The organism is Duganella margarita (genome assembly GCF_009857535.1).
Taxonomy (GTDB): Bacteria; Pseudomonadota; Gammaproteobacteria; order Burkholderiales; family Burkholderiaceae_D; genus Rugamonas; species Rugamonas margarita.
This window is the reverse complement of record NZ_WWCS01000002.1, coordinates 337,344-393,908: the sequence shown is the minus strand read 5'-3', so window position 1 is coordinate 393,908 and position 56,565 is coordinate 337,344. Positions and strand designations below refer to the sequence as shown.

Annotated in this window: 50 protein-coding genes (2 of these 50 running past the window's edge); 20 read left to right on the top strand and 30 right to left on the bottom strand. The window is 62.6% G+C overall.

The features are described from left to right. Both tkt and GTP55_RS04310 read right to left on the bottom strand, forming a co-directional pair. Positions 1-975 carry the 5' portion of a transketolase gene (gene tkt, locus GTP55_RS04315; protein WP_161043735.1) on the bottom strand. It extends 1,020 nt beyond the left edge of the window, so the window shows 975 of its 1,995 coding nt (coding positions 1-975); the start codon lies at positions 973-975; its stop codon lies off the left edge, out of view. A 162-nt stretch (positions 976-1,137) separates the two neighbouring features. Further along, entirely contained in the window at positions 1,138-4,185 is a 3,048-nt protein-coding gene (locus tag GTP55_RS04310) for a TonB-dependent receptor (protein WP_161043734.1), read from the bottom strand. A gap of 532 nt (positions 4,186-4,717) precedes the next feature. On the opposite strand from GTP55_RS04310, the gene GTP55_RS04305 reads away from it, so the two are divergent. Together GTP55_RS04305 and GTP55_RS04300 are read left to right on the top strand one after the other, a co-directional pair. Beyond that, positions 4,718-5,446, top strand: coding sequence for a 16S rRNA (uracil(1498)-N(3))-methyltransferase (locus GTP55_RS04305; RefSeq protein ID WP_161043733.1), 729 nt, complete (start codon positions 4,718-4,720; stop codon positions 5,444-5,446). 93 nt (positions 5,447-5,539) lie between these two features. Then, positions 5,540-7,177 carry an NAD(P)/FAD-dependent oxidoreductase gene (locus tag GTP55_RS04300; protein WP_161043732.1) on the top strand — a complete coding sequence of 546 codons (1,638 nt, stop codon included), beginning with the start codon at positions 5,540-5,542 and terminating at the stop codon, positions 7,175-7,177. Positions 7,178-7,179: 2 nt separating this feature from the next. On the opposite strand, the gene GTP55_RS04295 is transcribed toward GTP55_RS04300, so the two are convergent. After that, complete coding sequence (locus GTP55_RS04295) at positions 7,180-8,529, bottom strand: sensor histidine kinase (RefSeq protein ID WP_161043731.1); 1,350 nt, start codon at positions 8,527-8,529, stop codon at positions 7,180-7,182. A gap of 312 nt (positions 8,530-8,841) precedes the next feature. Between GTP55_RS04295 and GTP55_RS04290 the strand changes: the two genes are divergently transcribed. Then, positions 8,842-11,610, top strand: coding sequence for a TonB-dependent receptor (locus GTP55_RS04290; RefSeq protein WP_161043730.1), 2,769 nt, complete (start codon positions 8,842-8,844; stop codon positions 11,608-11,610). A gap of 50 nt (positions 11,611-11,660) precedes the next feature. Here the strand turns inward: GTP55_RS04290 and corA are convergent, their stop codons facing one another. Then, the gene (gene corA / locus GTP55_RS04285; RefSeq protein ID WP_161043729.1) at positions 11,661-12,629 is read right to left on the bottom strand and encodes a magnesium/cobalt transporter CorA; all 969 of its coding nucleotides are present in this window, start codon (positions 12,627-12,629) and stop codon (positions 11,661-11,663) included. Between the two features lie 117 nt (positions 12,630-12,746). Further along, entirely contained in the window at positions 12,747-13,649 is a 903-nt protein-coding gene (locus GTP55_RS04280) for an AraC family transcriptional regulator (protein WP_161043728.1), read from the bottom strand. Positions 13,650-13,745: 96 nt separating this feature from the next. Between GTP55_RS04280 and GTP55_RS04275 the strand changes: the two genes are divergently transcribed. Then, positions 13,746-14,483, top strand: coding sequence for an SDR family oxidoreductase (locus GTP55_RS04275; protein ID WP_161043727.1), 738 nt, complete (start codon positions 13,746-13,748; stop codon positions 14,481-14,483). An 88-nt stretch (positions 14,484-14,571) separates the two neighbouring features. Here GTP55_RS04275 and ntrC read toward each other — a convergent pair whose 3' ends face one another. The 4 genes from ntrC to glnA form a co-directional block, all read right to left on the bottom strand. Further along, positions 14,572-16,074, bottom strand: a complete 1,503-nt coding sequence (ntrC, locus tag GTP55_RS04270; protein ID WP_161043726.1) for a nitrogen regulation protein NR(I) — start codon at positions 16,072-16,074, stop codon at positions 14,572-14,574. Positions 16,075-16,137: 63 nt separating this feature from the next. Then, the gene (gene glnL / locus GTP55_RS04265; RefSeq protein WP_161043725.1) at positions 16,138-17,250 is read right to left on the bottom strand and encodes a nitrogen regulation protein NR(II); all 1,113 of its coding nucleotides are present in this window, start codon (positions 17,248-17,250) and stop codon (positions 16,138-16,140) included. Further along, positions 17,247-17,732 carry a DUF4124 domain-containing protein gene (locus tag GTP55_RS04260; RefSeq protein ID WP_161043724.1) on the bottom strand — a complete coding sequence of 162 codons (486 nt, stop codon included), beginning with the start codon at positions 17,730-17,732 and terminating at the stop codon, positions 17,247-17,249. The genes glnL and GTP55_RS04260 overlap by 4 nt, the downstream gene beginning before the upstream one ends. 119 nt (positions 17,733-17,851) lie before the next feature. Beyond that, positions 17,852-19,267 carry a type I glutamate--ammonia ligase gene (gene glnA, locus GTP55_RS04255; protein ID WP_110847087.1) on the bottom strand — a complete coding sequence of 472 codons (1,416 nt, stop codon included), beginning with the start codon at positions 19,265-19,267 and terminating at the stop codon, positions 17,852-17,854. A gap of 315 nt (positions 19,268-19,582) precedes the next feature. On the opposite strand from glnA, the gene GTP55_RS04250 reads away from it, so the two are divergent. Beyond that, a complete protein-coding gene (locus tag GTP55_RS04250; protein ID WP_161043723.1) occupies positions 19,583-20,041 on the top strand; it encodes a rhodanese-like domain-containing protein in 459 nt (152 codons plus the stop codon). On the opposite strand, the gene GTP55_RS04245 is transcribed toward GTP55_RS04250, so the two are convergent. The 7 genes from GTP55_RS04245 to GTP55_RS04215 form a co-directional block, all read right to left on the bottom strand. Further along, the gene (locus GTP55_RS04245; protein ID WP_161043722.1) at positions 20,038-21,402 is read right to left on the bottom strand and encodes a TAXI family TRAP transporter solute-binding subunit; all 1,365 of its coding nucleotides are present in this window, start codon (positions 21,400-21,402) and stop codon (positions 20,038-20,040) included. The two genes, GTP55_RS04250 and GTP55_RS04245, sit on opposite strands and share 4 nt — an antisense overlap. A gap of 131 nt (positions 21,403-21,533) precedes the next feature. Then, positions 21,534-24,653 carry a transglycosylase domain-containing protein gene (locus GTP55_RS04240; RefSeq protein ID WP_161043721.1) on the bottom strand — a complete coding sequence of 1,040 codons (3,120 nt, stop codon included), beginning with the start codon at positions 24,651-24,653 and terminating at the stop codon, positions 21,534-21,536. 219 nt (positions 24,654-24,872) lie between these two features. Beyond that, a complete protein-coding gene (locus tag GTP55_RS04235) occupies positions 24,873-25,658 on the bottom strand; it encodes a competence/damage-inducible protein A (RefSeq protein ID WP_161043720.1) in 786 nt (261 codons plus the stop codon). A 28-nt stretch (positions 25,659-25,686) separates the two neighbouring features. After that, complete coding sequence (locus tag GTP55_RS04230) at positions 25,687-26,565, bottom strand: EI24 domain-containing protein (RefSeq protein WP_161043719.1); 879 nt, start codon at positions 26,563-26,565, stop codon at positions 25,687-25,689. Further along, positions 26,565-27,527: a sterol desaturase family protein gene (locus GTP55_RS04225; RefSeq protein ID WP_161043718.1), complete on the bottom strand. Its 963-nt coding sequence runs from the start codon at positions 27,525-27,527 to the stop codon at positions 26,565-26,567. Before GTP55_RS04225 ends, GTP55_RS04230 begins: the two co-directional genes overlap by 1 nt. After that, positions 27,524-28,279 carry a polysaccharide deacetylase family protein gene (locus tag GTP55_RS04220; RefSeq protein ID WP_161043717.1) on the bottom strand — a complete coding sequence of 252 codons (756 nt, stop codon included), beginning with the start codon at positions 28,277-28,279 and terminating at the stop codon, positions 27,524-27,526. The genes GTP55_RS04225 and GTP55_RS04220 overlap by 4 nt, the downstream gene beginning before the upstream one ends. Further along, positions 28,279-29,232: a YVTN family beta-propeller repeat protein gene (locus tag GTP55_RS04215; RefSeq protein WP_161043716.1), complete on the bottom strand. Its 954-nt coding sequence runs from the start codon at positions 29,230-29,232 to the stop codon at positions 28,279-28,281. Before GTP55_RS04215 ends, GTP55_RS04220 begins: the two co-directional genes overlap by 1 nt. Before the next feature lie 133 nt (positions 29,233-29,365). On the opposite strand from GTP55_RS04215, the gene GTP55_RS04210 reads away from it, so the two are divergent. Then, positions 29,366-29,722 (top strand): FKBP-type peptidyl-prolyl cis-trans isomerase, encoded by a 357-nt coding sequence (locus tag GTP55_RS04210; protein ID WP_161043715.1) that lies wholly within the window; start codon positions 29,366-29,368, stop codon positions 29,720-29,722. Positions 29,723-29,835: 113 nt separating this feature from the next. Here GTP55_RS04210 and GTP55_RS04205 read toward each other — a convergent pair whose 3' ends face one another. Next, positions 29,836-30,618 (bottom strand): zf-HC2 domain-containing protein, encoded by a 783-nt coding sequence (locus GTP55_RS04205; protein ID WP_161043714.1) that lies wholly within the window; start codon positions 30,616-30,618, stop codon positions 29,836-29,838. A 216-nt stretch (positions 30,619-30,834) separates the two neighbouring features. Here GTP55_RS04205 and GTP55_RS04200 point away from each other — a divergent pair, with 216 nt between their 5' ends. Next, a complete protein-coding gene (locus GTP55_RS04200; RefSeq protein ID WP_110847097.1) occupies positions 30,835-31,122 on the top strand; it encodes an HU family DNA-binding protein in 288 nt (95 codons plus the stop codon). A 176-nt stretch (positions 31,123-31,298) separates the two neighbouring features. Continuing rightward, positions 31,299-31,550 (top strand): acyl-CoA-binding protein, encoded by a 252-nt coding sequence (locus GTP55_RS04195; RefSeq protein ID WP_110847098.1) that lies wholly within the window; start codon positions 31,299-31,301, stop codon positions 31,548-31,550. 121 nt (positions 31,551-31,671) lie between these two features. On the opposite strand, the gene GTP55_RS04190 is transcribed toward GTP55_RS04195, so the two are convergent. Further along, positions 31,672-31,950, bottom strand: a complete 279-nt coding sequence (locus tag GTP55_RS04190) for a polyhydroxyalkanoic acid system family protein (RefSeq protein WP_161043713.1) — start codon at positions 31,948-31,950, stop codon at positions 31,672-31,674. 239 nt (positions 31,951-32,189) lie between these two features. On the opposite strand from GTP55_RS04190, the gene fdxA reads away from it, so the two are divergent. The 7 genes from fdxA (at position 32,190) to nth (ending at position 38,683) form a co-directional block, all read left to right on the top strand. Beyond that, positions 32,190-32,513, top strand: a complete 324-nt coding sequence (fdxA, locus tag GTP55_RS04185; protein ID WP_161043712.1) for a ferredoxin FdxA — start codon at positions 32,190-32,192, stop codon at positions 32,511-32,513. Positions 32,514-32,562: 49 nt separating this feature from the next. Continuing rightward, positions 32,563-33,630, top strand: coding sequence for an NAD(P)/FAD-dependent oxidoreductase (locus GTP55_RS04180; protein WP_161043711.1), 1,068 nt, complete (start codon positions 32,563-32,565; stop codon positions 33,628-33,630). Between the two features lie 222 nt (positions 33,631-33,852). After that, a complete protein-coding gene (locus tag GTP55_RS04175) occupies positions 33,853-35,088 on the top strand; it encodes a polyhydroxyalkanoate depolymerase (RefSeq protein WP_161043710.1) in 1,236 nt (411 codons plus the stop codon). An 81-nt stretch (positions 35,089-35,169) separates the two neighbouring features. Next, entirely contained in the window at positions 35,170-35,580 is a 411-nt protein-coding gene (locus GTP55_RS04170; RefSeq protein ID WP_161043709.1) for a MarR family winged helix-turn-helix transcriptional regulator, read from the top strand. Continuing rightward, positions 35,573-37,336: a chloride channel protein gene (locus GTP55_RS04165; RefSeq protein WP_161043708.1), complete on the top strand. Its 1,764-nt coding sequence runs from the start codon at positions 35,573-35,575 to the stop codon at positions 37,334-37,336. Before GTP55_RS04170 ends, GTP55_RS04165 begins: the two co-directional genes overlap by 8 nt. A gap of 28 nt (positions 37,337-37,364) precedes the next feature. Further along, positions 37,365-38,039, top strand: a complete 675-nt coding sequence (gene rsxB, locus GTP55_RS04160; protein ID WP_161043707.1) for an electron transport complex subunit RsxB — start codon at positions 37,365-37,367, stop codon at positions 38,037-38,039. After that, positions 38,036-38,683: an endonuclease III gene (nth, locus tag GTP55_RS04155; RefSeq protein WP_161043706.1), complete on the top strand. Its 648-nt coding sequence runs from the start codon at positions 38,036-38,038 to the stop codon at positions 38,681-38,683. The genes rsxB and nth overlap by 4 nt, the downstream gene beginning before the upstream one ends. Here the strand turns inward: nth and proB are convergent. The 4 genes from proB to rplU all read right to left on the bottom strand — a co-directional run bounded on the left by proB (position 38,680) and on the right by rplU (position 41,782). Further along, the gene (gene proB / locus GTP55_RS04150) at positions 38,680-39,798 is read right to left on the bottom strand and encodes a glutamate 5-kinase (protein WP_161043705.1); all 1,119 of its coding nucleotides are present in this window, start codon (positions 39,796-39,798) and stop codon (positions 38,680-38,682) included. The genes nth and proB overlap by 4 nt on opposite strands. A gap of 164 nt (positions 39,799-39,962) precedes the next feature. After that, complete coding sequence (gene obgE / locus GTP55_RS04145; RefSeq protein WP_161043704.1) at positions 39,963-41,072, bottom strand: GTPase ObgE; 1,110 nt, start codon at positions 41,070-41,072, stop codon at positions 39,963-39,965. 98 nt (positions 41,073-41,170) lie between these two features. Further along, a complete protein-coding gene (gene rpmA / locus GTP55_RS04140; protein WP_110847107.1) occupies positions 41,171-41,431 on the bottom strand; it encodes a 50S ribosomal protein L27 in 261 nt (86 codons plus the stop codon). Positions 41,432-41,470: 39 nt separating this feature from the next. Continuing rightward, positions 41,471-41,782, bottom strand: coding sequence for a 50S ribosomal protein L21 (rplU, locus tag GTP55_RS04135; protein WP_110847108.1), 312 nt, complete (start codon positions 41,780-41,782; stop codon positions 41,471-41,473). A 249-nt stretch (positions 41,783-42,031) separates the two neighbouring features. On the opposite strand from rplU, the gene ispB reads away from it, so the two are divergent. Further along, positions 42,032-43,021, top strand: a complete 990-nt coding sequence (gene ispB / locus GTP55_RS04130; protein ID WP_161043703.1) for an octaprenyl diphosphate synthase — start codon at positions 42,032-42,034, stop codon at positions 43,019-43,021. A gap of 125 nt (positions 43,022-43,146) precedes the next feature. Further along, positions 43,147-44,046, top strand: coding sequence for a TIGR03571 family LLM class oxidoreductase (locus GTP55_RS04125; RefSeq protein WP_161043702.1), 900 nt, complete (start codon positions 43,147-43,149; stop codon positions 44,044-44,046). On the opposite strand, the gene arsC is transcribed toward GTP55_RS04125, so the two are convergent. The 3 genes from arsC to GTP55_RS04110 all read right to left on the bottom strand — a co-directional run bounded on the left by arsC (position 44,043) and on the right by GTP55_RS04110 (position 47,759). Then, a complete protein-coding gene (gene arsC / locus GTP55_RS04120; RefSeq protein ID WP_161043701.1) occupies positions 44,043-44,390 on the bottom strand; it encodes an arsenate reductase (glutaredoxin) in 348 nt (115 codons plus the stop codon). The two genes, GTP55_RS04125 and arsC, sit on opposite strands and share 4 nt — an antisense overlap. Positions 44,391-44,431: 41 nt before the next feature. Next, positions 44,432-46,750 carry a TonB-dependent receptor gene (locus GTP55_RS04115; protein ID WP_161043700.1) on the bottom strand — a complete coding sequence of 773 codons (2,319 nt, stop codon included), beginning with the start codon at positions 46,748-46,750 and terminating at the stop codon, positions 44,432-44,434. Positions 46,751-46,844: 94 nt separating this feature from the next. Further along, positions 46,845-47,759: a LysR family transcriptional regulator gene (locus tag GTP55_RS04110; RefSeq protein ID WP_161043699.1), complete on the bottom strand. Its 915-nt coding sequence runs from the start codon at positions 47,757-47,759 to the stop codon at positions 46,845-46,847. Between the two features lie 100 nt (positions 47,760-47,859). Between GTP55_RS04110 and GTP55_RS04105 the strand changes: the two genes are divergently transcribed. Together GTP55_RS04105 and GTP55_RS04100 are read left to right on the top strand one after the other, a co-directional pair. Next, positions 47,860-48,948, top strand: coding sequence for a tartrate dehydrogenase (locus tag GTP55_RS04105; RefSeq protein WP_161043698.1), 1,089 nt, complete (start codon positions 47,860-47,862; stop codon positions 48,946-48,948). Between the two features lie 80 nt (positions 48,949-49,028). Further along, positions 49,029-50,378: a dicarboxylate/amino acid:cation symporter gene (locus tag GTP55_RS04100; protein ID WP_161043697.1), complete on the top strand. Its 1,350-nt coding sequence runs from the start codon at positions 49,029-49,031 to the stop codon at positions 50,376-50,378. A gap of 26 nt (positions 50,379-50,404) precedes the next feature. On the opposite strand, the gene GTP55_RS04095 is transcribed toward GTP55_RS04100, so the two are convergent. From GTP55_RS04095 to GTP55_RS04085, 3 genes are read right to left on the bottom strand one after another with little or no spacing between them, the layout of a single operon-like run. Next, positions 50,405-51,793 (bottom strand): cytochrome c, encoded by a 1,389-nt coding sequence (locus GTP55_RS04095; protein ID WP_161043696.1) that lies wholly within the window; start codon positions 51,791-51,793, stop codon positions 50,405-50,407. 7 nt (positions 51,794-51,800) lie between these two features. After that, a complete protein-coding gene (locus GTP55_RS04090; RefSeq protein ID WP_161043695.1) occupies positions 51,801-53,579 on the bottom strand; it encodes a GMC family oxidoreductase in 1,779 nt (592 codons plus the stop codon). Between the two features lie 9 nt (positions 53,580-53,588). After that, complete coding sequence (locus tag GTP55_RS04085; RefSeq protein ID WP_161043694.1) at positions 53,589-54,278, bottom strand: gluconate 2-dehydrogenase subunit 3 family protein; 690 nt, start codon at positions 54,276-54,278, stop codon at positions 53,589-53,591. A 189-nt stretch (positions 54,279-54,467) separates the two neighbouring features. Between GTP55_RS04085 and GTP55_RS04080 the strand changes: the two genes are divergently transcribed. Continuing rightward, complete coding sequence (locus GTP55_RS04080) at positions 54,468-55,232, top strand: FadR/GntR family transcriptional regulator (RefSeq protein WP_161043693.1); 765 nt, start codon at positions 54,468-54,470, stop codon at positions 55,230-55,232. Positions 55,233-55,239: 7 nt separating this feature from the next. Here GTP55_RS04080 and GTP55_RS04075 read toward each other — a convergent pair whose 3' ends face one another. Both GTP55_RS04075 and GTP55_RS04070 read right to left on the bottom strand, forming a co-directional pair. Next, positions 55,240-56,292, bottom strand: a complete 1,053-nt coding sequence (locus GTP55_RS04075) for a DMT family transporter (protein WP_161043845.1) — start codon at positions 56,290-56,292, stop codon at positions 55,240-55,242. After that, on the bottom strand, positions 56,292-56,565 hold the final stretch of the coding sequence (locus GTP55_RS04070) for a Fic family protein (RefSeq protein ID WP_161043692.1). Its footprint extends 461 nt past the window's final position; only the last 274 of its 735 coding nucleotides appear in the window; its start codon lies beyond the right edge, outside the window; the stop codon is at positions 56,292-56,294. Before GTP55_RS04070 ends, GTP55_RS04075 begins: the two co-directional genes overlap by 1 nt.

Below are 56,565 nucleotides of genomic sequence, written 5' to 3'. Positions count from 1 at the left end.
TGCGGCTTCTTGCGGGTATTTAGCGGTGTATTCGGCGAACTTGGCGCTCCAGTCGGCTTCCAGCTTGGCGCCGGCGGCCTTGAAGTCCCAGGCGGCGTAGACGTCGGCCGGCACCTCGAACGGGGCCGAGGTCCAGCCGATGTATTCGCGCACGGCCGCCACTTCCTTGTCGCCCAGCGCGGCGCCGTGCACCTTGTCGCCGCCTTGCAGGTTCGGCGAACCTTTGCCGATGATGGTTTTGCAGCAGATCAGGGTTGGTTTGTCAGCCTTTTTGGCGGCTTCGATGGCGGCCGACACGGCTGCCACATCGTGGCCGTCGACGGCGCGGATCACGTTCCAGCCGTAGGCTTCGAAACGGGCCGGGGTGTCGTCGGTGAACCAGCCTTCGACTTTGCCGTCGATCGAAATACCGTTGTCGTCGTACAGGGCGATCAGTTTTTTCAGGCCCAGGGTGCCGGCCAGTGCGCACGCCTCGTGCGAGATGCCTTCCATCAGGCAGCCGTCGCCGACAAAGGCGTAGGTGTAGTGGTCGACCACGTCCAGGCCCGGCTTATTGAATTCGCTCGCCAGCAGCCATTCGGCCAGCGCCATGCCGACCGCGTTGGCCAGGCCCTGGCCCAGCGGACCGGTGGTGGTTTCCACGCCCGGGGTGTAGCCGACTTCCGGATGGCCCGGGGTCTTCGAATGCATCTGGCGGAACGACTTGATGTCGTCCATGGTCACCGCGTAGCCGCTCAGGTGCAGCAGCGCGTAGTGCAGCATCGAACCGTGGCCGTTTGACAACAGGAAGCGGTCGCGGTTCACCCATTGCGGGTTGGCCGGGTTATGGCTGTAATGGCCACTCCACAGCGCAACGGCGATTTCGGCCATGCCCATCGGCATGCCTGGGTGGCCGGAATTGGCCTTCTGGACGGCGTCCATTGCCAGCGCGCGGATCGCGTTAGCCTTTTGTGGGTGTGGGAGCGTAAAAGTCATGGTGTGGTCAATCACGGAGTTTGAATGCGTTTGCAGTAGGCCGGCTACTTTCTGAAGCTGACTATTTTACCAGAGCAGCGCCCGCCAAACTAAAAAGGGCGGCGTCCTTTTCGGAACGCCGCCCCCGCTGTCAAGCGCCGGCCAGGGCCGGCGGCGACCTGCTTAGAACTTCTTGTTGAACTCCGCGGTGAACTTGAACGAACGTGGCGCGGTCAGGTTCAGCACCGATTCGTACAGCGCGTAGCGGGCGTTGTTGGTGTTGTAACGCTCCACCACTTTCTGTACCGACTGATCGTTCAGAACGTTGTACACGTCCACTTTCAGTGCCAGGCCTGGCAGGAAGGTTGGCTTCCACGAGGCGTTCAGGTCCAGGGTTTTTTCCCATGGCAGACGGCCGACGGTGCCACGTGGCGACGGTACGTTCTTGTCGCCGGTGACGCCGAAGCAGTAGTGCGACGCCGACTGGTAGTTGTAGCCGATGTCGTTCAGCGTGGTTGGGTTGGTACCCGAGCACGAACGTGGACGGCCCGAAGCCAGCGTCAGGAAGCCGCCAACGGTGATCTGCGGCGTGATGTCGTAGAAGCCATAGCCCTTGATCTGGTGCTTGCGATCGTTAGGCAGCAGGCCATCGGCATACTTCATCAGCTGCGCGTAATCCCAGGTCTGGGTCGCTGCCACGTCGCCCTGGCCCTGGGTGGTATCGGACAGGGTCTGGCCTTCGGTGTTGCCCTTGCTGCGGCCCAGCGTGTAATTCAGCTTACCGTACCAGCCGTCGCGGTATGGGTGCTCAAGGTAGAAGTCCAGCGCGGCGTAGACGCGCTTGGCCTTGTCGAAGCCCAGGTCTTCCTTGGTCAGGTGGACGCGGGTGTAGTTGCTGTGGGTACCGGCATAGTCGACCAGGAAGTCGTTGGCTTCGCCCGGATTGAACGAGGCGCAGCTGAAGCCTTCATAGTTGCTGGTGTCGATGCCGTGGTCCTTGGCGTACTTGGTGAATACGCGGCCATCGCAGAAGTCATCGATGGTCGATTTCAGGGTACGGTAGGTGCCTTTGACGCCGAAATTCAGGCTCGGGCTGAACGCTTTGTCGAAGCCGATCGTGATCTCGTCCTGGTACGACGGTTTCATGTCCAGCGCAGCAACGGTTTTCGGATCCTTGGCCTGGCCGAATTCGTTGTTGCCCGACAGCACGCCAGTGACCGGGGTCAGGCCGGTCGGCGCGCCATGCGCGTCGGTACCGGTGTAGGTGTAGTACTGGCTGGTGTTCAGCGAACCGTTGGCGCCGCGCAGTGCGATCAGGGTTGGCATCTGCAGCGTGTAGCGGCCGGCGCTACCGAATACCTTCAACGAGTTGTCGCCATTGGCGTCCCAGACGGCCGACAGGCGCGGCGCGATCTGGTTCTTCATCTCGATGTACTTGGTGCCGTCCTGGTTGGCGTTGTAGAAACCTTCGCGACGGATACCGGCGGTGACCAGCAGTTTCGGCGTGATTTGCCATTGGTCTTCAATGTATTGCGCGTCCTGGCCGGCATAGGCGTTCGACACGGTCGACGACAGCGATTTCGACACGTAGTAGCCTTGCGAACCCAGCGGGCCAGTGCCGGTCAGCACCGGCACCGTGCCGCCGGTGACGGTGGTTGGCTTGGTCGGATCGGTTTTCAGGTAGGTCCACAGCACGCCGCCTGCCAGCGCATCGCCAGCGTTCAGCGACGACATCGAGTTGTTGTCCAGACCGGCGCGCAGCTTGTGGTTGCCCAGCTTATATTCCAGGTCCAGACGCTTCGAGATGACGTTGTCGGTCGCGCCGTTGAATGGCTGGTTGGTGGTGAACGGCTGGCCGCCGTTGTAGTTCAGGCCTGGCGCCTGGTTTTCCGGCGACGCGGTGACCTGGGCCAGGGTTGGATCGTAGCCGGACGGGGTGTAGACGTGGCGCGCGCGCGATTTGCCGTACAGCGCATTGACGGTGAAGTCATCGGTGATATTGCCGATGTAGCGGATGATGTTGGCCTGGCCACCGTTCGGGTTGAACGGACCGTATTCTTCGTGGGTCGAGGAATTGACGGTCGAACCGACCGCGCGGGTGGTGTAGTCGTACGAACGGTACTGGGTATTGGTCTTCGGCAGGTCGCCGATGCCGGTGTATTCCAGACGGTGGTTGTCGGTGATGTTCCAGTCCAGCTTCATGTAGTAGCGCTGGGTGGTGGTCTGGTAGTCGCGCCAGCCGTTGGCGGCATTGGTCAGCGCGGTACGGCCGCCATACACGCCGGAGACTTCATCTTCGGTCTGCTCCAGGGCAACGAAGGCAAACAGGGTGTCCTTGATCAGCGGGCCGCCGACGTAAGCCGAGTATTGCGTCTGCTCGCGGCTGTTGTCTTCGCGGCGGATGCGCAGCGTTTTATCCGTGGCCGGGAACACGCCGGTGTTGGCGTAGTACATATCGTTGTACTTGGCGCGGAAGTCTTTCGGCGTGGTCGAGACCAGGCCGCCCACTTCCCAGGTGTTGGTACCGGATTTGGTCGTGATGTTGACCACACCGCCGACCGAACGGCCGAACTCGACGCCGTAGCCGCCGGTCAGCACCTGGGCCTGGGCGATGGCGCCGAATGGCAGCTCGAACGCACCCAGCTGGGTCAGCGGGTTGGTGACAGGGAAACCGTTGATGTAATACGCATTTTCCGATGCGCCGCCGCCGCCCAGCGAGGAGCCGGCCGCATAGGTCGGGTCGCCGCGGGTGGTGTTCGGCGCCAGTTGCACGATGGCGTCGACGCTACGGGCGATCGGCAGTTTGTCCAGTTCACGCGCGGTGAAGGTCGCGCCGTTGTTGGCGTTGGACATGTCGATCCGGCTGCGGCGACCGCTCACCTGCACGGTTTGCACGCCGCTGCTGAAGACTGCTTCCACACCTTGGCCTACCAGTACTTCGAGGTTGGTGCTGGCGCCAGGCGTGGTGCCGTTCTGCAGCGTGGCGCTGTAGCGGCCCACTGGCAGCGAGGACACGCTGAAGGCGCCATTGGCGTCCACAGCCGTGGTACGGGTCTGGTTGGTGTCCAGGTTTTTCAGCACCACCGAAGTCGCGCTGCCAGGAGCAACACGACCGTAGACGGTACCGCTGGCATTCGACTGGGCCATTGCAGGCTGCACGACGGCCATGGTCAGCGCCGCGGTGCCGAAGGCAAGCGACAACGCGTTCACAAGAACAGTTTTACGTAACATATGAGTGTATTCCCAATTTGAATAAATTTTGCCTTGTAGGCAACAATACCCGTTATCTCTCTAATGGAGATCTCTTACCAACAATTACGGACGTGTAATCTTCGTCCATGCATCCATAAAAACATGCAGCAAACAAGTGTGTCAACAATACAACTTTTGTTATGCAATAAAACAACGGGAATTAGAAAAAAAAACGAAAACCGTATTAATTTTGTGTGAACGGCCGGATAAATAATTTATGATGAAACGGCAGATTTCATGCGTCTCATCAGCGCAAACCTCCGTGGTTTGTTCTGAGCAAAATCCGCATATCGATATAAAATTTCCCGACCAAGTCGATTTCGCCGGTTCGCCAGAATAAAGTTTTGTGCGATCGCCGGCGGTGAAACTTTGTGGTGCACGCACCAGCCCTGCTGCACCACGCTGGAATTAATCCGCACCATAACAGGGAATATATATACCGGCAGTTTCACCGCATTCCTCCCTGCGGCTGCACCGATTAAAATGGCGGCTTACCATTGATTGGATGCCCATGCCCCGCTTCTACATTCCCCATCCGCTGGCCATAGGCCAGCGCGTGTCGCTGCCCGAGGCGGTCGCGCACCATGTGCAGGTGCTGCGCCTGGCCCCGGGCGACCTGATCACGCTGTTCAACGGCGACGGCGGCGAGTACACCGCCAGCCTTAGCGAACTCGGCCGCCGCAGCGCCAGCGCCGAGATCAAGGCGCACACCGCGCGCGAGGCCGAACTGCCGTTTGCCGTCACGCTGGCGCAGGCGCTGCCCGAGGGCAGCAAAATGGAATGGATTATCGAAAAAGCCATCGAACTGGGGGTCTCCGGCTTCCAGCCGCTGGCGGCGCAGCGCTGCGTGGTGCGGCTGTCGGCCGAGCGCGCCGAAAAGAAACTGGAGCACTGGCGCGGCATCATCGTCTCGGCCTCCGAGCAGAGCGGCCGCAACCGGCTGGCCCAGCTGGCGCCGCCGCAGGACTATAAACAGTGGATTACCCAGCAGGACATGCACCGCCGCCTCATCCTGACGCCGCGCGCCGAACAGTCGCTGGCCGACTGGGCGCGCCACCAGCCGCCGCAGGCGGTGACGCTGGTGGTCGGTCCCGAAGGCGGTCTCAGCGAACAAGAAGAAGACCTGGCACTGCGCCACGGCGCGCTGCCGCTGGCGATGGGGCCGCGCATCCTGCGCACCGAGACGGCGGCGCTGGCCGCAGTGTCGGTGCTGAGCGCGGCCTGGGGCGGCCTGGCCTGAGCGGCTGAGCTGACGCCGGGGCCGCCAGTCAGGGTAAAATATCGCCTGAATCTCCGCTAGCTACGGAGCCCTGCAATTTCTGGAACCCCCATCATGCTGCGTTTAAATGAAGTCAAACTCCCGCTCGACCACAGCGCGGAGCAACTGCCGGCCGCCATCCTGGCGCGCCTGGCCATCCCGGCTGCCGACCTGCGCGGCTTCACCATCTACAAGCGCAGCTACGACGCGCGCAAGAAATCCGCCATCGTCCTGATCTACTCGCTGGATGTCGACGTCGCCAACGAAGCCGAGGTCCTGCAGCGCCTGCACCACGATGCACACCTGATGCCGTCGCCGGACACCGGCTATAAATACGTCACCGACGGCCAGGCGCTGGCCACCCATCCCGATTTCCAGCGCCCGGTGGTGATCGGCATCGGCCCGTGCGGCCTGCTGGCGGCGCTGATCCTGGCGCAGATGGGCCTGCGTCCCATCATCCTCGAGCGCGGCAAGATCGTGCGCGAACGCACGGTCGACACCTTCGGTTTCTGGCGCCAGCGCAAGCTCAATCCGGAGTCCAACGTGCAGTTCGGCGAAGGCGGCGCCGGCACTTTCTCCGACGGCAAGCTGTACAGCCAGATCAAGGACCCGAAACACTACGGCCGCAAGGTGCTGAACGAGTTCGTCAAGGCCGGCGCGCCGGAAGAAATCATCTACGTCAGCAAGCCGCACATCGGCACCTTCCGGCTGGTGAAAATGGTCGAGTCGATGCGCGAAAACATCGAGGCGCTGGGCGGCGAATACCGCTTCAACAGCAAGGTCACCGACATCGACATCGAAGAAACCGCCGACGGCCGCCAGGTGCGCGGCGTGATGCTGGAAAGCGGCGAGAAAATCGTCACCAGCCACGTGGTGCTGGCGATCGGCCACAGCGCGCGCGACACCTTTGAAATGCTGTACCAGCGCGGCGTCTACATCGAAGCGAAACCGTTCTCGATCGGCTTCCGCGTCGAACACCCGCAATCGCTGATCGACACCTGCCGCTTCGGCCCCAACGCCGGCCACCCGATCCTCGGCGCCGCCGACTACAAGCTGGTGCACCACGCGTCGAACGGCCGCGCGGTGTACAGCTTCTGCATGTGCCCGGGCGGCACGGTGGTGGCGGCGGCCTCGGAACCGGGCCGCGTGGTCACCAACGGCATGAGCCAGTATTCGCGCAACGAGCGCAACGCCAACAGCGCCATCGTGGTCAGCATCTCGCCGGAAGTCGACTATCCGGGCCACCCGCTGGCCGGCGTCGCCTTCCAGCGCGACCTGGAAGAGAAAGCCTTCCACCTGGGCGGCGGCACCTACAATGCGCCGGGCCAGCTGATGGGCGATTTCGTCGCCGGCCGCGCCTCGACCGACTTTGGCGCCGTGGTGCCGTCGTACAAGCCAGGCATCACGCTGACCGACCTGGCGCAGATCCTGCCGGAGTTCGCCGTGACGGCGCTGCGCGAAGCCTTCCCGGCCTTCGACAAGCAGCTCAAGGGCTACTTCAAGCATGACGCCGTGCTGACCGGGCTGGAGACGCGCACCTCGTCGCCGATCCGCATCAAGCGCCGCGACGACACGCTGCAAAGCCTGAACACCAAGGGCCTGTTCCCGGCCGGCGAAGGCGCCGGCTACGCGGGCGGCATCCTGTCGGCCGGCGTCGACGGCATCAAGGTGGCGGAAGCGGTGGCGCTGTCGCTGGCCGCGCAGCAAGCCTGACGTTAGTCGCGCACCGGCAGCCGCAGCTTGATGCGGCAGCCGGCGCTGTCGGGCGCGGCGGGAGCCACCGCCACGTGGCCGCCCATCTGGTGCACAATCGTATACACGATATGCATGCCGAGCCCGGAACCGCCCTGCCCGCGCTTGGTGGTGAAGAACGGCTCGAACAGCCGCTCGCGCACTTCGCCGCTCAGGCCGACGCCGTCGTCGGCAAACTCCAGCAGCAGCCAGCGCACGCCGCCTTCCAGCGCCAGCCGCGCCGCCAGCGTCACCTGGCCCGGCCCGCCGTTTGGATAGCCGTGCTTGGCGGCGTTCATCAGCAGGTTGGACAGCACCTGCGACCAGCGTCCCGCATCGAGCCGCGTGCGCAGCTCCGGCGCGATGTCGACCTCGACGCTGATGCCCACCTTGCGCAATTCGGGCCCGTGCGCCGACACCACGCTCAGCGCATGCTCGCGCACCCCGACTTCCGAGACGTGGGCGCTGCCCTGGTCCACCGCCAGCTGCTTGAAGTTGCCGATCAAATCGGCCGCGCGCGCCAGGTTGCGCTCGATCAGCTGGGCGCCTTCGCGCAGCCGCTGCGCCGTGGTCAGTAACTCCGAGCGGCTGACGCGCTCGCCACTGACGCATTTGATCAAGTCGTCGGCATAACTGGCCATGGTGGAGGCCGCCGTGACAGCGACGCCGATCGGCGTATTAACCTCGTGCGCCACCCCCGCCACCAGCGTGCCCAGCGCCACCATTTTCTCCTGCTCGACCAGCGTCGCCTGCGCCGCCAGCAAAGCCTCGGTGCGACGCTGCACGGTCGCTTCGAGCTGCTGCTCGCGGTCCTGGTGCTGCAGTTCGGCGGCGCCGCGCGCGGCAAAAATCGACAGCAGCGACAGCGCCAGCAGGCGCTTGTCCTCGTCCATCGGTTTGGTGTCGATGGCCGACAGGATGCCCAGCGTCTGCCCTTCGGTATCGATCATCGGCATGCCGATATAGCTCTCGGCCTGCATCTCGACCAGCAGCGTGTCGTGCGGATAATCGGCCTGGATGCCGCTGGCGTGGAAGCACATGCACTGCCCGGTGACGTCCTGGCACGGCGTGTGGCGCAGGCTGTATTCCATGTTGGGCAGGTAGTCGGCGCCGCCCCACACCGCCAGCGTGCGGATGCCTTCGCCGTCGGCCAGTGGCGCGACGCGGCCGGCGATCACGTACTGCACGTCCAGCGCCTGCGCCAGGTCGCGCACCAGGATGCGCAGGAAATCGTCGCCGCGGGCTCGCGCGGTCGAGTCGGTAATCGAGCGTAGCGCCGCCTCGGCCAGCAGGCGGCCGTCCTCCGCATCGAACAGCCTGTGGTTGTCGCTCATGGCCTGGCTCCGGGAGTCGCTAAGTGCCCCATTGTAACGTTACCCACCATGAACCTGGGTGAATAAAAAACGGGTCACTATCACAATTAGTAGTTTATCGACGAAAGACTTTGTATTTTTGTGTAAAAGTGATCCCTCAATTGGGTAAAAAATGACCGAAAGTGTTGTTTATTACGTTGTCATTACACATTGACAATTGACCGCCAGGACTTCCAGTGGTTTCATGCTTATCTTGGATAATTTACTAAGAAAAATTATTCCTGGCACGTCTTTCAATGTGACGTTGTACAACAATCCTAGGAGCTCAAACCAATGATGATGGAAACCGCAATCTCGCGTGCAGTGCGCCTGATGTTTTCGGGCAGCGCGGCGCTGATCGGCGCCGGCCTGCTGGCCCAGCCTGTATTTGCACAGGATACCCCTGTGATCCAACGCGTTGAAATCACCGGTTCGTCGATCAAGCGTGTGGACGCTGAAACGTCCCTGCCGGTGCAGGTCGTGACCAAAGCCGATATCGCCAAAACCGGCGCCTCCAGCACCGAAGAACTGCTGCAGTCGATCTCGGCATTCTCGTCCGCTGGCGGCGTCAGCAACGCCACCGGCGCCGGCACCTCGACCGGCGGCCTGTCGTCGATCTCGCTGCGCGGCCTCGGCTCGACCCGCACCCTGGTGCTGGTCAACGGCCGCCGCCTGGCCGCCTTCGCCGGTAGCGATGGCTCGTCGGTCAACGTCAACGCCATTCCGCTGGCCGCCATCGAGCGCGTCGAGGTGCTGAAAGACGGCGCCTCGGGCGTGTACGGCTCCGACGCCGTGGCCGGCGTGGTCAACTTCATCCTGTCGAAACGCGTCGAAGGCATCGAAGTCACCGGCACCTACGGTTCGCCGAGCGAGAGCGGCGGCGGCCAGAACGGTCGTGCCTCGATCACCGGCGGTTACAACAACGACGCCCTGAGCATCGTGGCCTCCGGCTCCTACGAGAAAGAAAAAGCCCTGTTCGGCCGCGACCGTTCGTACGCTGCATCGGCCACCCGCCTGCCGTACTACAACTCGACCGCTACCGGTCTGGGCAACATCCAGGGTTCGTTCACCCCGGGTCCGGGCGGCGGTCCTGACACCGGCTTCAGCACCGGCGGTTCCGGCTACGGCAACCCGCTGGCCATCGGCGACAAGTGCTCGACCATCAAAATGGCCACGCTGCAGGGCGGCGCCAAAGGCAGCCCATATTGCGCCTACGACAGCGGCCCGGACGTCGGCCTGACCCCGGATCGTGAACTGTACAACTTCACCAGCAACCTGAACTACAAGCTCAACGAGAACCACGAGCTGTTCGCCGACCTGCTGTACTCGCAAAGCAAGATCACCCAGACCTACCAGGCCTCGCCGGCGCGCGCGTCGTTCTTCGAAACCGACGGCCAGTTTGCGGCCCAAGGCGTGGACGCCGCCCTGCTGCTGTACCCGTCGAACCCGGCGTACCAGTCGATCGCCGTGCCTTACCTGACCAGCCAGGGTTATACCTCGCTGATCGGCAAGCCGCTGTCGATCACCTCGCGCGTATTTGACTACGGTCCACGCCAGAACGTCGACACCGCCAAGCAAGCCCGCATCGTGGTCGGCGCCAAAGGTTCGCTGAGCTTCGGCGACTACGAAGTGGGCCTGAGCCACAACGAGTCCAAGCTGGAAAGCGCTGTGACCAGCGGCTACTTCTCGCAAGTGGCCTACGCCAAAATCATCAATGCCAGCAACTGGAATCCATGGGCGGCAGGCGGCGTGCAAACCGGCGCCCTGGCAGACCAGCTGAAAAGCGCGGCCTTCAGCGGCACCTTCCTGAACGCCAAATCGACCAGCGACGCCCTCGACGCCAAGATCACCGGCGATTTCTTCAAGGTGGCCGGCATCACCCCGCAATACGCCGTGGGTCTGCAGTCGCGCAAAGAGAAATACATTACCGATCCGAGCGCGGCCTACGAGTCGGGCGACATCTCCGGCCTGGGTGGCTCGGTGGTGCCTATCGACCGCAGCCGTACCGTCAACTCGGTGTTCGGCGAACTGAGCGTGCCGGTGCTGAAAAACCTGGACGTCAACCTGTCGGCGCGTGACGACAAGTACAACGACGTCGGCAACAGCGCCAACTGGAAGGGCAACTTCATGTGGCGCGCCACCAAGGAAATCGCGCTGCGCGGTTCCTACGGCACCGGCTTCCGCGCACCGTCGCTGGTCGACCTGTGGACTCCGCAAACCCTGGGCACGTCGGAACAGTTCAACGATCCGGCAACCCACCAGAACGGTCTGCAAGTGAACGCGCTGAGCGGCGGCAATCCTAACCTGAAGCCAGAGAAATCGAAGCAGTACTCGGTTGGTCTGGTATGGCAGCCGGTGGCGTCGACCAGCATTGTGGTGGACTTCTTCAACATCAACATCCGCGACATTCTGGCGACCCCGTCGGCACAGGAAATCGTTTCGCGCTTCCGCGCCGGCGACTCAGCCTACGCTGGTCTGGTGACGCTGCGTGACAACGAAATCGTCAGCATCCGTTCGACGCTGGCCAACACCGGCAATGCCAACGTGCAAGGTATCGACCTGTCGGCTAACTGGAAAGACAACTTCAGCTTCGGTAAGCTGAGCGTTGATCTGAACGGTACCTACATGGACGACTTCAACCAGACCAGCCCGGGCGGCGACATCTCGCACAAAGTCGGCACCATCGTGGACTACTCCGGCAACCCGGTCATCGGCGCGCAAAACGGCGGCGTGATCCTGCGTTGGAAACATAACCTGGCCGGCACCTGGAGCAATGGTCCATGGGCCACCACCCTGATCCAGCGCTTCCGCACTGGCTACGAAGTTGGCCACGACCTGAACGACAACCGCGTGTTCATCGGCGCCGAAGCGATCTACGACGCCAACGTGACCTGGAAAGGCATCAAAAACCTGACCCTGGCGCTGGGCGTGCGCAACCTGTTCGACAAGCAGCCGCAGACGATCGGTACCGCCGTGACCAACCAGTTCCAGGCTGGCTACGACATCAACCAGTACGATCCACGTGGCCGCTTCGTCTACGTGACCGCTGGCTACAAGTTCTAATCGCTGGTGCTTGAATGAAGCCCGCACGGTGCAAGCCGCGCGGGCTTTTTTTATAGCCAGCCCGCCTTCTTGAAGCGCCGGTGCAGATACAGGCACACACAAATCATGACGGCAATCGCCATCGGATAGCCGAACTTCCATTCCAGCTCCGGCATGTACTTGAAATTCATGCCCCACAGCCCGGCAAACGCCGTGACGATCGCAAAGATCGCCGCCCACGCCGCCAGCCGCTTGTTCACTTCACTCTCATCGATCGCCACCATCGACAGGTTGACCTGGATCGCCGTCGCAATCGTGTCGCGGATGCCGTCGAGCGAACTGCTGATGCGGTGCAGATGATCGTGCACGTCGCGGAAGTATTCCTGCGTGTCCTGGCACATTGCCGGCACGCGGCCGCCGTGCAGCCGGCCGACCGCCTCCATCAACGGCGCCACCACATGGCGCACCGTGGTGACCTTGCCCTTCAGCTCGTACAGGCGCTGGATGTTGTCGCGCTGGCGGCCCTGGGTGAAGATCAGCTCCTCGATTTTTTCCAGCTCGGTTTCCAGCATGTCCAGCACCGGGAAATAGCGGTCCACCACCGTATCCATCAGCGCATACAGCACAAAGGCCGGGCCCAGCCGCAGCATGTGCGGCTCCTTCTCGGCGCGCGCACGCACGCTCTTGAAACCCTGCTGGCTGCTGCCGTCGCGCGACGACAGAATATAGTTCTGGCCGACGAAGATATCGACCTCGCCTACCGCCACCTCGCCCTCGTGGCACTCGATGGTCTTGACCACCACAAATAGCGAATCGCCGTATTCCTCGATCTTGGGCCGCTGGTGGCCGCGGCTGGCATCCTCCACCGCCAGTTCATGCAGGCCGAACTCGTGCTGCATCACCGCCAGCTCTTCCGGCTCCGCATCGTGCAGCGCGACCCAGACAAAGGTCTCCGGTTTTTCGACATAATCGCTGATGTCTTCCACCGCAATGTCGGCCAGTTTTTTACCATCCTGATAGGCCACACAATTAATCAGCATACGCATTCCATGAAAAAGAAAAAGCCCCTGGCTTCACAGCCAAGAGCTTACCTCAAGCGCGCAAGGACGGCTTCAGCCGCTTTGAAATAGCGTGCGCCCGGCGCGCGATGCGCCCAATCAAGTGGTTGGCGGCGACAAGGCATAACGCGTCGGCGACATGCCGACGTGGCGCGTGAACGCCACGCTGAACGCGCTGGCCGAGCCGTAGCCCACCTGCGCCGCCACATCGGCCACATGGCCCTGCTGGCGACGCAGCAGGTGCTTGGCCTTGGCCATGCGCCAGCGCAGCAGATACGCCATCGGCGCCAAGCCCACGGCGCGGCTGAAGCGTTCAAAGAACGCCGAGCGCGACAGCGCGGCTTCCCTGGCCAGCTGCGCCACCGTCCACGGCGCGGTCATGTCCTCGTGCATGCGCCGCAGCGCCAATGCCAGGCGTTCATCGGCCAGGCCGCGCAGCAGGCCCGGCGCGGCGCTGATGGCGCTGGCGCGCAAGGCTTCGATCAACAGCACTTCCAGCAGATGCGCCAGCACCACTTCCCGCCCCGGCCGGCGCGCGCGCGATTCGTCGCCAACCAGTTGCACCAGCGTCGACAGCCGTGCCTCGCCGCGCACGTGGATCAGCTGCGGCAGCAACGATACCAGCAGCGCCGCGTCCGGTGAGTCGAAGGCGCAATGGCCGATCAACAGCACCGCCTCGGGTGGACTGTCCAGCGCGCCGAAGCGGAACTCGCCGTTCGGCAAGGCCAGCGGCGCCATGTCCAGTGCGGCGGCTGGGGGTGGCTGCACGCTGCTCATCGAGAACGCATACGACTCCGGTATCAGCACGAAATCGCCCTGCTGCAACGGCAGCGCTTCCTGGCCGCCGACCGTCAGCAGGCTGGCCCCTTCCAGCACCGCGCAATAAAACGGCTGCCCTTCATGCGAGCGCTGCACGCGCCAGGGGCCGGCGGCGCTGACGACTTTCGAGTAGCGGATACGTGGCTGCAGCAAGCTGACTACTTCATCGAGGGGATCGGTCATATCTGGACGCTTGCTAACGATAAATGGACTATCGATTGTAGCAAGTCCGGCCACGGGTAGCTACAGTGCTGTCATCCCCACCCAACAGGAGTTCCCATGAAAACCATCCTCATCACCGGCTGCTCGTCCGGCTTCGGCCTGGAAACCGCCCGCTACTTCCTGGCGCGCGACTGGAACGTCATCGCCACCATGCGCACGCCCAATGCCGAGCTGCTGCCGGCATCGCCGCATTTGCGCGTGCTGCCGCTGGATGTTACCGACCCGGATGGCATCCGCCAGCTGATTGAAGCCGCCGGCCAGGTCGACGTACTGGTCAACAACGCCGGCATCGGCATGCTGGGGGCGCTGGAAGGCATCAGCATGGACAAGGTGCACGAGGTATTCGAGACCAATACCTTCGGCACCATGGCAATGACGCAGGCGGTGCTGCCGCAGATGCGCGCGCGCCGGGCCGGCGTGATCATCAACGTGACCTCCAGCGTGACCTTGAAACCGCTGCCGCTGCTGTCGGTGTACACGGCCAGCAAAGCGGCGGTGAATGCCTTCACGGAATCGCTGACGCTGGAACTGGAGCAGTTCAATGTGCGCGTCAACCTGGTGTTGCCGGGACGCGCGCCGACCACCAGCTTCGGCGCCAACGCACAGCCGCGCATGCAGGGCGCGATTCCGGAAGCCTACGCGGCCATGGCGCAGAATGTGTTTGCGGGCTGGCAGCAATCGACCGAAGAAGTGACGCAAGCCATCGACGTGGCGCAGGCGGTATGGCAAGCCGCCACCGATCCGGCAGCACCGATGCGGATCGCCGCCGGCGCCGACGCGGTAGCGCTGATGTAACGTCATTCCCGCGCACGCGGGAACCCATGCTGAGCCGGCATCATCGCGCTCCATGGATTCCCGCCTGCGCGGGAACGACCGGGTGGCGTCAGTCGTCCTTGGCGCCGTCGATGCCGAGCTCGGCGATCTTGCGGGTGATGGTATTGCGGCCGATGCCCAGGCGTACCGCCGCATCGTTCTTGCGGCCGTGTGTGTGCTTGAGCGCGGTGCGGATCAGCGCCGACTCAAACTGCCGTCCCAGCACCGCCATCACCTCCTGCTGGCCGCCGCTGAGCATGCTGGCGGCCTGCATCTCCAGCAGTCCCAGCCATGCATCCGGCGACGCCTGCGCGCTGCCGGCGGACTCCGCCACCGGCGCCGGCGTGACCGTGCCATGATGCTGCGGCGCGCCGTAGCTTTCGGCCGGCGTCGCCGTCAGCGCCGGCGTGCCGCCCGCCTGCTCCTGCGACAGTTCCAGCGGCAGATCCTTGATCTCCACGGTCTGCCCCGGCGCCATCACCGTGATCCAGTTGCACAGATTTTCCAGCTGCCGCACATTGCCCGGCAACTCCAGGCTGCACAGGAACTGTAAAGCCGCATCGCTCATGCGCTTGGCTTCCACGCCCAATTGTTTCGCGCTCTGCACCAGGAAGTGACGCACCAAAATAGGGATGTCCTCGCGCCGCTCCCTCAAACTGGGCAAGCGCAAACGGATCACATTCAGGCGGTGATACAAGTCTTCGCGGAACAGGCCTTCGCGTACGCGCTGCTCGAGATTCTGGTGGGTCGCGGTAATGACGCGCACGTTCGCCTTCAGCGGCTGGTGGCCGCCGACGCGATAGAAATGCCCGTCCGACAGCACCCGTAGCAAGCGCGTCTGCAAGTCGAACGGCATGTCGCCGATCTCATCGAGGAACAGCGTGCCGTTCTCGGCCTGCTCGAAGCGGCCGCGGCGAGTGGTCTGGGCGCCGGTAAAGGCGCCGCGCTCGTGGCCGAACAATTCGGACTCCAGCAAATCCTTGGGTATCGCCGCCGTATTCAGCGCGATGAACGGCTGCGCCGCGCGCGGCGAGTGCTTGTGCAGCGCGCGCGCCACCAGCTCCTTGCCGGAGCCGGACTCGCCGGTGATCAGCACCGTCACATTCGATTGAGAGAGGCGACCGATCGCGCGAAAGACCTCCTGCATGGCCGGTGCCTGGCCGAGGATTTCCGGCGTCTCCGCCGGTCCCGATTCCACGCTGGTCTCGCGCAGGCTTTCATCCAGCGCGCGCCGGATCAGTTCGACGGCCTTGTCGATATCGAACGGCTTGGCCAGATATTCAAAGGCGCCGCCCTGGAACGCCGCCACGGCCGAGTCGAGGTCGGAGAAAGCGGTGATGATGATGACCGGCAGGCCGGGGAAGCGTGACTTCACCAGTTGCAGCAGGTCCAGGCCGGAGTCGCCCGGCATGCGGATGTCGGACACCAGCACCTGCGGCGTCTCGTACTCCAGCGCGGCGATGGCGTCGCGCGCATTGGCAAAACTCTTGGTCGCCAGGTTTTCCCTGGCCAGTGCTTTTTCCAGTACCCAGCGGATCGATTCGTCGTCGTCTACTATCCAGATTGGCTTCATGTGTTGTATTTTTTCCGCGATGATCGTCAATCAAGGGACACGGTCCGCAATGCCCGCCGCGGCTTATGGCAACGGCAGCAAAATACGGAAATCCGTACATCCAGGCCGGCTCTCGCACTCGATCACGCCCATGTGCTGTTGCACGAAGGTCTGTGCCAAGGTCAGTCCCAGTCCACTGCCGCCCTCCCTGCCTGAAACCAGCGGGTAGAAGATGCGGTCGCGGATCTGGGGTGCGATACCCGGTCCATTGTCAATGATATGCAAGTCTAATGCCAGCCCGTAGCGGACCTTGGCCAACGTCACCTGGCGCGCCACCCGCGTCTTGAAAACGATCTGCGCTTCGCCGGCGTCGATCTGCAGCGCCAGCGCCTGCGCGGCGTTGTGCGCGATGTTCAGCACGGTCTGAATCAACTGTTCCTTATCGCCGCGGAATTCGGGAATCGACGCATCATAATCGCGCAGAATCGTCAGGCCGGACGGGAACTCCGCCAGCATCAGGCTGCGCACCCGCTCCAGCACTTCGTGGATGTTGACGTCGCCGACGATGTGCGGCCGGCGATGCGGCGCCAGCAGCCGGTCCACCAGCGTCTGCAGGCGGTCGGCTTCCTTGATGATGACCTGCGTGTACTCGCGCAGCTGCACCGCATGCGCGCCCGGCAGTTCCATCTCCAGCAACTGCGCGGCGCCACGGATGCCGCCCAGCGGATTCTTGATCTCGTGCGCCAGGTTGCGGATCAGCTCCTTGTTGACCTGGCTCTGGTCGAGGATGCGCTCTTCGCGGTCCAGCTTGAGATGCTGCTGGTTTTCGCGCAGCTCGATCAGCACGCCGCCGGGCGGGTCCTCCACCGCCGAGACGATGCTGTGCACGTGCAGCGGTTCGCGGCCGGGACGCTCCAGCGCCAGGTCCTGGCGCAGGTCGGAGAATTTGTGTTCGCGCGCTTGCGCGCAGGTATGTTCCAGCTCGTCCGGATTGAGGAACTGCGCGCTCAGCGTCTGGCGCGACAGCGCCTTCAGCGAGCTTTCCAGCAGGTTCTCGGCGGCCGCGTTGGCGTAGGCGATATGGCCTTGCGCGTCGAGCAGCACCACGGCCGAAGCCAGCAGTTCCAGCCCGGCCAGCGACGGCGGGCGGTGGATGGCGGCGGCCGCGCGGGCCGCGATCTTATTGACTATGCTCATCGGATATTCGCGATCTCACGTTTCAAGGCATCGACATTCTTTTCCGAGCGGCTGATGCTGTCGCGCAGCGCGGCCACCCGTTCCTGGTACTTGGCGTAATTGCGTTCATCGCCGCGCCGTTCCGGCTCGCCGCCGTTGAATTCGCGCCGCAGTTCGGCCAGCTTTTGCTGCTCGGTCTTCAGCTCGTCTTCGAGGATGCCACGGCGGTCGGCGTCGCGCGCCTTCTGTTCGGCGCTGTCGACGCGCGGGAACTCGCCCGGCGTGGCGACGGGTTGCGCGGCGCGCGGCGCCGACGGCCCGCTGCGCCGCGCTGGCGCCGGCACCGTCATGCCGGGCAGATCCATCAGCTTGCAATAGCTGCCACGGTTAATGTCGGTGAACTCGACGCTGCCGCCGGGCGGCTGGCATTTATAGATCTGTCCATGCGCCGCTGCCGGGGCCAACAAAGCCAGCAACACACTCAGTTTCAAACTCATTGTCATTCGTAAATCCGTGGGTGGAACAGTCCACCCGAATATACAGCATCCAAATAAAAACGCGGGGAAAGCATCAGCTCGCCCCGCGTTGGATACCGCCTCACCAGCGCCGTAGCGCGCGGTGATTACAGCGAGTAGTACATGTCGAACTCAGCAGGGTGAGTGGTCATGCGCATGCGCTGCACGTCCTGCATTTTCAGTTCGATGTAAGCATCGATCATCGAATCGCTGAACACGCCACCACGGGTCAGGAACTCGCGGTCTTTGTTCAGGGCGTCCAGTGCTTCTTCCAGCGAGGCGCACACGGTTGGGATCAGTGCGTCTTCTTCCGGCGGCAGGTGGTACAGGTCTTTCGACGCTGCTTCGCCTGGATGGATCTTGTTCTGGATACCGTCCAGACCCGCCATCATCAGTGCCGAGAAGCACAGGTAGACGTTGGCCAGTGGATCCGGGAAGCGGGTTTCGATACGGCGGCCTTTTGGATTGGCCACGTGTGGAATACGGATCGACGCCGAACGGTTTTTCGCCGAGTACGCCAGTTTCACTGGGGCTTCAAAGCCTGGCACCAGACGTTTGTACGAGTTGGTGCCTGGGTTGGTGATCGCGTTCAGTGCTTTGGCGTGCTTGATGATGCCGCCGATGTAGTACAGCGCGGTATCCGACAGGCCGGCATAGCCGTCGCCGGCGAACAGGTTTTTGCCGTCTTTCCAGATCGACTGGTGCACGTGCATGCCCGAACCGTTGTCGCCAACGATAGGTTTTGGCATGAAGGTCGCGGTTTTGCCGTAGCTGTGGGCGACGTTCCAGACCACGTATTTCAGGTTCTGGGTCCAGTCGGCGCGCTCAACCAGGGTCGAGAACTTGGTGCCGATTTCGTTCTGGCCGGCGCCGGCCACTTCGTGGTGGTGTACTTCCACCGGAATGCCCAGCGATTCCAGGATCAGGCACATTTCCGAACGCATGTCCTGGAAGCTGTCCACTGGTGGCACCGGGAAGTAGCCGCCCTTGACGGTTGGACGATGGCCGCTGTTGCCGCCTTCGATTTTTTCGCCGGTCGACCACGACGCTTCGTCGGAATCGATCTTGACGAAGCAACCCGACATGTCGATTTTCCAGCGCACGCTGTCGAAGATGAAGAATTCTGGTTCCGGGCCGAAGTAGGCGGTGTCGCCGATGCCGGACGATTTCAGGTACGCTTCAGCGCGCTTGGCGATGGAGCGTGGATCGCGGTCGTAGCCCTTGCCGTCAGCTGGTTCGATGACGTCGCATTGCATGAACAGCGTGGTCTCTTCCATGAACGGGTCGATGTTCGCGGTGTTTGGATCAGGCATCAGAATCATGTCGGATGCTTCAATACCCTTCCAGCCGGCGATCGAGGAACCGTCGAACGCGTGACCCGATTCAAACTTGTCGATGTCGAAAGCCGACACAGGCACGGTAACGTGCTGTTCTTTACCACGGGTATCCGCGAAACGGAAATCAACGAATTTGACTTCGTTTTCCTGGACCATTTTCAGAACTTCTGCGGCTGTCATTGCCATGCGTATCTCCTAAAGGAATGTGTGGAACTCGTGAGGCCTTATTAAGCAGTATCCATGCCAGCCACAGAACGACGATCGATATGTTGGTAGCGTCTTTGAACGCGCGGCCAAAATCATTCTAAAATTGGCGGGCGTATCCAAATGCCACAATTTACAGCAGAACAATGTCGCACCGATTTAGTGCGTTTTCCACATTTTGCACCTCGTAAGTGCATTCTAGGATATTTACTGAAAAGCGCATGGTTTTGGTGCATCACCGTCGCGGGCCGGGCACGGACGCCTATAATAAACTTAAACTTATTACCGGAACACCTTATGAGCAAAATAGATGAGATCCTCGCCCTTGCCCGTAGCCGCAGCAAGGATTGGCCCTATGCCGGCGCGGTGACGCCGCAGGAAGCCTACGAATTGATCAGCGCGGAAAACGCGATCAAGCTGATCGATGTACGCACCAATGCCGAGCGCGACTGGGTCGGACGGGTGGCGATTCCGGACGCCCAACATGGTGCGGTGCAGTGGGCGACTTATCCAGGTGGCAACGCCAACCACGAATTTATCGAGCAACTGAACGGCATCGCGCGCAAGGACCAGGTGATTTTATTCCTGTGCCGTTCCGGCGTGCGCTCGCGTGGTGCAGCCAAGCTGGCGACCGAACACGGTTACCAGCATTGCTATGACATCCTGGAGGGCTTTGAGGGCGACAAGGACGAGCACGGCCACCGCAAGAACGTCAGCGGCTGGTGCCACGCGGGCTTGCCCTGGATCGGCGCTTAAACCGGCACCGCTTCAACGCCGGCCGGGCTGCCCTCGCCCATCAGGAACAGGATGCGCTTGCGCACGAACTGGATATGGCTGCGCAAGCCATACAGGCCGTCGGCAAACGATAGCGGGATCGACACCTGGTTGACCAGTTCCTCGATCTCGTCGAGCCGCTTCAGCTGCTCTTCGTAGACCTGCATGCGGGTCGCCGCCGGCGCCTCCTCCACCCGCTGCTCCACCGCGCGCAGCTGGCCATACCATTTGTACACGCGCGAGCGGATGCGCCACACGTACAGCGGCGGGATCACCTTCGACAGCGGCAGGATCAGCGCGCCCAGCGCCACCACCAGCACCCACATGCGGTCGAAGAAATTGGCCAGCCAGAAAGTCATATACCGCTGCAGGAACGGCGGCCCGCTCTTGTAGTACTTGGCCGCTTCCGGATCGACCGGAATCTCGGTGTACTTGGCGGACGGGAACTGGCCCTGCTGCTGGAACCAGCCGGCGCCGCCATGAATCGTTGCCGCCGCCTGCACGAACAAATCCACCAGGGCCGAATGCAAATCATCGCGCGCCACCAGCGTGGCGGTCGGCGCGATCAGGTTGTAGTCTTCGGACGGAATATTGCGGCCGAGGTCCACAATCCCCTGCGGCAGCACCACATGGGTCAGGAAGGGCAGCTTGCGCGAATACGCCTCGGCCTGGTTGAAATCGAACAGCCGGATGCCCGGCGTTTGCAGCAGCATCTGGATCAGCGGCGCTTCCGGCGCCGAGGTGAACACCAGGCCGTCGATGCGGCCTTCCAGCAGCTCCACCGTGGCCGGCGTGTTGGCCAGCGAAAATCGCTGCACTTCGTCCTTTTCGACGCCATTCAATTCCAGCACCTGGCGGAACAGCCGCGGCGAGCCGGCGCCCTTGGCGCCATAGTTGATCTTCTTGCCGCGCAGCTGCGTCAGCTGGGTGATCGGCGGCTGGCCCTTCTCTTCACGCAGGAACAGCCACAGCGGCTCAACGAACAGGCTGCCCAGCGACGACAGGCCTTCGCGCTCGGCCGCTTCCTCGTTGGTCGAGCCGCTTTGCACGAAGGCGATATCGACCTTGCCTTCTTTCAGGTTACGCAGATTTTCGCTGGAGCCGGCCGATTGCACCAGCGTGACCTTGACGCCATGCTTGGCCAGCGCCGCCGCGTATTTCTTGCCGAAGTCCTCGTAGGCCGAGTTTTCCTGGCCGGTACCCAGCCGCACCGTGCGCGGCGGCGCCGGGTCGACCAGCCAGTAGGCCAGCAGGCAGATGCCGACAATGGTCAGCACCGTCGGCGCAGCCGCGACGATCAGATCCCGGAACGAGAACTGGGTAAACTTGAGGATCTTGGACATGTGATGGCGCATAGGTTTCATGGGCTCACACCTTGCCAATAAATCAGCAACTATGCAAGAGAAACCCGCAAGACAAAAAAGGGTCTGACCCCTTGGGGTCAGACCCTGGCATGCGGTGTGCGGGGTAGAAATTAACCGCCGCAGGCTTGCAATGGCGCTTTCGCGACTTCGGGTGCTCCCGCCCCAACCTTGACGATCGGCGGCGTGGCGCCGGGTTTCGGCGCCGCATGCGGCTCGATCAACGGCATCAGGCTCGGCGCCAGCACCACCAGCAGCTGCACCGGCAACGCGCTGGTGAAGTCATAGTTCTTCGACTCCGGCCCATGCACATACGCCGTCATCGACCCAAAGAAGCGCTCGCCGATATTGAACACAAACGTCGCCGACCGGTTCACATAGCGCGACTCGATCAGCCGTCCGCCGCCGCCATACACATCAAAGCGCTGGTCGCCGGTGCCGGTCTTGCCGCCCACCGGAATGATCGAACCGTCGGCCGAGACAAACGCCGATTTGACCCGCTTGGCGGTACCGTCCGACACCACGCCACGGATCGCATCCGCCGCCACCCGCGCCACTTGCGGCGCAATCACCTGCTCGTTGGTGGTCGGCGGCGCCTTGGTCACCAGCGTGTCGTACGGCGTGTCCTTGGCGAAGTGCAGCGAAGTGATGCGCTGCGAACTCTTGCGCACGCCACCGTTGACGATAATCCCCATCAGCTCCGCCAGCGCCGCCGGCCGGTCGGCCGAAGCGCCCAGCGTGGTCGCATACGACGGCACCAGCGATTCGAACGGATAGCCCATTTTCTTCCACTGCTTGTGGATTTCCATGAAGCCTTCCACCTCGATCAGGCCGGCGATGCGCTTGTCCTGCGCGTGCTTGCGGTGGGTCTTGAACAGCCACTGGTACACATCCTGGCGCTCCTGCTCGCTGGCCTTGGTCATCTCGCTCAGGGTCGCGCCCGGATGCAGGCGCAGGTAGGCCGCCATCCACAACTCCAGCGGATGCACGCTGGCCAGATAGCCGCGGTCGGCCAGCGACCAGTTGCCGATCGCATACTGGTCATACAGCTTGGCCACGCGCTCTTCCGGCACTTCGTTCTGCGACGGCAGGTTCTCTTTCAGGAAGGCCGCAAACTGCTCCTGCGTCGCCAGCGGATACAGCGTGCGGTGGATCACCGCCAGCCGCACCGGCGTGCTGCGGATGTTGGCCAGCAGGATCTTGTCGATCTCTTCCTGCGGCTTGCCCTTGTACTTGGCGTAGAAGCGACCCAGGAATTCCTTGCCCTCCTTGTCGGCGAAGCGCGCCAGGTAGCCGGCGCGGCGCGGATCGTCCGCATCCGCCAGCAGCGACGCCGACGAGCCCGGATTGGAGAACATGTAGAACTTGGCCACGTCCCGCATCAGCCGCACGAACACCAGATTGGTGGAGTGGCGCAGCGCTTCGGTCACGGTCAGGATCTTGTTGTTGTCTTCCTTGGAGAAGTTGCCGAAATGATGCAGGCCGCCGCCGGTAAAGAAGCCCTCGCCCGGATTGCCGGAATACTTGCGCTCCATGGCCGCATTCAGCATCGGCGTCAGCTCGCGCTGGCCGACCGGCAGGGTCTTGAAGTAATCCAGCGCCCACTGTGTCAGCTTGTCCTGCGGATCGACCTTGACCTGGCCGAGCGCCGCGTTGTCCATGCCGCCGTACTTCTTGTGCAGCTGGTCCATGATGTCCAGATAGGTGATCAGCGTGCGCAGCTTGGCGGTCGAGCCCAGGTCCAGCTTGGCGCCTTCGTTGATGTCCAGCGGCTGGTCGAAGTTATCGGTCTGCAGGCGCAGCAGATTGTTCTGCTCGCCCTTCTCCAGCAAGGTGAAGCTGTACACCACATTGGCCGGATCGCCATTGCCCAGCATGCCCTTGCCGGTCAGCCCGGCGGCCTTGGCCTTCTCCGGATCGCGCAGGTCGCGCAGCACCTGCGTAACGGCGGTCTGCGCCTGCGCATCCAGCGTGCTGACCACGGTCAGGTCCAGCCGGTCGAGGTTGTACATGCGGTTGTCGCCCAGCAGATTGGCCAGGTGGTTGCGGATCGCGTTCGAGGCCTTGCGGCTGACGAAGGTCTGCGCCGGCGCCGATTGCAGGCCGTTGCCGGTGGCCGGATGCAGATGCTGCTGCAACGCCACGTCGCGCATGGCCGGCGTGATGGCGCCGTCGTTGGCCAGAATCCGCAGGTGGCTGTTGGCCAGCACTTCCAGATCGGCCGCGCCGTCGCCCAGATAGTAGCTCGGCCGGCGTTGTGCAATCATCAGGCTCAGCGCTTCCTTGAACACCAGCGCGGTCTCCGCGTCAGGATTGTCCAGCTTGCCATTCAGGCGCCGGTTGACGTCGTCAAACGAACGGCCGTACCACACCCACATGCCGTCGCCGATGCCGTTCACTTCGCCATAACCGGGCTTGGCCGACAGCGGCACCGTGTTCAGGTATTCGAGCACGATGCGGCGGCGCGCCTTCAGCGTCTCCGGCCCGTCCTGGTACGAACGCAGGCTGGCCGACACCATCTGCTGCAGCTTGTCCTTCATCGAGCCGGTACGGCCTTCCGGCGAGTGACGGTACTTTTCGATCTGCGTGGCCAGCGTGCTGCCGCCGGCCGCGCGGTGGCCGCCGCCGACCGCGCTGGCGGTCTTCTCCAGCACCGCCTTGCCCAGACGGTCCCACTCCACCGCCGGATTGCGCTTCGGATAGGTGTTGTCCAGCAGCTCGCGGTTTTCGATGAACAGCAGGCTGCTCACCAGCACCTTCGGCGCGGCGTCGAACTTGCTGTAGATGCGTTCCGGATAGCTGGCGGCAAACAGTTCCTGCGCGCGGCAATCGTAAATCGTCAGGCCAGTCTTGGTCTTTTCGCGGTAGGTGGCAAACACGCCCATGTCAGCCAGCTCGGCCATCTTGGGCGAGATGCGCGCCTGCGCCGCGACCTTGTAGTCACGCTGGCTCAGCTTGCCGATGTAGTCCGGCAGGCCGGCATAGCCGAGCCGCTCGTCGTACGGACTGTCGTGCGGGAAGCGGATCGATTTGCTCGGGCCCTTCTCGACCTTGTACGTCATCTTGCCGGCCAGGTCGGTGAAGATGCGCGCCTGCATCGACGAGGTCAGCGTCTCGCGGTAGCCCCAGTAAATCGTAAACGACACGCCGACCAGCAGCACCAGCAGGAAGGCATTGCGGGTGCGCTTGCTTTTCCTGGGTGCGCCTTGGTCCGGCGGTAGGGGTGGGTCCATCTGTGCTTGCGCCAGATGGGCTTCGGATGATTCAGGTGTATTAGGAGGGAGCATCGCGTGTTTCAAGTCAGTCTTGCTAGCTTCCATTGCACCACATCGGCGCGATGCCGATGGGAGCCGACGCACAATAAATGCAAAGCACCGTTTGTTTTTCGCAAAAAAACAACGGCGCTCTCTCCGAAGAAGGAACGCCGTGTCATTCGACTGTCACAAAGCGGACTAAGTCGGTTTGAACTCTACCTGAAGCTTGCGCAATTCGTCGCACAGTTGGATGAAGGCGGTGGCCGTCTGCACCGGCTCGCCTTTGACGCCCAGCTCGATGTGACGGCGCGTGTTGGCGTCGCCCACGCTCGGCAGGCTGAACACTTTCACGCGCGCGAACTGCTGCTCGATCGCCACCATCAGCGGCGTCAGCGCCGACTCCGCCGCTTCGTACACCAGCACCGATTGTTCCAGGTGCGGTTCGCGGTTGAACAGGTCGGCGTAGTGGTTGTCCAGCACCCATTCCAGCATCGGCCACGCCATCACCGGGAAGCCCGGCACGAAGTAATGCTTGCGCAGCGCGAAGCCGGCGATGTTGTTGTACGGGTTGGGGATCAGCGCCGCGCCTTCGGCAAACTCGGCCATTTTGAGCCGGTGCAGGTTCTCGTCGGAATTGAGGTCGGCGGTCTGGCCGGCTTCCTGCGCCATTTGCAGGATGCGTTGCTGAATGTTGAGCTTGCCTTGCTCGTGCAGCACCAGCGGCAGGCCCAGCGCGTCGGCAGCGGCCTGGCGCGTGTGGTCGTCCGGCGTGGCGCCAATGCCGCCGCAGCAGAACACGATGTCGTCGGTGGCAAAAGTGCGTTGCAGCGTGGCCGTAATGCGGGCCGGATCGTCCGGCAGAATCTCGGCCCAGGTCAGCTGCAGGCCGCGCGCCGCCAGCATCTGCACGACTTTGGGGAAATGCTGGTCGACGCGCCTGCCCGACAGGATTTCGTCGCCAATGATGATGAGTCCGATTGCCATCTGAGTATCCTTAAGTTAAGTCGCATCGTCATTCCGGCGGAAGCCGGAATCCATGCTGAGTATGGATTCCGGCTTCCGCCGGAATGACGGCTTGCGCGTCTGCGGGAGCGACGTCGGCGGCTCGCAACCGCGCCAGCGCATCCAGGCAATAGTACGCGAACCACAAGCCGGTAAAGATAAAAATCAGCACATACAGCCAGATCGAGATGGCCGCGAGGAACGGGAACATCACCACCGCCATCACCCCGCCCAGCCAGATCGCGCCCGGCAATGCGCCGGCCGCGCCCGATACCACGCCAATCACCAGCAGGCGCCAGCGGTGTTCGCGCAGGATGTGCTGGCGTTCCTCGGTGCTGGCGTAATCGGCCAGCGTGTCATACACCATCACGCGGCAGGTCAGCCAGCCCCACAGCAGCGCCTGCACCAGCACCGCCAGCGGCGGGAAGGCGTACAGCGGCAAGGTCAGTATCCACAGGCCGATGAAGATCGCCATGCCGCCCAGCGCCACGCCGATGCTGCCGACAATCGAACCGCCCTTGCGCTGCTCCAGCTGCGGATAATGGCGCAGGCCGACATGGCGGCCGATCAGCGGCATCGCCACCACGCCGATGAAGATCAGCGCGGTCAGTATCATCAACGGCAGCAGCGCCAGCATGGCGATCAGCGGCACCACCACCGACGTCAGCGTGCCCAGCCCGAGGCTGCGCAGCCAGCTGGTGCTGGTGGCGAACAGATTATGGTCGGAAAATTGCGCATGCAGGTAATCGACCAGCGGCTGCAGGTAGAAATACAGCGCCACCGCCCAGACGCCCAGCGCCAGCAGGAAGGGAACGATGCTCATCATCAGCATCTTGCCGTGCCATTGGGACAGGAAAGCGCGGCCCCATGCGCGGAAAACGTTACTCATCAGACGATATCCTTGCGTGCGTATTCGATCATGCGGCGCAGGCCCAGCGCCTGTTGCGCCCAGAAGCCGCGGCCGTAGTCGCGGCCTTGCAGCTGGTCGCGGATGCCGGTGGCGACAAACTGCGGCGTGAAATTGGCGGTGCGGAAAATGATGTCCCACACCGGCAGCAGCACGGCGAAATTGCAGCCGCCCAGCTTGCCATCTTCGTTTTCGTGGCCGGCGCCGATCGCGTGGTGCATGCGATGATAGCGCGGCGACACCAGCAGCCGCTCGCCCAGCCAGCCGAAATGGATGCGGACGTTGGCGTGTTGCAGGCTCTGCACAATGCGCGACACCGACACCAGCATCACATACTGCGCCGGCTCGACGCCGATGGCCAGCGCGATCACGCCCATATAGACATCGCGCAGCAGGTCGTCGAGCAGATGGTTGCGGTCGTCGCTCCACAGGTTCATGTTCTGCTGGCTGTGGTGCAGGCCGTGCAGGCCCCACCACCAGTTGAAATGGTGCGAGGCGCGGTGATACCAGTAATCGAAGAAATCCAGCACCACGAAATACACGGCGAACGCGGCCAGCGGACTGATGCCCGGCCACAGCGATTCCAGGTTGAACGGATGGAAGCCGTCAAAGCGCAGCCAGCCGGCCAGGCCGTCCATCAGCGGATCGAGCGTAAAGAAGATCAGCACCGGGAACACGCCGATCCGGTGCAGCACGGTGTACAGGAAATCATTCCAGCGCGCGCGCGGATCGGTGATCTGCTGCGCCGGAATCAAGGACTCCAGCGGCCGCAGCACCAGGAACAGCAGCGCCACTTCCAGCAGGCCGATCAGCAGCCACTCGGTGCCCTCGAACGCGTCCTCGACGAATTCGCCGAAGCCGAGCGCGAATACCAGCGGCTGGATCGTGGTTTCAAACAACCAGCCCTGCGCCACGCCCAGCCAGTCAGAGATTGCTTCTATCATTTTTTGTAATCCGGATGCTCGCGCAGCGTGGCAAAGCACATGCCCTTCTGCTCAAGCCCGCTAATCAGAGGTTCAAGATTGGCCGGCGCCCACGCATCCTTGCGCGACCAGATGCCCATATGGATCAGCACGATATCGCCGCCGCGCAGGTCGCGCAACGACTTCTGCAAAAGTACCGCATTCGGATACTTTTCGCTCGACAGTTCATCGCCCGAGAAGCCGGCCGGCGACCAGCCCGCATGCGCATAGCCGCAGGTCTTGCCGATGTCCAGCAGGCGCGGCGAAGTGCGGCCGGCCGGCGCGCGCCACAGCGGATCGAGGCGCGCGCCGGTCAATTCCGTAAAGCGCTGGTCGACGCGCTTGAGCTGCTCGCAATACTGCTGCGGCGTCCAGGTAACCAGCTTGCCGGCCTGCGGACCGAAGCCGGGCTTGACCACCACTGTACCGTCGGCGCCATCGCGCGCGAACACCGCGTGGTCCCAGGTATGCGTGCCAACCGCATGGCCTTCCGCCACCCGCGCCTTCCAATAAGAAGACCATGAAGGATCGAGCGAATAATCGCCGCGCACGGTTTTCTCGTTGGCCAGGAAGAAGGTGGCCTTGATCTGGTGGCGCTTCAGCGTATCGGCAATCAGTTCGGCCTGCGACTGGCTGCCGGTGTCGAAGGTCAGATAGATCGTGCCCTTGCACACCGGCGCCGCCTGCAACGGCGCCGCCAGCGTCAGCATGATCAAGGACGCGGCGCGCATCATCAGCGTTGTGCGGAGTTAAAGAAGAACACGCCGTGTGGCGAGCGGCCGACCGGAATCGTCTTGATCACCTTGCGGCTTGGCAGGTCGATCACCGCCACTTTTTTAATCCAGCGCAGCGTCACCCACATGGTCTTGCCGTCATCGGTCACCTCCATGCAGTCCGGGCCGCCGGGCACGTTGATCTGGCCGACGTTTTCCAATGTCTTCTGATCAATGATGTTGATCGAATTGGAAACACGGTTGGAGACGTAGGTATAACGGCCATCGCCGGCCGAGCGGAAGTTGTGTGCGCCCATGCCGGTCTTGATGCGCTTGACGGTTTTCTGCGCTTTCCAGTCGATCACTTCCACGTAGTCGCTGCCCATGATGCCGACCAGCAGATAGTTATCGTCCGGCGTCATGGCGATACCGGCGGGCAGTTTGCCGACCGGCAGCGTCCACTTGACGGTCTGCGTGCTCAGGTCGATGGCGCTGACCTGGTCGCTGCCCTGCTGGGTGATGAACACCATATTGCTGGCGGCGTTGAACGCCATGTGGCTCGGCAGCTTGGCCAGCGGCAGGCGCTTGGCCAGCGTCATGTTGGCGCCGTCGTACTTATACAGGTCGACGCGGTCCAGCCGCAGCGAGTTCGACACGAACCATTTCTGGTCCGGCGAAAAGCCGATCTGGTACGGATCGAGAATGTCCTTGATGGTGCGCTGGGGCTGGCCGGTTTTCGGATCGAGGAAAATCAGCTCGTTGCCGACCGAGCTGGCGACGATCAGCGATTTATTGTCCGGCGTCGCCATCAGGTGGTGCGGCTCCTTGCCGACCGGGATGGTGTTCAAATCCTTGTAGGTCGCCTGGTCCAGCAACTGCACGGTGGCGTCGCGGGAATTAAGGACGACGACGACATTGGCCTGGGCGGCGCCGAAGGCCATCAGGATGCTAAAGAAAACGAAACTGCGGAGCATGGAGAAAATCGCCGATAGAAACAAAGTCTTATTTTACGTGCAAACCAGACACAGACGAGACGAAAGCCGACAAATCTTCACGCGAACTGTGGCCCTGCTACAATTCTGGCCTGTTTCTAATGAAAGGAAGATCATGTCCACTATTACTACCGACTCCGGCCTGCAATACATCGAACTGACCGTCGGCGAAGGCGAAGAAGCCAAAGCCGGCAACAACGTCACCGTGCATTACACCGGCTGGCTGCAAAACGACGACGGCAGCAAGGGTTCGAAATTCGATTCGAGCAAAGACCGCAACGATCCATTCGAATTCGCCCTGGGCGCCGGCATGGTCATCCGCGGTTGGGACGAAGGCGTGCAAGGCATGAAGATTGGCGGCGCTCGCCAGCTGATCATTCCAGCCGAACTGGGCTACGGCTCGCGCGGCGCCGGCGGCGTCATCCCGCCAAACGCCACGCTGATTTTTGACGTGGAACTGCTGGGCGTTTAACAGCACCACCGCACCGTCATTCCCGCACAAGCGGGAATCCATGGAACGCATCCTCAGCATGGATTCCGGCCTGCGCCGGAAGTCATTTCGCCCAGTGGGCGGAATGACGACAGCTAGCGCTGCCAGTTGCGGCGCAGCGCTTCCAGCTCTGCTCGCGTGTCGAGCATGCCGCCGACGATGCGCTGGTCGATCGCTTCCAGCAGCGCCGTCGGCATCTCCGTCCCCGCCATGCGGTAGCCGCCGGTCGACGGCATCGGCCGCGCATTCTGCACCAGCACCGGTATCCGCCACTCCTCGCTGGCGCGACAAGCAATCCCCACCAGATCCTGCGTTATCCCCACCAGCGTAAAGCTGCGGCAGTACGTCCCCTCGTTCGACAGGAAACTCAGGCCCACGCGCACCTCGCCTTCGGCCTGCGCCGCCGCGCCGCCCAGTTGCTGGCTCAAGACCGCCGCCAGCTTCCCCTGCGCCACCAGCCAGCCATTGCGGCTGACCACTTCGGTAGGCACCGGCGCCGGCTCGCCGCTGAACCAGTTGGGCTGCCACCTGGCCAGACCAAACTTGCCGGCCGCCAGACCCAGCACCATCACCAGTCCCAGCGCGCTCCATTCCGGCCAGCTCCAGCGCCGCCGCGTGGCCTTGCGCACCGCCTGCTGCGCGGCCAGACGCTGCGCCCGCACCGCCGCCAGCTGCACCACATTGGCGCCCTGGCGCGCGCGTCCTCCGGACGAATTGCGCTGATCGGCGTAGACCCCTTCGTCACGCGCCGCGCGCAGCCGCGCCACCCGGCGCACCAGGCTGCTGTCATGGCGCATGGCGAGCTCGACCTGCTGGCGGGTCTCCTCGTCCAGTTCGCCATCGGCATACGCCATCAGTGTCTCGTCTGAAAAGCTCATCTTCGCTGTCCTTTATGCATTCAATCATAAACCTTTTTTGTCTCGAATGCGGTTTTGCAGAAAGCGCAGAAACCCTTTAAATACAAGGCCTTGTTCGCGCTGCGGCGCAGCGAGGCAGCCACTGCAAGGCTTGCTTCATCAAGAGTTCGTACAGAAACCATTACTTTTAACAATATTTATGCTAATCTGCGCGCTCCAATAACCAAGGAGGTAGTAATGAAAAAAGGCGAACTGATTGCAGAATTTGCGAAACGCACCGAGCTGTCCGCTGCTGCCGCCAACGGCGCAGTGAACACCCTGATCGCCATCATCACCGAGCGTCTGAAAAAAGGCGATACGGTAGGCATCACCGGCTTCGGCACCTTCTCCGTAGCCAAACGCGCTGCACGCAAAGGCCGCAATCCCGCAACCGGCGAAGCGATCAAGATCGCAGCGTCGAAAACCCCGAAATTCTCGGCTGGCGCCACGCTGAAATCGGCTGTCAACCCGACGAAGAAGAAGTAATTCTTCCGGAGTTTTACGCGTGCCCGCAAGGGCACCGGAAACGGCGGTTCATGCGGGAGCATTCCCGGCATGGCCGCCGTTCTGTTTTGGAGCGCGCACTCTAGCGGCTTTTGCCGGCGCTGCGGTTATGATGCGGTGATCAACTATTTGATCAACCACACAACAAGGAGCGCGGTATGAGTTTGCAAGAACAGTTTGAACAGGCCCAGGCGGACTCGAAGAACCTGCCGGAACGTCCCGACAACCTGACGCTGCTGAAGATCTATGCCCTGTTCAAGCAGGCGTCCAGCGGCGATGCGACCGGCGAGCGTCCGGGCATGACCGACTTCGTCGGCCGCGCCAAGTTCGACGCGTGGGCCGAGCTCAAAGGCAAGACCCAGGACGAAGCCAAACAGCTGTACATCGACCTGATCGAAGACCTGAAGTAAAAAACCTGACGGGCATGCCGTCAGTTAGCGATAGCTTCGTCATTCCGGCGAAAGCCGGAATCCATACACCGCATGCGTTCTATGGGTTCCGGCTTTCGCCGGAACGACGGATTTTTATTTTCTAAGCAACAAACAGCTTCTTCATCTTTTCCGCCACCTTGGCCTCGATCTGCGACGCCATCATGCTGATCGGGAAGCCCAGCTCGATCGACAACTGCGCCTGGTTCGGCAGCAACGTCAGCGCGCCATTCACGCCGCTGCGCTCGAACCGCAGCACATCGCCCTCCCAGCGGCACGTCAATTCAAATTGTTCGGCCAGCTTGTCGGCCACTTGTTGGGCGGCCGCGCGGGCCTGCTCGGGCGCCAGGTGGTGTTCCTGGACGATGTTGATATCCGCCATGTGGCTTCTCGCTCAATAAACAAAGCCGCCATGATGCCAGTTGCGCCCCCGCCGCGCCAGTCTCCAAACGGCCAGGCAACGTGCCACGCTTTCGCCGAATGAATTTGCTTATATGTATTGTATATAAGCCCAATTTGTGAGAAATAGCGAATTACCTTAAAATACAGTGCTTTGCCAAGGTTAGCCGGCACTGCCCCGCCCGCCGAAGCCGCCAGCACACCAACATTGATAGGACTGTTATGACCCACGTTGTCACCGAATCTTGCATCGCCTGCCGTTATACGGACTGCGTCGATGTTTGCCCGGTAGATTGTTTCCGCCAAGGCCCGAACTTCCTCGCCATTGACCCGGACGAGTGCATCGACTGCGCTGTCTGCGTGGCCGAATGCCCGGTCAACGCCATCTACGCCGAAGAAGATGTGCCAAGCGACCAGCAACAATTCATCAAGATCAACGTCGATCTGGCACGCAAATGGCCGTCGATCACCAAGACTATTCCTGCGCTGCCGGATGCGGAACAGTTCAAGGACGTCAAAGAAAAACTGCAGCTGCTGGCGCGCTAACACGCGGCCGGCATCGACGCTGCACTATTGAAATCACAGGAAAACACGTATGAATAGCACCGTTACACCACCTGGCGTCATCGAAGCCGATGCCGTCATCATTGGCGCCGGCCCGGTCGGCCTGTTCCAGGTCTTTGAGCTGGGCTTGCTGGAAATCAAGGCCCACGTCATCGATTCGCTGGGCGCCGTGGGCGGGCAGTGCGTGGAACTGTATCCTGACAAGCCGATCTACGACATCCCGGCCGTGCCATCGTGCACCGGCCAGGAACTGACCGACAACCTGCTCAAGCAGATCGAACCGTTCGAGCCGACCTTCCATCTGGGCCAGGAAGTGACCAAGGTCGAGCGCCGCGACGACGGCCGCTTTGACGTGGAAACCACGGCCGGCACCCGGTTCATCGCCAAAACCATCTTCATCGCTGCCGGCGTCGGCTCGTTCCAGGCGCGCACGCTGAAAGTGGACGGCATCGACGTGTTCGAAGGCAGCCAGCTGCACTACAAGGTCAAGGACCCGGCGCAGTTCGAAGGCAAGAACCTGGTCATCTGCGGCGGCGGCGACTCCGCGCTGGACTGGGCCCTGAACTTCGTCGGCAAGGCCGAATCGGTGGTGCTGCTGCACCGTCGCGACGACTTCCGCGCCGCGCCAGCCTCGGTCGCCAAGATGAAAGCCCTGTGCGACGACTACGAAATGCAGCTGCTGATCGGCACCGCCACCGGCTTCGAAACCTCGGCCGACGGCAAGCTGGAGCACCTGAAAGTGACCGCCGCCGACGGCGTGACCCGCCGCGTGCCGCTGGACATGCTGCTGGTGTTCTATGGCCTGTCGCCAAAACTGGGCCCGATCGCCGAATGGGGCCTGGACATCGAGCGCCGCCAGCTGAAAGTGCAAAACACCGAGAAGTTCGAAACCAACGTGCCGGGCATCTTCGCCGTGGGTGACATCAACACCTACCCGGGCAAGAAAAAGCTGATCCTGTCGGGCTTCCACGAAGCGGCGCTGGCCGCTTTCGGCGCCGCGCCGTACATCTTCCCGGACAAGAAGATCCACATGCAGTACACCACCACCTCGCCGAAACTGCACAAGGTGCTGGGCGTGGAAACCCCAGTGTTCGATTAAGAACAAAGCACGGGCAAATGTCCTACAAGAAAGCAGCGGAAACGCTGCTTTTTTTATGCCCGCAGCAGTACTATTCTTTCTTACAAGATTGTCTGTGGATAGTACGTAGTCTTGCTCTGTAGCACATGGAAGTGCTTTTACGCCAAAAACACAGCGCCTATAATTTGGCTTATGATGTCATATTGGTGCACCGCACCAAACTTATAAGAATCGAGATGTGTCATGCTCTACCAACTCCATGAAATGCAGCGTTCGTTCCTCACGCCCCTGATGCAGTGGGCGGACGCCTCGGCCAAATTGTTCACCAATCCGGTGTCGCCCCTGGCGCACACCCCGTTCGCGCAGCGCATCGCCGCCGGCTACGAACTGATGTACCGATTGGGCAAGGACTACGAAAAACCGGCATTCGAGATCGACACCACCGAGATCAACGGCGAAAAGGTCGGCATCATCGAACACGTGGCCGTCAACAAAGCGTTCTGCCGCCTGATCCACTTCAAAAAAGACCTGGACGACAAGAAGTTCAAGGCGCTGAAACAGCCGACCGTGCTGCTGGTCGCACCGCTGTCCGGCCACCACTCGACGCTGCTGCGCGACACCGTGCGCGGCCTGCTGGTCAGCCATGACGTCTTCATCACCGACTGGACCGATGCGCGCATGGTGCCGGTATCCGAAGGCGCCTTCCACCTGGACGACTACATCTACTACGTGCAGGACTTCATCCGCCAGCTGGGCCCGGACGTGCATGTGATTTCCGTCTGCCAGCCGACCGTGCCGGTGCTGGCCGCGATTTCGCTGATGGCGTCGGAAAACGATCCGAAGCTGCCGAAGACCATGACCATGATGGGCGGCCCGATCGACCCGCGCAAATCACCGACCGCCGTCAACAACCTGGCCACCGAGAAGAAGTACTCGTGGTTTGAAAACACCGTGATCTATCCGGTGCCGCCGAACTATCCCGGCTTTGGCCGCAAGGTTTATCCAGGCTTCCTGCAGCATGCTGGCTTCATCGCCATGAATCCAGGCCGTCACGCCGAGAGCCATCGCGATTTCTACGAACACCTGGTCAAGGGCGACGAGGAAACCGCCGAATCGCACCGCAAGTTCTATGACGAGTACAACGCCGTACTGGACATGCCGGCCGAATACTATCTGGACACCATCAAGACCGTGTTCCAGGAGTTTTCGCTGCCGAAGGGCGACTGGCTGGTGGGCGGCAAACTGGTCAAGCCGGCCGACATCAAGACGGTAGCGCTGTTCACCGTCGAAGGCGAACTGGACGATATCTCCGGCGCTGGCCAGACCCAGGCTGCGCACGACCTGTGCAGCAACATCCCGGCCGACATGCAGCAAGACATGGTGGTGCAAGGCGCCGGTCATTACGGCATCTTCTCCGGCCGCCGCTGGCGCGAGATGGTGTGCCCGCAAATCACCGCGTTCATCAAGAAACACGCCTAAGCCGCTACGCTTGGATAAAAACGCTTCGCTTCCGAGGCGTTTTTTTTCGACCAAATACATCACGTCATGATATATTTCGGCATGACCTCTTCCAAACTCAGCAAATCGGACTTCCACGCCCTGTCCGAATTCCGCTACCAGATGCGCCGCTTCGAACGCTTTTCCGAAGACGTGGTGCAGGCCCAGGGCATCACGCCGTTGCAGTACCTGCTGCTGCTGCACATCAAAGGCTATCCCGAGCGCGACTGGGCCACGGTCGGCGAGCTGGCCGAACGCCTGCAAGCCAAGCACCACGGCGTGGTCGCCCTGATCAGCCGCTGCGAGGCCATGGGCTTGGTGGAGCGCCGCCATAGCGCCATCGACCGCCGCCGGGTCGAAATCCACCTGCTGAAACAAGGCGAAACCATCCTGGCCCAACTGGCCGAACAACACCGTGTCGAACTGCTGTCGCTGCAAGGCATCTTCACCATTCCGCAAATCCGCCATGAATAAATACGATAGCCGCCGCGACTTCGACGGCCAGGCCCGCCTGCTGCTGATCACCAGCATCGCCGCCGTGGTCGGCGCCTTCAGCACCGTCACCGCCGACCTGCTGCTGCACGCCATCCGCTTCTTCACCAACCTGTTCTTCTTCCAGAAATTCTCCACCGTGTTCACCTCGCCCGCCACGCACACGCTGGGCGCGTGGGTGATCGCCGTGCCGGTCGCCGGCGGCCTAATCGTCGGCCTGATCGCCCGCTACGGCGCCGAAGCGGTGCGCGGCCACGGCATCCCGGAAGCCATCGAAGCCATCCTGTTCAAGAAATCCACCATGTCGCCCAAGGTCGCGCTGCTCAAGCCACTGGCCTCCGGCATCGCCATCGGCAGCGGCGGCCCGTTCGGCGCCGAAGGCCCGATCATCATGACCGGCGGCGCGGTCGGCTCGCTGATCGCCCAGCACTTCCACCTGAGCGCGGCCGAACGCAAGGCGCTGCTGGTGGCCGGCGCCACCGCCGGCATGACCGCCGTGTTTGGCACGCCGATTGCGGCGGTGCTGCTGGCGGTCGAACTGCTGCTGTTCGAACTGCGTCCGCGCAGCCTGGCGCCGGTGGCGATTGCCTGCGCCGTGGCCGGCTTCCTGCGGCCGCTGCTGATCGAAAGCGGCCCGCTGTTCCCGCTGCATACCGAGGCGCTGCCGCCGTCGGCGCTGCTGTCCTGCCTGATCGCCGGCGTGCTGTGCGGCATGCTGGCGTGGCTGCTGTCGACCTCCCTGTACCGGGTTGAAGACGCCTTCCACAAACTGCCGGTGCACTGGATGTGGTGGCCGGCGATCGGCGGCCTGGCGGTCGGCATCGGCGGCTACTTCCAGCCGCGCGCGCTGGGCGTCGGCTACGACGTCATTGCCGACCTGCTGAACAACCACATGGCGGCAGCGGCGATTGTCAGCCTGCTGGTGGTCAAGGCCGTGATCTGGCTGCTGGCGCTCGGCTCCGGCACCTCGGGCGGCGTGCTGGCGCCGCTACTGATGATCGGCGCCGGCCTCGGCGCCGTGCTCGGCCCCTACCTGCCGGGCGGCGAACCAGCCGTGTGGCCACTGGTGTTCATGGCCGCCACGCTGGGCGGCATGATGCGCGCGCCGGTGATGGCGGTGGTGTTCGCGTTCGAGCTGACGCACGACGCCAACGCCCTGCTGCCGGTGCTGGCCACCGCCACAGTGGCTTACGCCTTCACCGTGGCCACCATGAACCGCTCGATCCTGACCGAGAAGATCGCGCGCCGCGGCCACCACATCTACCGCGAATACGGCATCGACCCGATGGAGCGCCACAGCGTGGCCGAGGTGATGACCAGCACCGTCGACAGCATCGACGCCGAGGCGCTGATCGCCGACGTAGTGCACACTCACTTCCACGCCCATCCGCGTCATCGCGCCTATCCGGTGGTGCGCGACGGCGCGCTGGTCGGCATGCTGGACCGCGCAGGGCTGGACAGCAAACCGGGCGCGCTGCGCGTTGGCGACCTGTTCGGCGTCAACGTGCCGATCGTCGCCATGGCCGACGAAACCTGCCGCGCGCTGGCCTCGCGCCTGGCCGTGCATGGCGTCGGCCGGCTGCCGGTGGTGGCCGACATGCAGACGCGCCGCCTGATCGGCATCGTCAGCACCAGCGACTTGATGAAGCCCGCGCTCGGCCTGCACGGCGAAGAGCTGGAGCGGCAAACCGTGCGCCGCGTGCGGTTTTTCGGTAAGCCGGGCGCAGATATCGGATAATGTCGTTTTTGCCCGATGTTAGTCCGCCGTGTCCACCGAACCCACCCTCGCCGACCGTATTGAAGATGTCCTGCCGCAGACGCAATGCACCAAGTGCGGCTATGACGGCTGCCGTCCGTATGCGGAAGCGATAGCGGCCGGCGCGGCCGACATCAACCAGTGCCCGCCCGGCGGCGCCGAAGGCATCGCCCGGCTGTCGTCGGTCACCGGCCGCAAGGTCATCCCGTTGAATCCGGTGAATGGCCTGGAGCGGCCGCGCGCCGTGGCCTACATCGACGAAGCGCTGTGCATCGGCTGCACCTTGTGCATCCAGGCCTGCCCGGTCGACGCCATCATCGGCGCCGCGAAATTGATGCACACCGTGGTGCCGTCGCTGTGCACCGGCTGCGACCTGTGCGTGTCACCGTGTCCGGTCGATTGCATCGTCATGTACCCGGTCACCGAGACCACCGGCTGGCACGCGTGGACGCAAGCCGACGCCGACGCCGCGCGCGAACGGCACGACTTCCGCAGCTTCCGCCTCAAGCGCGACAAGGAAGAAAACGACGCCCGCCTGGCCGAGAAGGCCGCCGCCAAACTGGATAAGGTCAACACCATCGAACCTGCCGATGCCGCATCGGCCGCCGCGCTGGAACGCAAGCGCGCCATTATCGCCGCCGCCATGGAGCGCACGCGCCTCAAAAAAGAACAAGAGAAAGAATGAATCCAGCCAAACGCTACGAAATGTTTGTGCGCTTCCGCGCCGCCAATCCGCATCCTGTTACCGAACTTGCATACACCACCCCGTTTGAACTGCTGATCGCCGTGCTGCTGTCGGCGCAGGCGACCGACGTCGGCGTCAACAAGGCCACGCGGCTGCTGTACCCGGTGGCCAACACGCCGCAGGCGATCCTCGATTTGGGCGAGGAAGAGCTGACCACCTATATCCGCACCATCGGCCTGTATAAAACCAAGGCCAAGAACGTCATCGCCACCTGCAAGATCCTGGTGGAGAAGCATGGCGGCGTGGTGCCGCAGGATCGCGAGTCGCTGGAAGAACTGCCGGGCGTCGGCCGCAAGACCGCCAACGTGGTGCTGAATACCGCATTCGGCCAGCCGACGATGGCGGTGGACACCCACATCTTCCGCGTCTCCAACCGCACCGGCCTGGCGCCGGGCAAGAACGTCGACATCGTCGAACAGAAGCTGTTGAAATTCGTGCCGAAGGAATTTTTGCAGGACGCCCACCACTGGCTGATCCTGCACGGCCGCTACACCTGCAAAGCCCGCAAACCCGAATGCTGGAACTGCATCCAGATCGACTTGTGCGATTACCGCAGCAAGACGCCAGCGCCAGCGGGCGCTTAAACCAGCACCAGGTTATCGCGGTGGATCAGCTCCTGGCCCTCGACGAAGCCGAGGATGGATTCGATTTCGCTGGACGGCTTGCGCATGATGCGGCGGGTTTCGGCACTGGTGTAGTTTGACAGGCCGCGCGCCACCGGCACCCCGTCCGCCGACACGCAGGTAATGACGGCGCCGCGTCCAAACTCGCCCTTCACTTCCACCACGCCGATCGGCAGCAGCGACTTGCCTTCGCCGGTCAGCTTCTGCACCGCGCCGGCATCCAGCACCACCTGGCCTGCGGTGTGCAAATGATCCGCCATCCACTGCTTGCGCGCCGTCAGATGGCCGGTCTGCGCCGCCAGCTCGGTGCCGATGGTCTCGCCACCGGCCAGCCGCGCCAGCACCTCGTTCTCGCGGCCGTAGGCGATCACCGTATGCGCGCCCGACTTGGCGGCGCGCTTAGCCGCCAGGATCTTGGTCAGCATGCCGCCGCGACCCAGGCTGCTGCCGGCGCCACCGGCCATCGCCTCCAGCGCCGCATCGCCCGCGCGACCGTGCTGGATCAGCACCGCCGACGGATCCTTGCGCGGATCGGCGCTGAACAAACCTTGCTGGTCGGTGAGAATAATCAGCGCATCGGCTTCGATCAGATTGGCGACCAAGGCGCCCAGCGTATCGTTATCGCCGAACTTGATTTCGTCGGTGACCACCGTATCGTTCTCGTTGATGATCGGGACTACACCCAGGCGCAGCAAGGTAGTCAGCGTCGAACGCGCATTCAGGTAGCGCTCACGATCCGCCAGGTCGGCATGCGTCAACAGCACTTGCGCGGTGCCCAGTTGGTGCGCGCGGAAGCTGGTTTCGTAAATCTGCGCGAGGCCCATCTGGCCGACGGCGGCGCAGGCTTGCAGTTCGTGGATATCGGTCGGGCGCTGTTCAAAGCCCAGGCGCAGCATGCCCTCGGCAATCGCACCGGACGACACCAGCACTACCTCTTTGCCCAGCGCGCGCAGGCCGGCGATCTGCGAAGCCCAGCGCGCAATGGCGGCGTGATCGAGCCCGCGTCCATCATTGGTGACCAACGACGATCCAACCTTGATGATGATACGGGTAGCTTTTTGTATGACGGAATTCATGGCGGCGACAATCTCAAAACAAGCGTAGGAAAATCTGCTGTGATTTGGCGGGCTGGTTGCCCTGCTTTGCCGCTAACAGTCGCCGGCCCTGCGGTGAGCAGGACGGGCGCCGAGATGGAAAGACATAATCAGCTGATAGCTGATTATGCCGGTGATGCAGACGATTAGTCGAGGATTTTAAAACGCGGATCGTCTGGATCAATCGACGAAATGCCGCGTGCTTCCTCGGTCATCTGCGTTTCTTCCGCGCGCTGCTCGGTGTGACGGGTTTGCTCCAGGTGCTTCTGGATCGCGTTGACCAGTTCCTGCGTGCCGTCGCGGCTCAGCGCGGAGATCTCGAACACCGGGCCCTTGAAGCCGAACTTCTTGATGAAGTCCTTGACCTTCTTGACGCGCTCCGCTTCCGGCACCATGTCCAGCTTGTTCAGCACCAGCCAGCGTGGCTTGTCGACCAGATCTTCGTCGTACTTTTTCAGTTCATTGACCAGCGCCTTGGCTTCCTTGACCGGATCGACCGTCGCCTCGAACGGCGCCAGGTCGACGATGTGCAGCAGCAGGCCGGTGCGCGACAGGTGGCGCAGGAACTGGTGACCCAGGCCCGCACCTTCGGCGGCGCCTTCGATCAGGCCGGGAATGTCGGCGATCACAAAGCTCTTCTCGTGCGACACGCGGACCACGCCCAGATTCGGGTGCAAGGTGGTGAACGGGTAATCGGCGATCTTCGGACGCGCGTTCGACACGGCGGTGATGAAGGTCGACTTGCCGGCGTTCGGCATCCCCAGCAGACCGACGTCCGCGAGCACCTTCAGTTCCAGGCGCAGCGTGCGGATTTCGCCTTCCTTGCCCGGCGTCTTCTGACGCGGTGCGCGGTTGGTCGAGGTCTTGAAGTGGATGTTGCCCCAGCCGCCCTCGCCGCCTTTGGCCAGCAGCTCCTGCTGACCGTGCTCGCTCAGGTCGGCCAGAATCTCGCCGGAGACGTCATCGATGATCAGGGTGCCCAGCGGCATGCGCAGGAACATGTCGTCGGCGCCGCGGCCGTAACAATCGGCGCCACGGCCCGGTTCGCCGTTGCCGGCGCGGTGCACTTTGGAGAAGCGGAAATCGACCAAGGTGTTGATGTTACGGTCCGCTATGGCCCAGATCGAGCCACCCTTGCCGCCGTCGCCGCCGTCAGGGCCGCCGAACGGGCGGAATTTTTCACGGCAAAACGACGAGCAGCCATTGCCGCCGTCACCACCGATTACTTCAATTTTTGCTTCGTCGATAAACTTCATGATGTACCGCCATAAAACTAAAAGGCTCTACCTATGGGCAGAGCCTTTCGATTGAAGGCTTGCGCCTTACAAACGGCCGATGAAGGCCGGAGCGTAATTTACGCTGCTGCTACTACGGTGACGAACTGTTTCGAGCCTTCACCTTTTTTAACGAACTTGACCACGCCGTTCACCAGAGCGAACAGGGTGTGGTCTTTGCCGGTGCCTACACCTTCGCCGGCGCGCACTGGGGTGCCGCGTTGACGAATGATGATGCCGCCTGCATTGATCGTTTGACCGCCGTAAACCTTAACGCCCAGGCGTTTTGATTCCGAGTCACGACCATTTCGCGTTGTGCCGCCGCCTTTTTTGTGTGCCATGCTAAAGCTCCTTGGATACTAAAAAAAGTGTCGATACGCTTACGCGTTGATCGAAACGATTTGGATTTCGGTGTAGTTCTGACGGTGACCCTGATGCTTTTGGTAGTGCTTACGACGACGCATCTTGAAGATCGTCACTTTTTCGTGACGGCCGTGGGAAACAACAGTAACCAGAACCTTCGCACCTTCAACCAGGGGAGCACCAAATTTGATGCTGTCGCCCGCGCCAACGGCGAGGACTTGGTCAATGGTGATTTCGGAACCAATGTCTGCCGGTATCTGTTCTACTTTAAGTTTTTCGCCAGCGACAACTTTGTATTGTTTGCCACCGGTTTTTATGACCGCGTACATGATTTGAAACCTCTCAAATGTTTATAAAAATCCCCGGATAAACCGAAGAACCGCAGATTATACACAGGAACCAAATTTGCGTCAAAAACTATTCACAAATGGCGGAGGGCGTGGTATGTCACACAATTTTTCCCGTGTCGCGCTTAACATTACAGCAATGTAATTGCGCCGAACGGCGGGCTGACGCCCCTGTAGCCGGGGCCATGACGTATAATCTCGCCACCATTAGTCTAACTGCACAGGTTCGCCTTGTCTGCCGCTACCCAAAACGCCACCCAAAACACCATCACCCACACCATTGCCGCCGATATGGACGCGGTCAACGCGGTGATCCGTCAACGCCTGCACTCCGAGGTGCCGCTCGTCAATCAAATTGCCGAGTACATCATCAGTGCCGGCGGTAAACGCATCCGTCCGGTGCTGGTACTGCTGGTGGCCAACGCCTGGTCCTATAAAGGAACGGCGCACCATGAACTGGCGGCGGTGGTGGAGTTCATCCACACCGCCACCCTGCTGCACGACGACGTGGTCGACGAATCGTCGCTGCGCCGTGGCCGCGCCACCGCCAACGCCCTGTTCGGCAATGCCGCCTCGGTGCTGGTGGGCGACTTCCTGTACTCGCGTTCGTTCCAGATGATGGTCGGTCTGAACAATATGCGCGTGATGCAGATCCTGTCGGACGCCACCAACATCATCGCCGAAGGCGAAGTGCTGCAGCTGCTCAACATGCACGATCCGGACGTCACGCAAGAACGCTACCTGCAAGTGATCCGCTCCAAGACCGCCAAGCTGTTTGAAGCGGCGGCCGAGCTGGGCGCGCTGGTGGCCGGCGCCAACGACACGCAGATCGCCGCAGCGGGCGAGTACGGCCGCTCGCTGGGCACCGCGTTCCAGCTGATTGACGACGTGCTGGACTACGCCGGCGACGCCAGCGAAATCGGCAAGAACGTCGGCGACGACCTGCGCGAAGGCAAACCGACGCTGCCGCTGATCTACCTGATGGAAAACGGCACGCCGGAACAGCGCGAGCTGGTGCGTTCGTGCATCGAGAATGGCGACGAGCAGCACTTCGACACCATCCTGGCCGCCATCACCACCAGCGGCGCGCTGGACTACACGCGCGAACAAGCGGTGATCGCCGCCCAGCGCGCGTCCGAAGCCATCGCCGACCTGCCCGACAGCCTCTACAAAGAATCGCTGCTGCAACTGGCCCACTTCTCGGTCAACCGCAACCACTAAAAAACGACGGCGCCTCAGGCGCCATTTTTCATTGCGGCCGGCGCAAGGATCATTTGTGCCGGCACGGATTTTTCTTTGCGCTCGACCGGCCTAGACTGGGACCTTCGATTTCGCAAGGACTCATCATGCTGGATAAACTGACGCAAGACGGCTTTTCGGTCGGCCTGGAACTGCCGCTGGATAACGACTGGTCGCCGGCCGGCGACCGCGCCCGCCGCGAGAGCGGCCGCCTGCCGGGCGAACCGAATATGCAGCACCACGCCGAACTGGCCGTGCTGGCCGACCAACTGGGCTTCCGCGCACTGTGGGTGCGCGACGTGCCGCTGTACGATCCATCCTTCGGCGATGCGGCGCAGGTGTTCGAGACCTTCAGCTATCTCGGCTACCTGGCCGGCGTCACCAGGAACATCCTGCTCGGCACTGCCGCCGTGGTGTTGCCGCTGCGCGAACCGGTACTGACCATGAAGTCCGCCGCCACCGTGCAGCAGCTGAGCAACGGCCGCCTGCTGCTGGGCGCCGCCAGCGGCGACCGCCCGGTGGAGTATCCGATCTTCGACAAGGATTTTGAAGGCCGTGGCGCCGAGTTCCGCAAGCAGGTCGCGCTGCTGCGCGCCGGCCACGATCCCGCCTGGCCGCCCGGCGTCCAGCTGCTGCCACGCGTGACGCAGCCGATTCCGCTGCTGGTAGCCGGCCTGGCGCAGCAAACGCCGCAATGGGTGGGCGCCAATATGGACGGCTGGCTGGCCTATCCCGGCGCGCCGGAAGACCACATCCGCCGCGTGGCGCTATGGCGCGAAGTCGCTGGCGACAAGCCCTACATCAGCTTCATCCACCTCGACCTGCTGGACGACCCCGATGCGCCGCTGCGTCGGCACCGCTTCGGCGCGTCGGTGGGCCGCAATGGCCTGATCGCCGAACTGCAGGCGATGAAAGACGCCGGCGTCAATCACATCGGCCTGCACCTGCGCCGCAACCAGCGCCCGCTGCCGGAGACGATGAAGGAAATCGCCGCCTGCGTGCTTTAAAGGATTTCCTGCACCAGCTCCGACGGACGACACAGGCGCACGCCTTTGGGCGTCACCACGAACGGGCGTTCGATCAGCACCGGATGCGCCATCATCCCATCCAGCAGCGCGTCGTCCGACAGCGCGGCATCGGCCAGTCCCAGTTCCGCATACAGGTCGCCCTTGTTGCGCATGGCCTGGCGCACGTTGATGCCGGCCTTGGCGATCAGCTCCTGCAGCTGCGCGCGCGTTGGCGGCTGTTTGACGTATTCGATAATCTGTGGCTCCACGCCGGTGGCGCGAATCGCTTCCAGCGTTTTGCGCGAGGTGCCGCAGACCGGGTTGTGATAGATGGTGACGCTCATGATGCTGCCCTTGTGCTCAATAACAAAGGCAGCATTATGGCTTAAAATTTGGTGGCCAGACTGACGCCGATCGCGCGTGGCGTCAGACGATAACCCTGCACGATCGACGCCACCTGCGGGTGCTGGATGATGGTGTCGGTATCGAACGCGTTCTTCACAAACACGGTGAAGGCGTACGAACCAAACGTCATGCCGGCGCTGAAGTCCGTGGTGTGATACGCCGGCCGTTCATAGTCGGTCTGCTCCGGATCGAGCGAGCCGCGGCTGGAACCGACCCACTGCATGCCCGCCATCACAAACGACGGCCGCTCCCACGCTGAGAAGTTATACGTCGCATTCACCGCTGCGTTATATTTCGGCACGCCCTGGATGCGCGCGCCGGCAATTGCGCCGACCACGCCGTTCTGGCTGCCCACGTCATTCGACAATTCCGCTTTCACATAGCCGCCTGACGCGCTCAAGGTCAGCCCAGGCAGCGGCTTGGCCTTGATGTCGAACTCAAAGCCCTTGGTGGTGGCGTCGCCCGCGTTGGCGTTGTAGGTGTAGGCGCAGGTCGGCAGGTACACGCCCTGCTGGATGTTCTTCCACTTCACGTAGAACACGTCCGCATTCAGCGTCACGCGGTTGTTGAGGAAGCGCGACTTGCTGCCCACTTCATAGCTCCACAAGCTGTCGGGCGAATACGCCGGCGGTCCCGCCGTGATGCCGTTCGCTTCCAGGTCAGGTCCGCAAGTGGTGGTCGGCACGTAGATGTTGGCGCCGCCCAGGCGGAAGCCCTTGGCCACGCTGGTGTAGACCGTGTTGGTGGGATTGACTTCCCACGTCAGCGCATACTTCGGCGTGAACGCTTTGGAATCCGTCTCGGCCCCGCTGTTGTTGCCGGCGCCGGCCAGATAATTGCCGTTGCGCTGCTCCAGCGTGGTATTCGCCTTCAGGTAGCGCGCGCCGACGGTGGCGTGCACGGTCGGCGTGAAGTAGTAATTCAACTCGCCGAAGATCGACGCCTGCTTCTCGCGATAATGGAACGCGCCGGCAAACGAGTTATCGTTGGGGAACTGGCCGGGACGCGCATCCGGCAGCAGGTCCGGATCGGCGATATCAAAGCCATACTGCTTGAAGACGTCGGTCACGCCGAAGATCGGATCGTTCTCGATAATATTGGTGTGCTGGCGCGAGAAGTAGGTGCCGGCCAGCCAGGTCCACGGTGACACCTTCTCATCGTAAGCGCGCGACGCCAGCCGGAATTCCTGCGAGACCTGCCGCACCTGGTTATTCAGGTACACGGCCGACGGCAGGCCGGCGATCGCGTCGATCAGTTCCGGCGGCGCCTTGCCGCCATCGGCCGTCGAGGTCAGGAAGGTCGACAGCGAATAGCTGTTGTAGGCCGAACCATTCTGCGTACGGTCGAATTTGCGCTCGAAGTAGCTGGTGGCCGAGGTCAGGTCAAACGCGCCCAGATCCCAGTTGACGGTGACGCTGGGCGCCAGCAGCTTGTCGATCGACGGTTCGCGCACCTGCTTCTGCGCCTGGTACAGCGGCAAATCCAGGTTGAAGGCGGCGATGTCCTTGGCGTCGATGCGCTGGTAGTAGACCGACGGCGTAATCGTCAGGCTGCGCGTCGGCTTCCATTTGAGTGAGGCACGGAATTCCTGGTCGTTGATCTTGTTGATGTCATTGGCCAGCACCTTGCCGTCGCCGTCCACCTGGTTGATAAAGCCACCCGTGTGCTGGGCCTGCACGCCGATGCGCAGCGCCAGTTCATCGGGAATCAGCGGGAAGTTGGCCACCACATTGGCGGCGTAGTTGGCGCTGCCGCCCTTGGTGTTGGAGCCTTCGGTGTAGGTGGTGAACTCGCGCTCTTTCAGATCCGGCTCGTTCGGCACGAACTTGATGGTGCCGCCCATGGAGCTGGCGCCGTACAAGGTGGCCTGCGGTCCGCGCAGCACTTCCACGCGGTCGATGTCAAAGAAGCGCGGCTCGATATTCCCCATGGTGTAGACGTTACCAACGGTGACCGGCGTGTCGCCCAGGTAGATGCCCACCGTGGCCGCGCCGGCGGTCGAGCTGATGCCGCGGATCTCGACGTTGGAGGTGCCCGGTCCCGCGCCGCCATTGCCGCTGGCGGCGGTGAAGGAGATATTCGGCACCACGCGCGTCAGGTCGGTGATGTCGCGCACGTGCTCGGCCTGCAGCTGGGCGCCGGTGACGGCGCTGATACTCATCGCCACCTTGGCCGGATCTTCCTTGCGCTTTTGCGCGGTCACTTTGACGACTTCGATTTCGTCCGACTGTTGTGCCCAAACCGGGGCACTGACAGCCGCCAGCACGGCGGATGCGATGAGTTTGCGTCGAATATCCATGTCCGATCTTCTCCTTGGCGCCCCAAATTAGGGCATATGCTTATATTTACCACATTGGTATTTTTACAAAGCAAAAAACTTGCCAAGATGTCGGTTATTTGAAACGTTTAAAACTTTCCGATAAAAAGTCGACGAAGGTACGGATCCGCGCCGAAAGCTGGTGCCGCTGCGGATACACCGCATAGATGTCCGCATCCGGCGTCTTAAAGTTGGGCAGCACCTGCACCAGCCGCCCGCTTTGCAGATAGCGCTCGATATCCCACTCGGCCCGCATCAGGATGCCGTGACCGTCCAGCGCCCAGTTGACGGCGATCTCGCCATCGTTGGTGGTCAGATTGCCGCGCACCCGCACCGCATCGGCCGTGCGCCCCGCTTCGCGTCCGGCGAACAGCCGCCACACGCCATACGCCTCGTCGCCCTGGCGGATGCAGATGCAGTTATGCCGCGCCAGTTCCGCCGGCGATTTCGGCTCGCCATGCTGTTCCAGATATTTGGGCGAGGCGCACAGCAAGCGCCGGTTGGCCGCCAGCCGCCTGGCAGTCACGCGTGTATCGGCCGGCGCGCCGAAGCGGATGCAGACGTCGAACTGGTCGTCCGTCAGCGGCGGCGGATCGACCGACAGCTGCAACTGCACATCCACCTGCGGATACTTCAACACATACTGGGAAATCGCCGGCGCGATATGCAGCCGCCCGAAGCCCAGCGTCGCATTGACCCGCAACTGCCCTTTCGGCACGCCTTTGGAACTGGTCAGCAGTTGATCCAGGTCGGCGATCTCGCCGAGGATGCGGCGCGCATGCTCCAGCAGCACCTCGCCCTCGGGTGTAAGGCTCATGCGGCGTGTGGTGCGGTTCACCAGCGGCACGCCGACGCGCGATTCGATAAACGCCAGCCGCTTGCTGACCGCCGACGTGGTGATGCCCAACTCGCGCGCCGCCCCGCTCAAGCTGCCCGCATTCGACAGCGCGACGATAAAACTCAACTCTGCGGGCTGAAATCCTGCGCTCATCGATTATGGAGTCCAGGGTTGATAATGGATTGAGTTTAGCCAGCTTAACGCGCGCCGTCCATTCCTTAAAGTAGCCCCATTCACTTTTAAGGAGACCGCAATGAAGACCTACCACATCGCAACCATTCCAGGCGACGGCATCGGCAAGGAAGTCGTCCCCGCAGGACAGCAGGTACTGGCCGCACTGGCGGCCGCCAGCAACAGCTTCCAGTTCACGTTTGAAGATTTCGACTGGGGCGGCGACTACTACCGCAAGCACGGCGAGATGATGCCGAAGAGCGGCCTCGATGCGCTGCGCAACAAGGACGCCATCCTGTTCGGTTCCGCCGGCGACCCGGACATCCCGGACCACATCACGCTGTGGGGCCTGCGCCTGAAAATCTGCCAGGGCTTCGACCAATACGCCAATGTCCGCCCGACCCGCATCCTGCCCGGCATTGACGGCCCGCTCAAGCGCTGCAAGCCGGAAGACCTGAACTGGGTCATCGTGCGCGAAAACTCGGAAGGCGAATATTCCGGCGTCGGCGGCCGCGTGCACCAGGGTCACCCGATCGAAGCGGCGACGGACGTCAGCATGATGACCCGCGTCGGCGTCGAACGCATCCTGCGCTACGCCTTCAAGCTGGCGCAATCGCGTCCACGCAAGCTGCTGACGGTGATCACCAAATCCAACGCCCAGCGCCATGCCATGGTGATGTGGGACGAGATCGCGCTGGAAGTCTCGCGCGATTTCCCGGACGTGAAGTGGGACAAGGAACTGGTGGACGCCGCCACCGCGCGCATGGTCAACAAGCCGGCCACGCTGGACACCATCGTCGCCACCAATCTGCACGCCGATATCCTGAGCGACCTGGCGGCGGCGCTGGCGGGCAGCCTGGGCATCGCCCCTACCGGCAATATCGATCCGGAGCGCCGCTACCCGTCGATGTTCGAGCCGATTCACGGCTCCGCCTTCGACATCATGGGCAAGGGCCTGGCCAACCCGGTCGGCACCTTCTGGTCGGTGGTGATGCTGCTGGAGCACCTGGGCGAGCACGAAGCCGCGCAGCGCGTGATGCAGGCCATCGAAGCCGTCACCGCTACGCCGTCGCTGCATACCGGTGACCTGGGCGGCAAAGCCACTACGGTGGAAGTCACCAACGCCGTCTGCGCCCACCTGGCCGCCGACAAGGAGCGCAAAGCCGCCTGATACGCTTGATCAAACGCCCGCCTCCACCAGCCATCAAGAGCCGGGGAGGCACGCAGGGGGAAACACATAAAGGAGACATCATGTATAAGCGATTTTTCGGCAAGCTATACGTGCAGGTGCTGATCGGCGTGATCGCCGGCGGCCTGCTCGGCCATTTCTATCCCGCGCTCGGCACCGACTTCAAGCCGCTGGGCGATGCATTCATCAAGTTGATCAAGATGGTGTTCGCGCCGGTGATCTTTGCCATGGTGGTGCTGGGCATCGCCAAGATGGAAAGCATGAAGGAACTGGGACGCGTCGGCACGCGCGCGCTGATCTACTTTGAAGTGATGTCCACCTTTGCGCTGGGGCTTGGCCTGATCGTGGTGAACATCTTCCGGCCCGGCGCCGGCATGAACGTCAATCCGGCTACGCTGGATACGCACAGCATCGCCAGCTACACCGCCGCCGCCACGCACACGGACGGCTTTGTCGACTTCCTGCTGCATATGATTCCCACCAGCGTAGTCGATGCGCTGGCCAAGAACGACATCCTGCAAATCCTGGTGTTTGCCACCTTGTTCGGCATCGCCCTGTCGCACATGGGGCGCCGCGCCAAGCCGGTGGTGGACTTCCTGGAAGCGTTCAGCAACAGCATGTTCGTCGTGGTGGGCATGATCATGCGCGTAGCGCCGCTGGCGGCGTTTGGCGCGATCGCTTTCACGGTCGGCAAATACGGCGCCGGTTCGATGCTGTCGCTGGGGCAGCTGATGGGCTGCATGTACCTGACTTGTGTGGCGTTCGTGTTTGGCGTGCTGGGGGTAGTGGCAAGGGTGTCGGGCTTCAGCCTGTGGAAGTTCCTTCGCTATATCAAGGACGAGATCTTTACGGTGCTGGGCACCTCGTCGTCGGAATCGGTGGTGCCGCAGATGATGCGCAAGCTCGAACATCTGGGCGTATCCAAGCCGGTGGTTGGCCTGGTGATTCCGGCCGGCGTGACGTTTAATCCGGATGGGCAGTGCATCTACTACACCATGGCCGCGATCTTTATCGCGCAGGCCACCAATACGCCGCTGACCATGACGGATCAGTTCATCGTGCTGGGTGTGCTGATGGTGACGTCCAAAGGGTCGGCCGGCGTGACCGGTTCCGGCTTCATTACGCTGGCGGCAACGCTGGCTTCGATGGGCAAGATTCCGGTGGCGGGCATGGTGCTGCTGCTGGGCGTGGACCGTTTCATGTCCGAGGCGCGGGCGATTACCAACACCATCGGCAACGCTGTCGCCACCATGGCGATCGCCAAGTGGGTCGGCGCGGTGGACGAGCAACGCATGCACCGCGTGCTGAATGGCGAATCGACCGAAGAGGACATGCGCTCGCTGTACGAGGTGGATGATGGTCCGGAACGTCCGGCCGCCGAAATCGCCGTCATCCACAAGGCGTCAGCATAAGCGCTGACGCCTTGGGTGAAGACTCGCTACTTGATATCGCGCTTGTCGATCGGGCCAGCTTCCACGATGGGCCGTGGCAGCGTGCCACTGCGGCCGGCAGCATAGGCGGCAGCGGTCAGCGGCTGAACCGGCGTCGCTGTCTTGCGTACCTTGGCCACTTGCCTGGCCGTGGTGGTGCCGCCCTTGTTGCCCCAGCTGGTCTGGATGAAGTTCACCACCTCGGCAACCTGCTCGTCGTTCAACTCCTTGGCATACGGCGCCATCGTCAACGAGGACGGCGCTGTCTGCGTGGCCGGCACCGCGCCACCGGACAGGATGATGTTGATGGCCGACGTGGCATCGGCAGTCTGCAACACCGCGTTGCCTGCCAATGCGGGGAAGGCTTTGCCGTAGCCCATGCCATCGGAGCGGTGGCAACCGGCGCACTTGTTCAGGTACGTCAGCGCGCCAGCGGTCGCCGGTTTGCCGTTGTACAGCGCCTGCGCCACCGTCGGGTCGCTGACGAACGGCTTGGCGTCGTTCCGCGCCGGCAGCGACTTCAGGTAAGCGGCGATGCTGGTCAAATCCGCCTCGGTCAGATACTGCGTCGAATGCGCCACCACATCGTTCATCGCGCCGAACGACGCGGTGTGGCCATTGCGGCCGGTCTTCAGGAACGCGACGATGTCAGCCTGGCTCCATGCCGCCAGGCCACCGCCATGCTCGTTGCGCAGCGACGGCACCGCCCAGCCATCGATGACCTGTCCGCCCGCCAGATACTGAGTGCTATCCAGGCTGGTTAGGGCTTTTTCCTGCATGCCGATGCCGCGCGCCGTGTGACAGGCGCCACAATGCCCCAGCCCTTCGACCAGATAAGCGCCGCGCAACAGCTGGGCGCTGGCAGTGTTAGCCACGGTGCCGGCCGGCGCCTGATACGGCGCCGGCTTCGGCGCAAACATCCAGCGCCAGATCGTCAGCGGGAAGCGCATCGACAGCGGCCAGGCGATGTCCGACTTGCGGTTCGGCGTCGGGTCAGCCTGCACGCCTTGCATGAAGTAGGCGTACAGGGCTTGCATATCGGCGTCACTCAGGCGCGAGTACGATGGATACGGCATGGCCGGATAAACCGTATAGCCGGCCTTGGTCACGCCAGTGCGCATCAGCTTGTCGAAGTCGGCGAAACTCCAGTCGCCGATGCCGGCCTTTTTATCAGGCGTGATGTTGGACGAATAGACTTTGCCGATCGGTGTCGCCATGCCCAGACCGCCGGCAAACGGCTTGCCGCCGGTCACGCTGTGGCAGGCAAAGCAATCCCCGGCGCGCGCCAGGTATTCGCCCTGCTTTATCAACTGCTGATCGGCGGCCCAGCTGCTTGCGCCAGCCAGCGCCAGCACCACGGCCGCGATGCCCTTGCTTATGGAAATATGTTTAGTCATGGATGGCTCACGCGGCAACAAGTGGACGAGGATCTTTCAGGTACTGCTCGCGGATCGCCCTGGCGGACCAGTAAGTCAGCGCCGCCGCCAGGCCGGTCGGGTTGTAGCCGATACCAACCGGGAACACGCTCGATCCCACCGCAAACACGTTGTGCACATCCCAGCTTTGCAGATAGCGATTCAGCACGCTGGTCTTGGGGTCGGTGCCCATCGCCGTGCCGCCGGCCCAGTGCGTGGTCTGGTAGTTGCGCAGGTCCAGATGGTCGCCGAAGTTTTTCACCGAGACGTGGATCGATTTCGGATTCATCGCCTTGGCCACGGCCAGCATCTTGTCGGTCACATAGCGGCTCATCTTGATGTCGTTGTCCTTCCAGTCGAAGGTGAAGCGCAGCAGCTTCTGGCCAAACTGGTCGGTGTAGGTCGGATCGAGATCGACATAACAGTCGCGGTACACCATGTTGGCGCCGTGGACGTCGAACGATACCGTATTGGCGTAGTTGTCCTTGACCGCCTTCTTCCAGCCCGCGCCCCAGGCCGGCGTGCCGTTCGGCACCGGGATGCCGGCAATCGGTTTGACGCCGGCCGGATTGCACCAGGCCGGCGAGCCGCCGACGAAGCCCAGCGGACCGTGGTCGAAGTGGTCGCCGTTGTAGTCGTCCACCGCCACGCCGTTGCCGCCGGAGCCGATGAAGGGGTTGGTGTTCTTGTCGGGATCGAAGAACATCTGCACGGTCGACATGGTCTGGTAGGCGATGTTGCGGCCCACCACGCCCTCGCCGCTGACCGGGTCATACGGCTTGCCGACGCCGGACACCAGGAACAAATGCGCGTTGTTGTAGGCGAAGGTACTGGCGATCACCAGGTCGGCCGGTTGCTCGACGGTCTTGCCTTCCGCATTGACGTAGGTGACGCCGGTAGCTTTCTTGCCGCTGCCGTCCAGATTAATCCGCAGCACATTGCAGTTGGGACGCAGTTCAAAATTGCTCACCTGGCGCAGCGCCGGCATGATGTTGACCTGCGGCGAAGCTTTGGAATAGTTGTAGCAGGCGAAGCCGGAGCAATAGCCGCAGAAATTACATGGCCCCATCTGGCAGCCATACGGATTGGTGTACGGGCCGGACGCATTCGACGACGGCGCCACGAACGGATGCAGGCCAACCTCGGCCGCCGCCTTGTGGAACAGGTGCGCGGTGTACGGCACTTTTTGCGGCGGCAGCGCGTAGTGGTCCGAGCGGCTCGGCTCGAAGAAATTGCCGGCGCCGACGACTTCGCCCTTGACCCTGTAGGCCACGCCGGAGGTGCCGAACACTTTCTCGACGAAGTCGAAGTGCGGCTCCAGCTCTTCATAGCTGACGCCGAAGTCCTGGATCGTCATGCCTTCCGGGATGAACTTCTTGCCGTAGCGTTTTTCGTAGTGCGTCTTCAGTTGCAGTTCTTCCGGCAGCACGCGCCAGTGCTGGCCCGACCAGTGCAGGCCCGCGCCGCCCACGCCGGTGCCCGGCTTGAAGGCGCCGATCTGGCGATACGGCACGGCCACGCCGCTCGCCGCATGGCGGAAGGTGAACGAACTCTTGGACATGTCCTGGAACAGCTTGGAGCGCTGGATATAGGTCAGCTCGTCCAGCGTCTTCGGATACGCGCCGTCCGGATACGTGTCGCGGTATTCGCCGCGCTCCAGCGCCAGCACTTCCATCCCCGCCTCGGTCAATTCCTTGGCCATGATGGCGCCGGTCCAGCCGAAGCCGACGATGACCACTTCGACTTTTTTCAGTGTGATATCTGCCATTGTGATTCCTTAAGCGATCGAAGCTGGCGGCAGCGGGTAGTGCTTGCCGTACTGCTCGACCCAGTCCATGTAGTCGCCGCGCGCGCCGGGGAAATTGATCATCTTCCAGGCCGCCATGTCCTTGTTGCCGCCGTGGACCGGGTCGCTGAAATAGCCTTCGCGGGTGTTTTGCAGCAGCTGGCCGAAGAACGTGGCCGGCGGCACCTCGCCGATGGCCAGCGTGCCCTTCTCCAGTTCGCCGATGATGGCGTCCTGCTGGGCCGCATCCAGTGCGCTGAACAGCTTGCCCAGTTTGTGCTGGGTGGCCTGGTTCAGCCCGGCCAGCGCGCTGCGGTACATCTCGCGCGGCGCCATATGGAACTGGTAGCCGAACTCCGGGCTGGACGGCACAAACGGCGCCTGCATGAACCACAGCTTGCCGTAGGCGTAAGGGGTATTCATTTGCCGATCGATGAATTCATGGACACCGGCTTCCAGCGCGCCCGGACCGTCGGCATTGGCCGGAATCAGGCGCTCGACCAGCGCCTTCAGCGTGGTCCATTCCGACTCGTTGAAATAGCTCGGACGATACGCCTCCGCCGGTCCCACGCTGGCCGCCACGCCAACGCCTGCGCCAGCCAGCAATGCCACTGCCGGCGCCGCCGAAGCCGCCTTGCGCAGGAAGTTGCGCCGATGGGGAGAGATGCCAATGACTTTCATGATTAGCCTTTCAGATTGTATTAAATCTGTTCTAAGTTGTTCTTTATGAGTCGGAATGATAACCGCATTTCAGTTTTTTTGTACATTACTGAATTAATGAATCGCCAGGGCATTCTGCTCAACTGCGTGCTTTCTGACTGTGCGCTCGCTACAATAACGGCGCACCTGACCACCCTCGCTTACATTTCCATGGATAAATCGCAGTCCCCCTCCTCACTTGACCCGGCGTTTGCCACCGGCACCCTGGGCCAGCGGGTGGCGGCGGCGTTGCTGAAGAAAATCCAGGCTGACGGTCTGGCCGTGGGCACGCGGCTGCCGTCGGAACAGGCCATGGCCACCCACTTCCAGGTCAGCCGCAACATCGTGCGCGAAGCCATCGCGCTGCTGAAGCAGGGAAGCATACTCGACACCCGCAAAGGCAGCGGCGCGTTCGTCAGCCGCTTACCGGGCTCGACGGCCGACGCGCTGACGGCCGCCTCCATCGAGTCGCTGTTGAATGTGATCGAAGTGCGGCAAGGACTGGAGGGAGAAACCGCAGCGCTGGCGGCATTGCGCCGCACGCCGGCGCAGTTGCTGGAACTGGAACGCGCCTTGCAGCGGATTGAAACGGCCGTGGCCAACGGCCAGGACGGCGTAGCAGAAGATTTTCACTTCCACCTGCTGATCGCCCGGGCGACCGGCAATAGCGCCTGGTCCAGGCTGGTGGAAATGTTTGCCGTGCCGATCCGCTCGGCGGTGCAGGTCACCCGCGCCAATGAAGCGCGACGGGCCGAGCTGGCGGCGCAGGTATTGCACGAGCACCGCCAGATCCTGGCGGCGATCACCGCCGGCTCACCGGAAAACGCGCGCGCCGCCGCCATCGAACATATGCAGCAAGCCGCCAACCGCGTGCGCCAGGCCGACCGCGAATTCTGGCAAGGCGACGGCGGCGCGCTGGCGCGGCAGATCGTGTAAACGACCGTCAATGCTCGTGGCGGTGATGGATGTCCGGGTAATGGGCGTGGCTGTGCCGTAGCGGCGCATGCTGGTGCGGATGCGCATGCGGCTCGGCGCCATCCCATTCAAAGTCATGGCTGTGCTGATGGTGCTCGTCGTGGCGGTGCAGATGCGCATGCGCCATTGGCAGATGCTCATGCTCATGCGCGTGCGATTCGGTCAGGTGCAGCCAGATGCCGCCGCCCATCAGCGCCGCGGCCATCCAGAACAGCGCATCGGGCGCGTCGCCCAGCATCAGCAGCGACAATGCCGCGCCGGCAAACGGCGCCATCGAAAAGTAGGCGCCGGTGCGCGCCGTACCCAGGTGACGCAGCGCCAGCACATACAGCACCAGGCTCAAACCGTAGCCGGCGAATCCCACCACGCCGGTCAGCAGGACAGTAGACGATGCCGGCAACTGGCTACCCACCGCCAGGCCGATCGCCAGATTGAGCGAACCGGCCACCAGCCCCTTGATGCAGGCGATCTGCAAGGGATCGCTGGCCGACACCTTGCGCGTCAGGTTGTTGTCGATGCCCCAGCACAGGCAGGCGCCGATCACCGCGACCATGCCCCACAGTCCGCCCTGCGACGCCGCGTGATCCCACGACAGCAGCACGCCGGCAGCGACGATCAGCAGCATACCGACAAAAATGCGGCGGTCGAAATTCTCCTTGAAGACAAACCAGGCCAGCATCGCCGTCAGCACGCCCTCGATATTGAGCAACAGCGAGGCGGACGACGCCGAGACGCTCTCCAAGCCCAGCATCAGCAGCACCGGCCCGGCCACGCCGCCCGCCAGCACGGCGCCGCCGTACCAAGGCAGGTCGCTGCGGCTCAGCGTCGCCGGCCGGTCCTGCGCGTTGCGCTGCAACACCGCGCGCGCCACATAACAAACCAGCAGCCCGACGCCGCTGCCCAGATACAGCACCCCAGCCAACGCAAACGGCGACATCTGCCCCACCAGCAGCTTGGCGAAAGGCGTGCTGGCGCCAAACAGCAACGCCGCCAGCATGGCGTAGATCACTCCTGCGTGCATCATGGTTCCAATCTCAGTGCGTGCCAATACTGCGCAAACGCCTCGCGCAGGCAATCGGCGACAAGGTCTGCGAACGGCGCCAGATCGCCATCGATGTGCGCGGCATCGAGCGCCTCGTAATACGCCAGCCGGCGCTGCACCGGCAGCACAATCGCCGGATAGCCGGCCTTCAGCAGTTCAAGATTCAGCAACAGCCGCGCGGTGCGGCCGTTGCCGTCGGTGAAGGGATGGATTTTAACGAAATCCGCATGCAACTGCACAGCCCGTAATACT

Excerpts from the sequence above, each read along its gene's own strand:
- GTP55_RS04310 (WP_161043734.1), bottom strand. The coding sequence starts at position 4,185 with ATGTTACGTAAAACTGTTCTTGTGAACGCGTTGTCGCTTGCCTTCGGC.
- GTP55_RS04305 (WP_161043733.1), top strand. The coding sequence starts at position 4,718 with ATGCCCCGCTTCTACATTCCCCATCCGCTGGCCATAGGCCAGCGCGTG.
- GTP55_RS04300 (WP_161043732.1), top strand. The coding sequence starts at position 5,540 with ATGCTGCGTTTAAATGAAGTCAAACTCCCGCTCGACCACAGCGCGGAG.
- GTP55_RS04295 (WP_161043731.1), bottom strand. The coding sequence starts at position 8,529 with ATGAGCGACAACCACAGGCTGTTCGATGCGGAGGACGGCCGCCTGCTG.
- GTP55_RS04290 (WP_161043730.1), top strand. The coding sequence starts at position 8,842 with ATGATGATGGAAACCGCAATCTCGCGTGCAGTGCGCCTGATGTTTTCG.
- corA (WP_161043729.1), bottom strand. The coding sequence starts at position 12,629 with ATGCTGATTAATTGTGTGGCCTATCAGGATGGTAAAAAACTGGCCGAC.
- GTP55_RS04280 (WP_161043728.1), bottom strand. The coding sequence starts at position 13,649 with ATGACCGATCCCCTCGATGAAGTAGTCAGCTTGCTGCAGCCACGTATC.
- GTP55_RS04275 (WP_161043727.1), top strand. The coding sequence starts at position 13,746 with ATGAAAACCATCCTCATCACCGGCTGCTCGTCCGGCTTCGGCCTGGAA.
- ntrC (WP_161043726.1), bottom strand. The coding sequence starts at position 16,074 with ATGAAGCCAATCTGGATAGTAGACGACGACGAATCGATCCGCTGGGTA.
- glnL (WP_161043725.1), bottom strand. The coding sequence starts at position 17,250 with ATGAGCATAGTCAATAAGATCGCGGCCCGCGCGGCCGCCGCCATCCAC.
- GTP55_RS04260 (WP_161043724.1), bottom strand. The coding sequence starts at position 17,732 with ATGACAATGAGTTTGAAACTGAGTGTGTTGCTGGCTTTGTTGGCCCCG.
- glnA (WP_110847087.1), bottom strand. The coding sequence starts at position 19,267 with ATGGCAATGACAGCCGCAGAAGTTCTGAAAATGGTCCAGGAAAACGAA.
- GTP55_RS04250 (WP_161043723.1), top strand. The coding sequence starts at position 19,583 with ATGAGCAAAATAGATGAGATCCTCGCCCTTGCCCGTAGCCGCAGCAAG.
- GTP55_RS04245 (WP_161043722.1), bottom strand. The coding sequence starts at position 21,402 with ATGTCCAAGATCCTCAAGTTTACCCAGTTCTCGTTCCGGGATCTGATC.
- GTP55_RS04240 (WP_161043721.1), bottom strand. The coding sequence starts at position 24,653 with ATGGACCCACCCCTACCGCCGGACCAAGGCGCACCCAGGAAAAGCAAG.
- GTP55_RS04235 (WP_161043720.1), bottom strand. The coding sequence starts at position 25,658 with ATGGCAATCGGACTCATCATCATTGGCGACGAAATCCTGTCGGGCAGG.
- GTP55_RS04230 (WP_161043719.1), bottom strand. The coding sequence starts at position 26,565 with ATGAGTAACGTTTTCCGCGCATGGGGCCGCGCTTTCCTGTCCCAATGG.
- GTP55_RS04225 (WP_161043718.1), bottom strand. The coding sequence starts at position 27,527 with ATGATAGAAGCAATCTCTGACTGGCTGGGCGTGGCGCAGGGCTGGTTG.
- GTP55_RS04220 (WP_161043717.1), bottom strand. The coding sequence starts at position 28,279 with ATGATGCGCGCCGCGTCCTTGATCATGCTGACGCTGGCGGCGCCGTTG.
- GTP55_RS04215 (WP_161043716.1), bottom strand. The coding sequence starts at position 29,232 with ATGCTCCGCAGTTTCGTTTTCTTTAGCATCCTGATGGCCTTCGGCGCC.
- GTP55_RS04210 (WP_161043715.1), top strand. The coding sequence starts at position 29,366 with ATGTCCACTATTACTACCGACTCCGGCCTGCAATACATCGAACTGACC.
- GTP55_RS04205 (WP_161043714.1), bottom strand. The coding sequence starts at position 30,618 with ATGAGCTTTTCAGACGAGACACTGATGGCGTATGCCGATGGCGAACTG.
- GTP55_RS04200 (WP_110847097.1), top strand. The coding sequence starts at position 30,835 with ATGAAAAAAGGCGAACTGATTGCAGAATTTGCGAAACGCACCGAGCTG.
- GTP55_RS04195 (WP_110847098.1), top strand. The coding sequence starts at position 31,299 with ATGAGTTTGCAAGAACAGTTTGAACAGGCCCAGGCGGACTCGAAGAAC.
- GTP55_RS04190 (WP_161043713.1), bottom strand. The coding sequence starts at position 31,950 with ATGGCGGATATCAACATCGTCCAGGAACACCACCTGGCGCCCGAGCAG.
- fdxA (WP_161043712.1), top strand. The coding sequence starts at position 32,190 with ATGACCCACGTTGTCACCGAATCTTGCATCGCCTGCCGTTATACGGAC.
- GTP55_RS04180 (WP_161043711.1), top strand. The coding sequence starts at position 32,563 with ATGAATAGCACCGTTACACCACCTGGCGTCATCGAAGCCGATGCCGTC.
- GTP55_RS04175 (WP_161043710.1), top strand. The coding sequence starts at position 33,853 with ATGCTCTACCAACTCCATGAAATGCAGCGTTCGTTCCTCACGCCCCTG.
- GTP55_RS04170 (WP_161043709.1), top strand. The coding sequence starts at position 35,170 with ATGACCTCTTCCAAACTCAGCAAATCGGACTTCCACGCCCTGTCCGAA.
- GTP55_RS04165 (WP_161043708.1), top strand. The coding sequence starts at position 35,573 with ATGAATAAATACGATAGCCGCCGCGACTTCGACGGCCAGGCCCGCCTG.
- nth (WP_161043706.1), top strand. The coding sequence starts at position 38,036 with ATGAATCCAGCCAAACGCTACGAAATGTTTGTGCGCTTCCGCGCCGCC.
- proB (WP_161043705.1), bottom strand. The coding sequence starts at position 39,798 with ATGAATTCCGTCATACAAAAAGCTACCCGTATCATCATCAAGGTTGGA.
- obgE (WP_161043704.1), bottom strand. The coding sequence starts at position 41,072 with ATGAAGTTTATCGACGAAGCAAAAATTGAAGTAATCGGTGGTGACGGC.
- rpmA (WP_110847107.1), bottom strand. The coding sequence starts at position 41,431 with ATGGCACACAAAAAAGGCGGCGGCACAACGCGAAATGGTCGTGACTCG.
- rplU (WP_110847108.1), bottom strand. The coding sequence starts at position 41,782 with ATGTACGCGGTCATAAAAACCGGTGGCAAACAATACAAAGTTGTCGCT.
- GTP55_RS04125 (WP_161043702.1), top strand. The coding sequence starts at position 43,147 with ATGCTGGATAAACTGACGCAAGACGGCTTTTCGGTCGGCCTGGAACTG.
- arsC (WP_161043701.1), bottom strand. The coding sequence starts at position 44,390 with ATGAGCGTCACCATCTATCACAACCCGGTCTGCGGCACCTCGCGCAAA.
- GTP55_RS04115 (WP_161043700.1), bottom strand. The coding sequence starts at position 46,750 with ATGGATATTCGACGCAAACTCATCGCATCCGCCGTGCTGGCGGCTGTC.
- GTP55_RS04110 (WP_161043699.1), bottom strand. The coding sequence starts at position 47,759 with ATGAGCGCAGGATTTCAGCCCGCAGAGTTGAGTTTTATCGTCGCGCTG.
- GTP55_RS04105 (WP_161043698.1), top strand. The coding sequence starts at position 47,860 with ATGAAGACCTACCACATCGCAACCATTCCAGGCGACGGCATCGGCAAG.
- GTP55_RS04100 (WP_161043697.1), top strand. The coding sequence starts at position 49,029 with ATGTATAAGCGATTTTTCGGCAAGCTATACGTGCAGGTGCTGATCGGC.
- GTP55_RS04095 (WP_161043696.1), bottom strand. The coding sequence starts at position 51,793 with ATGACTAAACATATTTCCATAAGCAAGGGCATCGCGGCCGTGGTGCTG.
- GTP55_RS04090 (WP_161043695.1), bottom strand. The coding sequence starts at position 53,579 with ATGGCAGATATCACACTGAAAAAAGTCGAAGTGGTCATCGTCGGCTTC.
- GTP55_RS04085 (WP_161043694.1), bottom strand. The coding sequence starts at position 54,278 with ATGAAAGTCATTGGCATCTCTCCCCATCGGCGCAACTTCCTGCGCAAG.
- GTP55_RS04080 (WP_161043693.1), top strand. The coding sequence starts at position 54,468 with ATGGATAAATCGCAGTCCCCCTCCTCACTTGACCCGGCGTTTGCCACC.
- GTP55_RS04075 (WP_161043845.1), bottom strand. The coding sequence starts at position 56,292 with ATGCACGCAGGAGTGATCTACGCCATGCTGGCGGCGTTGCTGTTTGGC.